51 protein-coding genes are annotated in these 53,071 nt (G+C 70.4%); 25 read left to right on the top strand and 26 right to left on the bottom strand.

Annotated features, from left to right (window positions below; translation table 11 throughout):
- Together VFZ09_RS08110 and VFZ09_RS08105 are read left to right on the top strand one after the other, a co-directional pair.
- On the top strand, positions 1-1,990 hold a 1,990-nt coding region (locus VFZ09_RS08110; RefSeq protein ID WP_329726920.1), incomplete at its 5' end, for a hypothetical protein.
- Positions 1,987-2,772 (top strand): hypothetical protein, encoded by a 786-nt coding sequence (locus VFZ09_RS08105; RefSeq protein WP_329726919.1) that lies wholly within the window; start codon positions 1,987-1,989, stop codon positions 2,770-2,772. The genes VFZ09_RS08110 and VFZ09_RS08105, both read left to right, overlap by 4 nt.
- Before the next feature lie 169 nt (positions 2,773-2,941).
- Here the strand turns inward: VFZ09_RS08105 and VFZ09_RS08100 are convergent, their stop codons facing one another.
- On the bottom strand, positions 2,942-4,141 hold the full coding sequence (locus VFZ09_RS08100) for a lipase family alpha/beta hydrolase (RefSeq protein ID WP_329726918.1): 1,200 nt from the start codon (positions 4,139-4,141) through the stop codon (positions 2,942-2,944).
- Positions 4,142-4,285: 144 nt separating this feature from the next.
- Between VFZ09_RS08100 and VFZ09_RS08095 the strand changes: the two genes are divergently transcribed.
- Together VFZ09_RS08095 and VFZ09_RS08090 are read left to right on the top strand one after the other, a co-directional pair.
- Positions 4,286-4,579: a hypothetical protein gene (locus VFZ09_RS08095; RefSeq protein WP_329726917.1), complete on the top strand. Its 294-nt coding sequence runs from the start codon at positions 4,286-4,288 to the stop codon at positions 4,577-4,579.
- A gap of 232 nt (positions 4,580-4,811) precedes the next feature.
- A complete protein-coding gene (locus VFZ09_RS08090; RefSeq protein ID WP_329726916.1) occupies positions 4,812-6,749 on the top strand; it encodes a lamin tail domain-containing protein in 1,938 nt (645 codons plus the stop codon).
- Here VFZ09_RS08090 and VFZ09_RS08085 read toward each other — a convergent pair.
- Together VFZ09_RS08085 and VFZ09_RS08080 are read right to left on the bottom strand one after the other, a co-directional pair.
- A complete protein-coding gene (locus VFZ09_RS08085) occupies positions 6,714-7,733 on the bottom strand; it encodes a zinc-dependent alcohol dehydrogenase family protein (RefSeq protein WP_329726915.1) in 1,020 nt (339 codons plus the stop codon). The two genes, VFZ09_RS08090 and VFZ09_RS08085, sit on opposite strands and share 36 nt — an antisense overlap.
- Before the next feature lie 318 nt (positions 7,734-8,051).
- Positions 8,052-8,267 (bottom strand): hypothetical protein, encoded by a 216-nt coding sequence (locus VFZ09_RS08080; protein ID WP_329726914.1) that lies wholly within the window; start codon positions 8,265-8,267, stop codon positions 8,052-8,054.
- Positions 8,268-8,352: 85 nt separating this feature from the next.
- Between VFZ09_RS08080 and VFZ09_RS08075 the strand changes: the two genes are divergently transcribed.
- Positions 8,353-8,493 carry a hypothetical protein gene (locus VFZ09_RS08075; protein ID WP_329726913.1) on the top strand — a complete coding sequence of 47 codons (141 nt, stop codon included), beginning with the start codon at positions 8,353-8,355 and terminating at the stop codon, positions 8,491-8,493.
- 6 nt (positions 8,494-8,499) lie between these two features.
- On the opposite strand, the gene VFZ09_RS08070 is transcribed toward VFZ09_RS08075, so the two are convergent.
- Positions 8,500-9,000, bottom strand: a complete 501-nt coding sequence (locus tag VFZ09_RS08070; RefSeq protein WP_329726912.1) for a hypothetical protein — start codon at positions 8,998-9,000, stop codon at positions 8,500-8,502.
- Positions 9,001-9,257: 257 nt separating this feature from the next.
- Here VFZ09_RS08070 and VFZ09_RS08065 point away from each other — a divergent pair, with 257 nt between their 5' ends.
- The 5 genes from VFZ09_RS08065 to VFZ09_RS08045 all read left to right on the top strand — a co-directional run bounded on the left by VFZ09_RS08065 (position 9,258) and on the right by VFZ09_RS08045 (position 14,633).
- Positions 9,258-10,190 carry a lysylphosphatidylglycerol synthase domain-containing protein gene (locus VFZ09_RS08065; RefSeq protein ID WP_329726911.1) on the top strand — a complete coding sequence of 311 codons (933 nt, stop codon included), beginning with the start codon at positions 9,258-9,260 and terminating at the stop codon, positions 10,188-10,190.
- A 161-nt stretch (positions 10,191-10,351) separates the two neighbouring features.
- The gene (locus VFZ09_RS08060) at positions 10,352-10,726 is read left to right on the top strand and encodes an STAS domain-containing protein (protein ID WP_329726910.1); all 375 of its coding nucleotides are present in this window, start codon (positions 10,352-10,354) and stop codon (positions 10,724-10,726) included.
- Positions 10,727-10,753: 27 nt separating this feature from the next.
- A complete protein-coding gene (locus tag VFZ09_RS08055) occupies positions 10,754-11,839 on the top strand; it encodes an ABC transporter permease subunit (RefSeq protein ID WP_329726909.1) in 1,086 nt (361 codons plus the stop codon).
- A gap of 345 nt (positions 11,840-12,184) precedes the next feature.
- Entirely contained in the window at positions 12,185-12,565 is a 381-nt protein-coding gene (locus VFZ09_RS08050) for a hypothetical protein (protein WP_329726908.1), read from the top strand.
- 166 nt (positions 12,566-12,731) lie between these two features.
- Positions 12,732-14,633 carry a glycoside hydrolase family 15 protein gene (locus VFZ09_RS08045; protein WP_329726907.1) on the top strand — a complete coding sequence of 634 codons (1,902 nt, stop codon included), beginning with the start codon at positions 12,732-12,734 and terminating at the stop codon, positions 14,631-14,633.
- Between the two features lie 10 nt (positions 14,634-14,643).
- Here VFZ09_RS08045 and VFZ09_RS08040 read toward each other — a convergent pair whose 3' ends face one another.
- Positions 14,644-14,985 carry a hypothetical protein gene (locus VFZ09_RS08040; RefSeq protein WP_329726906.1) on the bottom strand — a complete coding sequence of 114 codons (342 nt, stop codon included), beginning with the start codon at positions 14,983-14,985 and terminating at the stop codon, positions 14,644-14,646.
- Positions 14,986-15,404: 419 nt separating this feature from the next.
- On the opposite strand from VFZ09_RS08040, the gene VFZ09_RS08035 reads away from it, so the two are divergent.
- The 3 genes from VFZ09_RS08035 to VFZ09_RS08025 are packed head-to-tail and all read left to right on the top strand — an operon-like array spanning position 15,405 to position 17,649.
- Positions 15,405-15,932, top strand: coding sequence for a pyridoxamine 5'-phosphate oxidase family protein (locus VFZ09_RS08035; RefSeq protein WP_329726905.1), 528 nt, complete (start codon positions 15,405-15,407; stop codon positions 15,930-15,932).
- Between the two features lie 30 nt (positions 15,933-15,962).
- Positions 15,963-17,153 carry a cysteine desulfurase-like protein gene (locus tag VFZ09_RS08030; RefSeq protein WP_329726904.1) on the top strand — a complete coding sequence of 397 codons (1,191 nt, stop codon included), beginning with the start codon at positions 15,963-15,965 and terminating at the stop codon, positions 17,151-17,153.
- A gap of 28 nt (positions 17,154-17,181) precedes the next feature.
- Complete coding sequence (locus VFZ09_RS08025) at positions 17,182-17,649, top strand: nucleoside deaminase (protein WP_329726903.1); 468 nt, start codon at positions 17,182-17,184, stop codon at positions 17,647-17,649.
- On the opposite strand, the gene VFZ09_RS08020 is transcribed toward VFZ09_RS08025, so the two are convergent.
- The 7 genes from VFZ09_RS08020 to VFZ09_RS07990 all read right to left on the bottom strand — a co-directional run bounded on the left by VFZ09_RS08020 (position 17,582) and on the right by VFZ09_RS07990 (position 25,062).
- Positions 17,582-18,340, bottom strand: a complete 759-nt coding sequence (locus VFZ09_RS08020) for a lycopene cyclase domain-containing protein (protein WP_329726902.1) — start codon at positions 18,338-18,340, stop codon at positions 17,582-17,584. The genes VFZ09_RS08025 and VFZ09_RS08020 overlap by 68 nt on opposite strands.
- A gap of 7 nt (positions 18,341-18,347) precedes the next feature.
- A complete protein-coding gene (locus VFZ09_RS08015) occupies positions 18,348-19,256 on the bottom strand; it encodes a prenyltransferase (RefSeq protein ID WP_329726901.1) in 909 nt (302 codons plus the stop codon).
- On the bottom strand, positions 19,253-19,978 hold the full coding sequence (locus VFZ09_RS08010) for a ferrochelatase (protein ID WP_329726900.1): 726 nt from the start codon (positions 19,976-19,978) through the stop codon (positions 19,253-19,255). The genes VFZ09_RS08015 and VFZ09_RS08010 overlap by 4 nt, the downstream gene beginning before the upstream one ends.
- Positions 19,975-20,934: a prenyltransferase gene (locus VFZ09_RS08005; protein WP_329726899.1), complete on the bottom strand. Its 960-nt coding sequence runs from the start codon at positions 20,932-20,934 to the stop codon at positions 19,975-19,977. Before VFZ09_RS08005 ends, VFZ09_RS08010 begins: the two co-directional genes overlap by 4 nt.
- A 69-nt stretch (positions 20,935-21,003) precedes the next feature.
- On the bottom strand, positions 21,004-21,405 hold the full coding sequence (locus tag VFZ09_RS08000) for a helix-turn-helix transcriptional regulator (RefSeq protein ID WP_329726898.1): 402 nt from the start codon (positions 21,403-21,405) through the stop codon (positions 21,004-21,006).
- Positions 21,406-21,748: 343 nt separating this feature from the next.
- Positions 21,749-23,041, bottom strand: coding sequence for a CapA family protein (locus tag VFZ09_RS07995; RefSeq protein ID WP_329726897.1), 1,293 nt, complete (start codon positions 23,039-23,041; stop codon positions 21,749-21,751).
- Positions 23,042-23,103: 62 nt separating this feature from the next.
- The gene (locus tag VFZ09_RS07990; protein WP_329726896.1) at positions 23,104-25,062 is read right to left on the bottom strand and encodes an APC family permease; all 1,959 of its coding nucleotides are present in this window, start codon (positions 25,060-25,062) and stop codon (positions 23,104-23,106) included.
- Between the two features lie 200 nt (positions 25,063-25,262).
- Here VFZ09_RS07990 and VFZ09_RS07985 point away from each other — a divergent pair, with 200 nt between their 5' ends.
- The 5 genes from VFZ09_RS07985 (at position 25,263) to VFZ09_RS07965 (ending at position 31,882) form a co-directional block, all read left to right on the top strand.
- A complete protein-coding gene (locus VFZ09_RS07985) occupies positions 25,263-26,618 on the top strand; it encodes a DUF2254 domain-containing protein (RefSeq protein ID WP_329726895.1) in 1,356 nt (451 codons plus the stop codon).
- Between the two features lie 164 nt (positions 26,619-26,782).
- Entirely contained in the window at positions 26,783-27,538 is a 756-nt protein-coding gene (locus tag VFZ09_RS07980) for a hypothetical protein (protein WP_329726894.1), read from the top strand.
- On the top strand, positions 27,535-28,476 hold the full coding sequence (locus VFZ09_RS07975) for a DUF3396 domain-containing protein (protein WP_329726893.1): 942 nt from the start codon (positions 27,535-27,537) through the stop codon (positions 28,474-28,476). Before VFZ09_RS07980 ends, VFZ09_RS07975 begins: the two co-directional genes overlap by 4 nt.
- 42 nt (positions 28,477-28,518) lie before the next feature.
- Positions 28,519-29,064: a glutathione peroxidase gene (locus VFZ09_RS07970; protein WP_329726892.1), complete on the top strand. Its 546-nt coding sequence runs from the start codon at positions 28,519-28,521 to the stop codon at positions 29,062-29,064.
- Positions 29,065-29,335: 271 nt separating this feature from the next.
- The gene (locus VFZ09_RS07965; protein ID WP_329726891.1) at positions 29,336-31,882 is read left to right on the top strand and encodes a VIT domain-containing protein; all 2,547 of its coding nucleotides are present in this window, start codon (positions 29,336-29,338) and stop codon (positions 31,880-31,882) included.
- A 9-nt stretch (positions 31,883-31,891) separates the two neighbouring features.
- On the opposite strand, the gene VFZ09_RS07960 is transcribed toward VFZ09_RS07965, so the two are convergent.
- Complete coding sequence (locus tag VFZ09_RS07960) at positions 31,892-32,569, bottom strand: heme-binding protein (protein WP_329726890.1); 678 nt, start codon at positions 32,567-32,569, stop codon at positions 31,892-31,894.
- A 186-nt stretch (positions 32,570-32,755) separates the two neighbouring features.
- On the opposite strand from VFZ09_RS07960, the gene VFZ09_RS07955 reads away from it, so the two are divergent.
- Positions 32,756-34,426 carry a hypothetical protein gene (locus VFZ09_RS07955; RefSeq protein ID WP_329726889.1) on the top strand — a complete coding sequence of 557 codons (1,671 nt, stop codon included), beginning with the start codon at positions 32,756-32,758 and terminating at the stop codon, positions 34,424-34,426.
- Positions 34,427-34,462: 36 nt separating this feature from the next.
- Here the strand turns inward: VFZ09_RS07955 and VFZ09_RS07950 are convergent, their stop codons facing one another.
- Entirely contained in the window at positions 34,463-34,960 is a 498-nt protein-coding gene (locus VFZ09_RS07950; protein ID WP_329726888.1) for a RebB family R body protein, read from the bottom strand.
- A 109-nt stretch (positions 34,961-35,069) separates the two neighbouring features.
- Between VFZ09_RS07950 and VFZ09_RS07945 the strand changes: the two genes are divergently transcribed.
- A complete protein-coding gene (locus tag VFZ09_RS07945; RefSeq protein WP_329726887.1) occupies positions 35,070-35,801 on the top strand; it encodes a hypothetical protein in 732 nt (243 codons plus the stop codon).
- A 5-nt stretch (positions 35,802-35,806) separates the two neighbouring features.
- Positions 35,807-36,193, top strand: coding sequence for a lactoylglutathione lyase (gene gloA / locus VFZ09_RS07940; protein WP_329726886.1), 387 nt, complete (start codon positions 35,807-35,809; stop codon positions 36,191-36,193).
- A gap of 3 nt (positions 36,194-36,196) precedes the next feature.
- On the opposite strand, the gene VFZ09_RS07935 is transcribed toward gloA, so the two are convergent.
- The 6 genes from VFZ09_RS07935 to VFZ09_RS07910 form a co-directional block, all read right to left on the bottom strand.
- Positions 36,197-37,909, bottom strand: a complete 1,713-nt coding sequence (locus VFZ09_RS07935; RefSeq protein ID WP_329726885.1) for a CotH kinase family protein — start codon at positions 37,907-37,909, stop codon at positions 36,197-36,199.
- Positions 37,910-38,026: 117 nt separating this feature from the next.
- The gene (locus VFZ09_RS07930) at positions 38,027-38,557 is read right to left on the bottom strand and encodes a hypothetical protein (protein WP_329726884.1); all 531 of its coding nucleotides are present in this window, start codon (positions 38,555-38,557) and stop codon (positions 38,027-38,029) included.
- Between the two features lie 206 nt (positions 38,558-38,763).
- Positions 38,764-40,155, bottom strand: coding sequence for a hypothetical protein (locus tag VFZ09_RS07925; RefSeq protein ID WP_329726883.1), 1,392 nt, complete (start codon positions 40,153-40,155; stop codon positions 38,764-38,766).
- A 169-nt stretch (positions 40,156-40,324) separates the two neighbouring features.
- Positions 40,325-41,239 (bottom strand): hypothetical protein, encoded by a 915-nt coding sequence (locus VFZ09_RS07920; RefSeq protein ID WP_329726882.1) that lies wholly within the window; start codon positions 41,237-41,239, stop codon positions 40,325-40,327.
- A 64-nt stretch (positions 41,240-41,303) separates the two neighbouring features.
- Positions 41,304-41,522, bottom strand: coding sequence for a hypothetical protein (locus tag VFZ09_RS07915; protein ID WP_329726881.1), 219 nt, complete (start codon positions 41,520-41,522; stop codon positions 41,304-41,306).
- 41 nt (positions 41,523-41,563) lie between these two features.
- On the bottom strand, positions 41,564-43,678 hold the full coding sequence (locus tag VFZ09_RS07910; RefSeq protein ID WP_329726880.1) for a dipeptidyl-peptidase 3 family protein: 2,115 nt from the start codon (positions 43,676-43,678) through the stop codon (positions 41,564-41,566).
- 130 nt (positions 43,679-43,808) lie between these two features.
- On the opposite strand from VFZ09_RS07910, the gene VFZ09_RS07905 reads away from it, so the two are divergent.
- On the top strand, positions 43,809-44,450 hold the full coding sequence (locus VFZ09_RS07905) for an alpha/beta fold hydrolase (protein WP_329726879.1): 642 nt from the start codon (positions 43,809-43,811) through the stop codon (positions 44,448-44,450).
- A gap of 26 nt (positions 44,451-44,476) precedes the next feature.
- On the opposite strand, the gene VFZ09_RS07900 is transcribed toward VFZ09_RS07905, so the two are convergent.
- Positions 44,477-45,850, bottom strand: coding sequence for a metallophosphoesterase (locus VFZ09_RS07900; protein WP_329726878.1), 1,374 nt, complete (start codon positions 45,848-45,850; stop codon positions 44,477-44,479).
- A 198-nt stretch (positions 45,851-46,048) separates the two neighbouring features.
- Between VFZ09_RS07900 and VFZ09_RS07895 the strand changes: the two genes are divergently transcribed.
- Positions 46,049-47,404 (top strand): haloacid dehalogenase-like hydrolase, encoded by a 1,356-nt coding sequence (locus VFZ09_RS07895; protein WP_329726877.1) that lies wholly within the window; start codon positions 46,049-46,051, stop codon positions 47,402-47,404.
- A gap of 15 nt (positions 47,405-47,419) precedes the next feature.
- Here VFZ09_RS07895 and VFZ09_RS07890 read toward each other — a convergent pair whose 3' ends face one another.
- Positions 47,420-47,821 (bottom strand): response regulator, encoded by a 402-nt coding sequence (locus VFZ09_RS07890; RefSeq protein WP_329726876.1) that lies wholly within the window; start codon positions 47,819-47,821, stop codon positions 47,420-47,422.
- Between the two features lie 112 nt (positions 47,822-47,933).
- Positions 47,934-48,677 (bottom strand): NADPH-dependent F420 reductase, encoded by a 744-nt coding sequence (locus VFZ09_RS07885; RefSeq protein WP_329726875.1) that lies wholly within the window; start codon positions 48,675-48,677, stop codon positions 47,934-47,936.
- 129 nt (positions 48,678-48,806) lie between these two features.
- Here VFZ09_RS07885 and VFZ09_RS07880 point away from each other — a divergent pair, with 129 nt between their 5' ends.
- Together VFZ09_RS07880 and VFZ09_RS07875 are read left to right on the top strand one after the other, a co-directional pair.
- The gene (locus VFZ09_RS07880; RefSeq protein ID WP_329726874.1) at positions 48,807-49,133 is read left to right on the top strand and encodes a hypothetical protein; all 327 of its coding nucleotides are present in this window, start codon (positions 48,807-48,809) and stop codon (positions 49,131-49,133) included.
- Positions 49,134-49,232: 99 nt separating this feature from the next.
- A complete protein-coding gene (locus tag VFZ09_RS07875) occupies positions 49,233-50,714 on the top strand; it encodes a DUF2252 domain-containing protein (RefSeq protein WP_329726873.1) in 1,482 nt (493 codons plus the stop codon).
- 133 nt (positions 50,715-50,847) lie between these two features.
- Here VFZ09_RS07875 and VFZ09_RS07870 read toward each other — a convergent pair whose 3' ends face one another.
- The 3 genes from VFZ09_RS07870 to VFZ09_RS07860 are packed head-to-tail and all read right to left on the bottom strand — an operon-like array spanning position 50,848 to position 52,700.
- Positions 50,848-51,603, bottom strand: coding sequence for a DUF5953 family protein (locus tag VFZ09_RS07870; protein ID WP_329726921.1), 756 nt, complete (start codon positions 51,601-51,603; stop codon positions 50,848-50,850).
- Positions 51,603-52,370, bottom strand: coding sequence for a DUF6310 domain-containing protein (locus VFZ09_RS07865; RefSeq protein WP_329726872.1), 768 nt, complete (start codon positions 52,368-52,370; stop codon positions 51,603-51,605). The genes VFZ09_RS07870 and VFZ09_RS07865 overlap by 1 nt, the downstream gene beginning before the upstream one ends.
- Before the next feature lie 9 nt (positions 52,371-52,379).
- Positions 52,380-52,700, bottom strand: a complete 321-nt coding sequence (locus tag VFZ09_RS07860) for a hypothetical protein (RefSeq protein ID WP_329726871.1) — start codon at positions 52,698-52,700, stop codon at positions 52,380-52,382.
- Between the last annotated feature and the right edge of the window lie 371 nt (positions 52,701-53,071).

The raw sequence follows: 53,071 nt of genomic DNA, 5'->3' as shown, positions 1-53,071 counted from the left end.
GCTGGGGCAGGCCTTCACCCAGAAAGCGCTGGCCTCGTTTCCACTCGTGCTCGGCTCGCTCGACGACCTGCCCACCTTCGAGCTGGGGAGCGAAGGCGGGACGGCATACCTGGTGAACGTGTCCTCCGGGCTGGTGCCCACCAAGCGGGTGGCGTCAGAGGCGTGGGACGCCAAGGAGGGAGTGAGCCTGGAAGCAGAGCCCGCGCTGCCCCAGGAGGCAGCAGGGGCCTCCCAACGCATGGCCCTGTACTTCGAGCCGGTGAAGCACAGCTTCCAGGCCCGCTACGGCTCCTCGACGGAACCGGGCACACGCAGCCGCGCCTTCCACCCGCTGGAGTGGGTGCGCGTGGAAGTCCACGGGCCACAGCCGCGCACCCAACTCATGACGGCCATGGAGTTGGCCCTGCACGCCTCCCTGCCAGACAAAGCGCTTGTCTGGGCGGCGGTCATCCGCATCATCGAGATGCGCACGTTCTACCGCGCCCTGTATGCCTTGACGAAGGCACCGCTACCGCCCGTCTTGCCGGCGACCGCCGCGGAAGGCAGCGCCCTCGCCGCGGCGCAGAGGACGGCGGTACGTCAGTTCGTGGGCCGCACGGCCCTGCTGACGACGCTGGCGGTGGTGGACACCTGGCGCGCGGAGCTGTCGCGGACGGCGGAGGGACGGTCCTTCCTCGCGGTGCATGACCTGGCACTGCTCGCACTGGCCGGGCGAGACATGTCCAAGCTCCTCGACTCGGGCATATGGCGCGAGCTGGCGTACCGGGGCGGGCTGCTGCTCAGTCCGTCTGGCGCACGGGCCTCGGCGGGACTGCGCGAGTCCGTGGAGTCCATACAGGCCCTGGCCAAAACGTTGGAGCGGATGCTCGCCGAGGGCAAGGCCGTTGCGACACCGGACGGACTGCGGTTTTCCCTTCCTGGCGGCGCCGAGGCCTTCAAGCAGGCCTTCTTCGCCATACGCGGAGAAATGGCCGCCGCACGGGCCCTCGGCGGCATTCGCGGCGCGGGGCTCGCGGCAGAGGGAGCCGAGAAGACGCTGGAGGCGTTGAAGCTACTGGCGGCGGAGAGCCAGGAGATGGCGCTCGCCCACGGTGCGGTGGCGCGGCGCGCGGCCGCGCTGCCGGCCGACAAGGCCCAGGCGTACCTCGCCGCCGTGGAATCGCTGCGCGCCGCCACGCGCGCTACGGCGAAGCCTGCGCTGGCGCAGGTGCTGAGGCGCTCCGGGGCCTCGAGCGTGGCGGACCCGCTCGCCTTCCTGAAGGAAGCCGAGTGGCTGGTCAGCCACCCGGAACTTGAAGCCGAGGCCGTGGCTACGCTGGCAAGCAAAGCTTGCAGGGGCAGGGTGGACCTGGGCTGGCTACGCACGACAGGACTGACCCTGGAGGATCTCAACGCCATGGCCAGGGACAGAAATACGCCCTGGAGGCTGTTTCAGCGGGCAGCGGCGGAACCGGGGAACCTGGCGAAGCAACTGCAGGCGCGTGAACAACTCCGAGGCATCGCAGCTGAACTACTGACAGAGCGCAATGCGCAGAAACTCTTCCCGGGCTTCCGGATGACCGGGCGGCAGGTGCCTTTGAAAGGAGGGCACATCATTGATCGCGAGTTGACTTCGATAGACGGCTTGAGACTTCAACACGGGGTAGAAGTCAAAGGATGGAGCGACAACAAGTGGCGTACGGCGCTCGACGCATGGACGGCCAAGCAGCGCGCCAAGACCCTCAACAAAGGGCAGCAAGTGCTGATCGATCAACTCCAGCGCCTTCTCGACCAACTCACCGACGCGGCGAACGCCCCACGAGGGACGCCGTTCCTGGTCAGCACAGACACACTGAGCGGGCCGACGAAGGTCAAGTTGAACAATTTCCTAAAGGAGAAGGCACCAGGAGTTCCGCACATCGAGATAAATGAGGCTCAAATTCTAGAGAAGACAAAACAATGGCGCGCGGCACTCCGGCTGCCAGAGGACTTGTCCGGAGGCAAACCATGAGCCGCATTCCTCTCTGGGCGGTCCTGACTCCCGGCGAGCCGACGCGGCTTGCGAGCCGTGTCCGTATCGCGTTGATGCTGGACGAGGACGAAGCTGACGGGACAGAACCGTCCTTCGAGCTCATCCAGGGCAGCGGCCCCTACCACGCCATCGTGGGATTCAATCTCATGGACGTAGGCGTCGAAACGCAACTCGCCGAGGAAATTTCGCTCGAATGCGATGAGCCCGTTTACTCGATCGATCAGGCTTCCGATGCTTGGACAATCTTCTCATTTCGGAAGGGAGTGGAAGAGGTCGAAGAGGTGAGCCCAGAAGCCCTTGCGAAGTCTCTCGGATGCCCTCTTCCTGGAGGCGCTACGACTTCCGAGGACCCTGCGAGAACTCCGCTGCGAACGGTCGCACTGATAGAGGGAGTCACAACAGAGGAGGCACGACGCGCGTTGGAAGAAGACCATGGCGAACCACTTCCCGCGGGGCACTATCACTTCAAGGACACACCGCAAGGCCTCGTGCTCTCGGGAGGAGCAGGGGGCATGAATTTCGCACACATCACATTGTCGGAACGCTTCCCGCATGCAACTGTATATGGGGTGACCGCATCTCCCGCGCTGGATGAGTTCTCTACAACTGTAATCAAGGGGGGCGAGGGCATTGAAGAATTCTCGCGTCCGCCCCAGGCATTCCCATCATTCCCTGTTGCTAGCACTATCAAGGGAGAGAGTTCACCCGAGCGGATTCTCGCGGCGCTGGGCATCCCAGCCGAGTGGTTCCAGGACGAGTGAGTGGATTGCGCGCCAGAAGCTCGAGGAAACCCAGGTCCGCGTGGGCCACCGCGTCTGGCTGCCCTTCGTCCGCGCCTGGCGCTCCATGCGCTCGCGCCAGTCCCTCCTCGACTCTTCTCTCACCCAGCTCTACCGCTCCGCAGAGCGCCACCGCTCCTGAGCCACCACCTCACGGCTGGTGGACCGTTCCCACCGTCTCGCCCCGCAGGAAGCGCTCCACGGCGTGGAGCACCTCGCGATCGGACGTGAGCGCCACGTGCTCGGCGGCGCTGTCCACGCGCTGATACGTCATGGGCAGCACCGGCACCGCTCGCGCGGACAGCACCGAGCCATCTCCATCCGCTCGCGCCGGGTGCTCCACGTCCAGCTTCCCATCCACCCACCGCATCCCGCTCACCGTCGGCCTCCCCGTCCCCACCACCACCAGCGTCTCGAATGGAGCCGCCGGCAGCCCCGGCTTCGGCCCGAGTGCCTCGTGCAGTTCCCGGTGCGCCTCCAGCATCCGCACCAGCTGCGCCCGGTATGCCTCGTCCTCCCGCAGCGCCGCGTCCGCGAAGGGCCCCCAGCCCTCCTTCCACCAGACCGCTGCATCAAAGGCATCCAACTCGACGGGCCTCCCCTCCGCGTCCACGAAGAAGTCGCTGCGCGTGGACAGCAATTGGAACGCGGACGCGAAGGTGAACAGCGCCTCGGGCGCCAGCAGGGCCCGGTTGCGCAGCGTCTCCGTGCCCACCTGCAGGTCATCGAAGAGCCCCGGGCCTCCCGTGAACGGCGTGCCGAGGATGACCACCCGCTTCACGTGCTCGGCCCCCACCCACGGGCGCTCACCCGTCCGCGCTCCCCCGTGCAGCAGGCAGTGCATCGTCACCAGCCCGCCCATGCTGTGCGCCACGATGTTCACCTTCCGCTTCCCTCCCCCTTCCGCCACCAGTTGCTCGATGCGCTCGCACAGCGCCCCCGCGCTCTCCCGGATGTCCTTCCTCCAGTCGTACGAGAACGGCACGAACCCCGGCAGATGGTCCCTGCCGAACTCCATGAACGAGCGGTACGCATCCACCGACACGAAGAACGCCGACAGCTGCGTCATCGGCCCATCCGGCCGCAGCGGCCCATGGCTCGGCACCGGGCGCTGGCCCGGAAACGGCAACGCCAGCGTGCGCTCCCCTCGCGACAGCGCCTGTCCCACCGTGAGCCAGGCCCGCTCGGGCTCGGGGCCCTCGGTGACGAGGAAGCTGCCCCGGTAGCCGGGGACGAGAATCGTCACCTCCTCCCCCGTGGGCGGAGGCACGATGACCCGCGCGGCACCGCATCCAGCGAGGAGCACGCCCCACAGCAGCAACACGACACACGAGCGGTGGACTGTCTTCATGGCGCGCAGCTTCCGGGGGAAGCCCCCCCCTCGCAAGGCTCCTGTCTCCCCGCCCGGCGGCCGGACACACGAGGCTCCCTCCTCCCGCCCTGGCCCGCTGACGCCGCCCGGCACCGTTCGCACCTTCGGGCAAAGGAGAGTCCAATGGCGAACGATCCCCTGGAGAAGATGCACCAGCGCGAGCGTGAGCAGGAGCGGGAGCGGTTGCGCGAGCTGGAGGCGAAGGACCTGGAGGTGGAGTCGAAGCGGGGCCCGCGCCCGCTCGAGGGTTACGCCGGAGGCCACACCACCTGGGCGAGCAAGCAGGACGATGAGGCCGCCGCCGAGGTGCATGCCCACGACGCGGAGGACTCCTGGTCCGAGAGCCAGCAGCAGGTGGCGCGGCTCTCTCCCCGCACCGAGGCCCCCGCCCGCAAGGACGAGGAGCCCCAGCAGTAACCGCCCCCGTCAGGGCACCATCACCTGCTCGGGTGTGAGCATGAAGGTCTCCCGGGGACAAGCCTGCGCATCCCACCTTCACGCCCCCAGCGAGGGAACGGCCCTCCCGGCAGCGCCCGCTCCCTCGCCCGGTACGGTGGGAATTCTGGAAATATCGAATCCTACCGTCTTGCTGAATTCTCAGGGAATGAGTTAGCCACGGGGGAAGCCCTTCACCCCTGGAGGCGAGCCCATGCTCACCCGCCCGTGGTCCCTGTTGCGTCCCCTGCTGTTGCTCACGCTGTTGCCCACGCTCGCCTGGTCCCAGGGCCTGCGCTTCACCACCCTGGACATCGGCCAGGGCGACTCGGCGGTGCTCATCGCGCCCGGCGGGTGCGTGGCGCTCTTCGACGGTGGCCCCACCGGCTCGGGCCCCACCATCAAGGCCTACCTCAAGTCGCTGGGGGTGACGAACATCGACATGGCCTTCGTCTCGCACATGCACGCGGACCACATGGGCGGCATCGACGAGGTGGACGTGGGCACCGACGCCGTCTCCATCGACGCGGTGTACGACCACGGCGGCACCTACAACTCGAGCGCCTATGACGCCTACGCCAGCCACTTCAGCGGCCGGCGCAACACCGTGTACCGCGGGCAGAGCTTCTCGCTGTGCGGCGAGGTGACGCTCACCGTGGTCGCCGCCAACGGCAACGGCGTCTCCAGCACGGACGAGAACACCAAATCCGTCACGGTGAAGATCTCCTACGGCGCCTTCGACGGGCTGGTGGGCGGAGACCTCACCAGCACCCCGGACGTCGAGTCCACCCTCCTCTCCGACGTGGGCGAGCTCGAGCTGTACAAGGTGCACCACCACGGCTCGCGCAACTCGTCCGGCAACCCGCTCCTGGACGTGACCAACCCCACCGTGTCCTTCATCTCCGTGGGCCGCGACAACACCTACGGCCACCCCACCGCCGAGTGCTTGGATCGGCTGACGGCGCACGGCTCGGCCATCTGGCAGACGGAGGACCCGGCCACCAACAGGGTGCTGGGCCACATCCAGCTGAGCTCCTCCACGGGTGACACCTTCACGGTGACGCAGGGCACGCGCAGCGTCTCCTATGCCTCCAAGGGCGTGGGTCCGGACACCCGGCCTCCCTCCGTGCCGGGCGCGCTGGTGGCCAGCGCCACGTCCTCCACGGAGATCTCCCTGTCGTGGAATCGCTCCACCGACGACGTGGGCGTGACGGGCTACCGGGTGTACCGGAGCACCAACGGCGGCGCCTACGCGCTGGCCGGGACGTCCACCACCACCGGCTTCGCGGACCTGGGCCTGACGGCCGGCGTCACCTACGGGTACCAGGTGACGGCCGTGGACGCGGCGGGCAACGAGTCCTCGCCGGCCAGCGCCTCCACGCGCACGCCCGCGCCCGGCATCACCGTCACCGGCCCCAACGGCGGCGAGAGCCTGGCCGGCGGCGGCGCCAGGGCCATCACCTGGACGTCCCAGGACATCTCCAACGTGAAGCTCGAGTACACGCTCGACAACGGCGGCTCCTGGCAGGTCATCGCCAGCAGCGTGGCCGCGTCCACCGGCAGCTACTCGTGGACGGTGCCCAACTCGTCCAGCACGGCGGCCCGGGTGCGCGTCACGGATGCCTTCGGCTCCGCCTCGGACATGAGCGATGGCACCTTCACCATCACCGCCGTCGCCACGCCCGCCAGGGTCATCCTCAACGAGATGCTCGCCAACGAGCCCGGCAGCGACACCGACGGGGAGTTCGTGGAGCTGGTGAACGTGGGCAGCGCGTCCATCGACATCAGCGGGTGGACCATCTCGGATGCCACCTCCGTGCGGCACACCTTCGCCGCGGGCACGGTGCTCGGCGCGGGCAAGGCCATCGTGGTGTTCGGCGGGGCCACCGCGATTCCCTCGGGGACTCCCAACGCCGTGGCCGCCTCCAGCGGCGCGCTCAGCCTCAACAACAGCAGCGACACCGTGACGGTGAGGAACGCCGCGAAGACGAGCATCGACTCGTTCAGCTACACGAGCAGCCTGGCCAGCCAGGACGGCGTGTCCATGAACCGCAACCCCGATGCGAGCCCCACCGGCGGCTTCGTGCTCCACACGAGCCTCTCCACCCGGAGCGCGTCACCGGGCCTGCGCGTCAACGGCAGCGCCTTCTGACCCCAGCTCCAGCACCGCCGCGCCTCGCACGCGCCCTTCCCGCAGTGCCGCCAGCGCCTCGTTGGCGGCCTCCAGCGGGAAGGGCTGTACCTCCGTGTGCACCGGCACCCGCGGGGCCAGCGCGAGGAAGTCCAACCCGTCCTGCCGCGTGAGGTTCGCCACCGAGCGCACGGTGCGCTCGCCCCACAGCAGGGAGTAGGGAAACGCGGGGATGTCGCTCATGTGGATGCCCCCGCACACCACCGTGCCTCCCTTCACCACCGCCGCCAGCGCCACCGGCACCAGGCTCCCCACCGGCGCGAAGAGGATGGCCGCGTCCAGTGGCTCGGGCGGCAGCACGTCCGAGTCCCCCGCCCACTCGGCCCCCAGCCGCAGCGCGAAGTCCTGCGCGGCCACGTCTCCCGGCCTCGTGAAGCCGAACACCCGCCTCCCCTGGTACCTCGCCACCTGGATGAGCACGTGCGCCGCCGCGCCGAAGCCGTACAGGCCCAGCCGCCCGGCGTCCCCCGCCATCCGCAGGCAGCGGTAGCCGATGAGTCCCGCGCACATCAGCGGCGCCGCCTGCAACGGTGGGTAACCCGGTGGAATCGGGAAACAGAAACGGTGGTCCGCCACGGTGTACTCCGCGTAACCGCCGTCGATCTGATAGCCCGTGAAGCGCGCGTTGTCGCAGAGGTTCTCCCGGCCCGTGAGGCAGTAGCGGCACGTGCCGTCACTCCACCCCAGCCACGGCACCCCCACCCGCGTCCCCGGCGCGAAGATGCCCGCACGCTCGCCCGCCTTCACCACCGTGCCGATGATCTCATGCCCCAACACCAGCGGCAGCTTCGGCCTCGTCAGCTCCCCGTCCGTCACGTGCAGGTCCGTCCGGCACACCGCGCACGCGTGCACCTTCAGCAGCAGCTGCTCGGGACCCGGCTCCGGGATGGGCCGATCCTCCAGCCGCAACGGCTCTCCCGGCGCATGCAGCACCATCGCTCGCATGGGACCTTCCCACCCGGGGCTCTCGTTCTCTGGGTTCTCGTTCTGGGCTCTCGAAGAGGAGCGCGTCCGGCACGGGCTCGCCTGCCCCACACCCACCATCCGGTACCCACCCCGTCCCGCACCGGACATCAACTGATCGTCCCGTGCCGGGCACGCATCTGGAACCTGGGGACGGTTTCTCCGGTGGGAACCCCCTCCACAGAGGCACGGCCGAGGGGCGGAGATCCAACCCGGGGCTCGCTTCCTTCCTCACGGTGGGGAGCACGGGGACGGATACCCTCACCCCGTCCCTCTCCCGGAGGGAGAGGGGAGATTGGCTCAGATCTGCAGGCCCGCGATCAGGCCCGGCCACGTCTGGACTCGCACCCGCTCCGAGTCGTAGACCGCGCCCAGCTTGAAGCGGTCCACGCCCCGCACCTCTTCATCCACGAAGGACACGAGCGTGTTCGCCGTCAGTCCTCCGAAGATCGCGAAGTGGCGGTACGGCTGCCAGCCCGCCATGACTCCCGCGCACACCGAGACCTGGAGCTTCATCGCCTGACCCTTCCTGGAAATCACAGCCATCGGCGACTGAAACACCGGCACCCCGCACACCTGTCACCTGCTCCCTTCATCCCCCATGCTGACGCGCACCATTCGATGGGCCACGGGCCCCGCCACCCGCAACCCCCGCCACCTCGAGGACAACCTGCGCGCGGGCTCCGGGCGCCTGCCCGACGAGAAGACCCGGGCCCGCAGGGTGCAATACCTCGGCCCGTAGCCGCGCTCAGGCTTCTTCGATCTGCGGCTCGTACACGAGCTCGCCCTGGAGCGTGAAGACGAGGCCGGTGCCCAGCTCGCCCTCCTCGTCGTCACGGCCCACCTCGAGCTGCTGCGTGTCCTCGTCCCACTGGCCCGCGTAGTACTCGCCGCCCGCCGCCATCCACGCCCTGTCTTCCGCCACGAGCGTCTCCACCGTCTCGCCCTTGTCGCTGGTGGCCAGGTAGACGCTCCACTCCACGCCATCCTCCTTCAGGTGCGACACCACGTCGGCGAGCTCCTCGTCCTTGGGCGTGCCCCCCTCCTGCGCCGGCGTCACCTTCCACTTGCGCTCGTCCGCCTTGGGCTTCTGCGCCAGCCAGCCGCGCACCAGCGCCCGCATGGCCTCCTCGGCCTTCTCCTGCAGCCCCTTCATGTTCCCCGGCAGCCCCACCTCGTCCAGCGCCATCAGCGCCGTCTCCAGCTGGATCGCCTTCAGGGCCCACTCGTTCATCGCCGTATGCAGCATCGCCGTCCATCTCCTCGGGCCAGGTGCGGCCCGCACTTCCATCCCGGGGCACGTCCCGCGGGCAGGGCGCTGCCCCCTATCACGTTCCCTCCCCACGTGGGGCCCCTCCTCCGCCTCCGACTCCCGTCCAGATGCCCTGTCCACCCGCCAACGCCAACACCGGCCAACGGAGCGCGTCCGCCGAGGCTCTCGCCAAGAAGCCGGGCACTGCGCACCTTTACGGACATCCGCTGCGCGTGGGGCGGAGGGAGGGGCGCATGCTGGGGGGCGAGCGACAGGAATGGAGCCTCGGTGCGCTGGCCATGCCCCAGGCAGCGCGGGTGTTGGCGGTGCTGCACCCGGTGTGCGCCGTGTTGGGCGTGGCCCTGCTCGCGGTGCTCGTGCAGCGCGCGGGCGCCGAGGAGCTGGGACGATTGATGGCGCATGCGGCGCCGTGGCTGCCCCTGGTGCTGCTGCTGGAGGTGGCGCGCCTGTCCCTGGACGCGGTGGCCACGCGGGCGGCGTACGGCGGCCGGGCGCGGGAGGTGCCCTGGCGCTGCCTGCTCCGCGCGCAGCTCATCGGCACGGCGGTGGCCAGTGTGGCGCCCGCGGGACGCGCCTCGGGCGAGGCGGCGAAGGCGGCGCTGCTCAGCCCATACACGGGCGGGGCCACGGCCCTGGCGGCGGCGGCCACCTCGCAGGCGGCCTCGCTGGTGGCCGGAGGCCTCCTCTGCCTCGCCTGTACCTTCGCGGCGTACCTGCGCACGGGGGCCTCGTGGCTGACGCTCGTGCTCGGCGTGCACGCGCTGGGGCTGCTGCTCGTGGGCCTGGGCATGCACGCGGGGATGCACGGCCGCGCGCTGCCGCCCCTCGGGCCCCTCGTGGCCTCGCTCCTCGGCCGGACGCTGCAGGCCGTGCAGTACGGCACCCTGGCCCTGGCCGTGGGCATCGACACCACCACGGTGGAGGCGCTCCTCGCCGAGGGGCTCCACCTGGTGTCCCTGGTGGTGGGCGCCCTGGTGCCCGGAGAGTTCGGCGTGCGCGAGGGTGCCTTCGCGCTCTCGGCCGGGGCCTTCGGCACCACCCCGGCCCGGGCCATGTCCGTCGCGCTGCTCGCCCACGGCACGCAGGGCGTGTTCGTCCTGCTCGGCTCGCTCACCCCCCTGGTGTGGAAGGTGCATCCCCCTTCCTGGGCCCCCCATGCTCGTTAGGGCTCCAAGGGAAGACAGCGGCGTCCCCCGGCTGGAGGGCGCAGGGACTGCACGGCCCGGGGTGCGTCCGCGCATGAATTGCGCCCAACACTCGCCGCGCCCGGGTGCAGCGGTTGGCACGCATCTTCCAGTAAGTCATGAGCATGAAAGGAGGCCTTCCCATGATGGTGGAAACAGTGCCTGGCCCGGCGGACGTGACGACACAACCGCTGGCTCCCCGCCTCGAGCTCCAGGGAGCCTTCGATGTCCGGGCGGCCCGGAGCGCCCTGGAGACGCTCCGGCGGTATACCGGCACGGAGGCGGTGCTCGTGGACTTCAGCAAGGTGAATTCCTTCCAGGACTGCGCCCTGGACCTCTTCACCCGGGAGCTGAGCCAGTTGCCGGAGCTCCGCCTCCAGACGCGGGGACTGCCCGGCCACCCGGCGCGCATCCTCCAGTACCTGCGCATCGACCCGCGCACCCTCGCGCCGCTGAGGATGAGCCGCCGCCTCCCCGTGGTCCGCTCGCCCTGGGACGACCACGACTTCGACGACTGAGCACGAGGGGGTAGACTGCCCCCCCTCGTGACCAGAGCCCTGCTCCTCGGCCTCGTCCTCGTCTGTCTCCCCACCTTCGCGCAGGAGGCGCCCCCCGCCGAGCCCCAGGGACTCGCGGCGGTGCGGGCCCGCGGCGAGCTGCTGTGGGGCGCGGATGCCCAGGGCGGTGCCCCCTACGTCTTCCAGGACCCCATGGACCCCAACCGCCTCGTCGGTTTCGAGGTGGACCTGGCGGAGGCGCTCGCCGCGAAGCTGGGCGTGCGCGCGCGGCCGGTGCTCGGCCCGCTGGCGCGCGACGGCACGCTGCGGCGCATCTACGAGCGGTGGGGCCTGTGGAACGCCGAGACGGCGCAGTTGCTGGGTGACGCGGACCCGAGCCCCCGGGGCGTGCCGGAGCAGTACGAGGCCTGGCGCGCGGCGGTGGGCCGGGTGCCACCCGTCCTCGAGCGCGTGAGGGAGCGCTACCCGGCCACGCTGTCGCTGTTCGCCCGCGGGGCGGTGATGACGCTGGGCGTGTCGCTGCTGTCCATGGCCCTGGCGGTGGCCGCGGGCGTGGTGCTCGCGCTCACCCGCGTCTACGGCCCCCTGCCGCTGCGCTGGCTGGCCACCGCCTATATCGAGGTGGTGCGCGGCACGCCGCTGCTGGTGCAGCTCACCCTGGTGTACTTCGGGCTGCCGCAGCTGGGCCTGCGCCTGGAGCCCTTCACCGCGGGCGTGCTGACGCTGGGGCTCAACTACGCGGCGGCCGAGGCGGAGAACTACCGGGCGGGGCTCGCCAGCGTGCCCGCGGGCCAGCACGAGGCGGCGCGGGTGCTCGGCCTGTCGCGCTGGCAGACGCTGCGGCACGTCGTCATGCCCCAGGCCGTGCGCATCTCCCTGCCCCCCATGACGAATGACTTCATCGCGCTGCTCAAGGACAGCTCCCTCGTGTCCCTGGTGACGCTCACCGAGCTCACCCGCACCTATCTCAACCTCGCCAACGCCATGAGGGACCACCTGGGCCTGGGCCTGCTGGTGGCCGCGCTGTACCTGCTGCTCGGCCTGCCCTTCGCGCGGCTGGCGCGCACGGTGGAGGCGCGGCTCGGCCGGCACCTGAAGGAGGTGCCGAGATGATACGGGTCGAGGACCCGAGACCGTGCTCGTGCTGGACCACGGCCACCTCGTCGAGCAGGGCCCGCCCGCACAGGTGTTGGACGCGCCGCTCCACGAGGCCACGCGCCGGCTGCTCGCCCAGGCGCATGACTGAGGGCGCCCCACCCGTCACCATCCAAGCCGAAAAATTACCCTAGAATCGAACTACGAGTAAAACTAGAATTCTCTTGGAATTCGGTGCAGCCTCCCGCCGCCTTCTCGAAGGCACTGACTCCGGAGGTGCTCACCACGGCCTCCCCCCTCCAGGTCTCACACGATGAGCCCGCCTGGAGGCTCCACCCCCTTCCCTGAATGGGAGCAACACGCATGAGCTCGCAATCGCTGTTCCGCGCTCTGGCCGCTGCTGGTCTGTCGCTCGCCGTCGTCGCCTGCGGTCCCCAGGAGGAGCTGTCCTCCCACGAGATGAACCCGGCCGCCATCGGGGCGCCGCTCGCCAGGCAGCGGCTGAGCCCGGTCGAGGCGCGCGCCGCGGCGGCCGCCGCCATCTCCGGCGTCATCACCACGGATGAGGTGCTCGGCATCTCCTACGTCCGTCCGCACGGGGTCCGCCCCGCGATCGTCGCCGACGAGGTGCCCGCCTACGAGGTGTCCGTGACGTGGGCCGACAGCACCGGCGTGCCCGTGCGGGAGCTCGTCTACGTGGACCTGTTCGACGGCTCCGTGCTGCTCCGGGTGCCGCTCGACTGAGGGAGTCCCGCCCCCAGGGGGAGGGGGAGGGCATGGCGCCCGCTCCCCCGCCTGGGGCCGGGGCACACCGGGGGGCGATCGCGCTCCGGTCCCGGTTGCAACGGCTGCGCACCGTACTCAATGACGAGGGAGGCCGCTCATCCTGGAGCGGCCCCCGGGAGACGGAATGCGGCAGCGGATCGACGACTACGCGTTGCTGGGGGACTGCCACTCCGCCGCCCTGGTGGGCCGGGATGGCTCCATCGACTGGGCCTGCTTCCCCCGGTTCGACTCGCCCGCCGTCTTCTGCCGCCTCCTGGACGTGGGCCGGGGCGGCTCCTTCCGGGTGAGCCCCGAGGGCCCCTGCCAGTCCACCCGCCGCTACATCGACGACACCAACGTGCTCGTCACCACCTTCACCACGCCGGGCGGGGTGCTGGAGGTGACGGACTGCATGCCCGTGCGCACCGGCATGTCCCACAGCCCCCGCGCGGGGACGCGGCATGCGCTGCTGCGGCGGCTGCGCTGCATCGGCGGCGAGGTGCGGGCCCGCGTGGTGGTGGCGCCGCGCTTCGAGTACGGCGCCTTCGTGCCACGCATCCGCCTCACCTCGCCCCAGACGGCGGAGCTGGTGGGCGGCGCGGACGCGCTCTGGGTGACGGCCACGCGTCCGCTGGTGGCCCACGAGAATGCCGTGCGCGCGCACTGGCCCATGCGGGCCGGGGACGAGGCCTGGGTGGAGACGGCCTGGACGCCCTCGCTCGTCGAGCGCGGCCCGGCGGAGATGCCGGACCTGGCGGCCATGCGCCGCCGGCTGGAGCAGACGGTGGCCTTCTGGCGCGAGTGGATTTCCCACTGCGCCTACGAGGGCGAGTACTCGCACGCGGTGCGGCGCTCGGCGCTGGTGCTCAAGGCGCTCACGTACGCGCCCTCGGGCGCCATCGTCGCGGCCCCCACCACCTCCCTGCCCGAGGAGCCGGGCGGCGTGCGCAACTGGGACTACCGCTACACCTGGCTGCGGGACACCACGCTCACGCTCATCTCGCTGATGCTGCTGGGCTACCAGGAGGAGACGCTCGCCTTCGAGCACTGGCTGGCGCGCACCAGCGCGGGCCGGGCCGAGGACGTTCAAATCATGTACAGCATCCGCGGCCACCGGCTGCTGCCCGAGGTGGAGCTGGCGCACCTGGCGGGCCACCGGGGCTCGAGGCCCGTGCGCGCCGGCAACGGGGCGGTGAAGCAGCTGCAGCTCGACGTCTTCGGGGAGATGCTGGAGGGCGCGTGGCTCTTCTCGAAGATGGGCCGGAGCATGCCGCAGCGCAACTGGGAGTTCCTGCGCGGGCTGGTGGACAACGTGTGCGAGCGCTGGCGCCAGCCGGACCAGGGCCTCTGGGAGGTGCGCGACGAGCCCCGGCACTTCATCCACTCGAAGCTCTTGTGCTGGGTGGCGTTGGACCGGGCCATCCGCATCGCCCGCTCGCGGCGGCTACCGGCTCCGGTGGGGCGCTGGGTGCGCGAGCGCGCGGCCGTGCGCGAGTACCTGCTGAAGGAGGGCGCGCGCCAGGGGTGGTTCCCCCAGTCGGTGGGCTCACAGGTGCCGGATGCGTCGGTGCTGCAGCTGCCGGCGCTGGGCTTCCTCCCGTCGGCCCACCCGCTGGTGAGCCGCACGGTGGAGGTGGTGCGCCAGCGGCTGGAGCGGGGCGGGCTGCTCTACCGCTACCACTCACCGGACGGGCTGAGCGGCGGCGAGGGCACCTTCCTGCTGTGCTCCTTCTGGCTGCATGACGTGCTGGTGCACTCGGGCCGGACGCAGGAGGCGGAGGAGCTGCTGCGCTACCTGCTGAGCCTGGCCAACGACGTGGGCCTCTACGCCGAGGAGGCGGTGCCGGGCACGGGCGAGGCCATGGGCAACTTCCCGCAGGCCTTCACGCACATGGCCCTGGTGGCCTCGTGCGCGCAGCTGTCCGCGGGCCGGAGCTTCCAGCTGCCGAGGGCGGGCGCGTACGACTACGCGGACTTCGCGCTCACGTACCACCTCGGCCGGCGCTCCGTGTTCATGTCCCACTTCTCGTGGGAGGCCGTGCAGTGAGCGCCAGCCGCTAGTACTGCAGGCGCGGGTCGTAGCGGGGCGCCAGCAGCGAGGCCACCACCAGCTCCGTCACGTCCTTGCCCCCGTGCAGGTTGGTGGAGAGGCACAGCGGCGTGTAGATGAAGCCCCACGGAATGCCCCACCAGCCGAGGAACAGCGACAGCAGCGTGTAGCCGAGGCTCAAGCCGAACGTGCCCTGTCCGGCCCGGACGAAGTACACGTCCGAGGAGCGCCTCATGGTGGTGACGAAGAAGGAGACGCAGTACTCGAACACGACGAATCGTCCACCGCGTCGCAGCTCTTCCTGCACCTGCGCCGTGGACAGGCCCTCCATTCCCAGAATGCCAGTCATACAGGCCCCCTGTCCGGAAACAGCGGCCAAGGCCGCGAAGAACAGAAAGACAGCCTACATGGCACATGCCCCGCTGCACAGCGACGCGGAGAGGGGAGAAGCGGGACCACACGAGAAAAACCAAGCATTCAATACGCTACGTATCCCAAACAGCGGGAAACGCTCGCACGCGTGAAGATCCCTACTCTCGCAGTCCAAATCCCCCCCCTGCACGGGCCATGGATGTCTTGTGGATGTTGTCTGGGAGGCAACAGGCGGGGATGTTGCCTGGGAGGCAACACGCGATGCGGGGCATACGCATGGTGCGCTTGAGGAGCAACCCGCCCCGCGGGCTCCCCTGCCGTGAGGCCAGGAGGGCGGACCAGGCGCTCCTGTCAGGCCCTCCGTCCCTGCTTACCGTGAGCACACGGGAGGCAGGAATGGCCACGAAGAAGACGGACAAGAAGGACCCGGTGGTGCACCTGGGCGAGCTCATCCACGGCATCAAGGTCGCGATGATGACGACGGTGGAGGAGGACGGGACGCTGCGCAGCCGGCCCATGTGGACACATGACCGGGACTTCGACGGGCAGCTGTGGTTCTTCACCCGGGAGCACTCGCCCAAGGTGGACGAGGTGGAGCGGGACAGCCACGTGAGCCTGTCCTACTCGGACACGGCGAAGGACCGGTACGTGTCCGTGAGCGGCGTGGCCCGGCTGGTGCGCGACAAGGAGAAGGCGCGCGAGCTGTGGAATCCCACGCTGAAGGCCTGGTTCCCGGAGGGGCTGGATGATCCCGAGCTCGCGCTGCTGTGCGTGACGGTGAACAAGGCCGAGTTCTGGGACACGCCGAACAAGCGCATGGTGCAGCTCGTGGGCTTCGTGAAGGGCGTGCTCACCGGCGAGACGTACCGCCCCGGCGAGAACGAGAAGGTGAACCTCGACGAGTCCGGCGCGGCGATGCACTGAGGGCCCGCGTGCGGCTATGCTGCGCGCCCCATGACTTCCCCCTTCGCCGAGCACTTCCCCGCCTTGCGGTCGGGTTTCGCCTACCTCGACAACGCCGCCGGGGCCCAGGTGCCCTCGCACACCATCGACGCCATGACGCGGTTCCTCACCCAGGGGAGCTGCAACGTGGGCCAGCCCTACCCGGCCTCCGTGCGCGCCACCGAGGTGAAGGCCCAGGCTCGCGCCGCCACCGCCGAGTTCCTCAACTGTCTGCCCGAGGAGGTGATGCTCGGCACCAGCGCCACCGCCCTCACCTTCCAGCTCTCGCGCGCCTTCTCCCGCATCTTCCAGCCCGGGGACGAGGTCATCATTTCGGAGCTCGAGCACGAGTCCAACGCCAGCCCCTGGCGCTGGCTGGAGGCCCAGGGCGCGGTGGTGAAGCCGTGGAAGGCCCGCTGGCCCGAGGGCCGCCTGGAGCTGGCGGATCTCCGCCCGCTGCTCACCGCGCGCACCCGGCTCGTCGCGGTGACGGCCGCCGCCAACTCGGTGGGCACCGCGCCGGACGTGACGGCCGCGGCCACCCTCGCCCATTCCGTGGGCGCCTGGCTGATCGTCGACGCGGTGCACGCCAGCCCGCACCTGCTGCCCGACGTGAAGGCCTGGGGCGCGGACTTCGCCACCTTCTCGCCCTACAAGGTCTTCGGCCCCCACATGGGCTGCCTGTACGTGCGCCACGAGCTGCTGCCCCGCCTGCCCGCGGACAAGCTGTGGTTCGTCCCCGAGGACAGCCCCCAGAAGTTCGAGCCCGGTACCGCCAACCACGAGGGCCTCGCCGGCTGGCTGGGCTCGCTGCGCTACGTGCGCGAGGTGCTCGGCGGCGGACAGCCCGGGCGCGCGGGGCTGGAGCAGGCCTTCCGCCGCATCGAGTCCCTGGAGCGTCCGCTGCTGGAGTCCGCGCTGGAGCGGCTGCGCGCCCACGAGCGCGTGCGCCTCTACGGCATCCCCGAGCCCAAGGGCCGCGTGGCCACCTTCTGTTTCAACGTGCAGGGCGTCCCGCCGCGCGCCGTGGCCGAGCACCTCGCCCGCAACGGGGTGGGCGTCGCCGCGGGCCACTACTACGCCACGCTCGCCATGCAGGCACTGGGCCTCATGCCCGAGGGCGCGGTGCGCGTCTCGCTGCTGCACTACAACACGCTGGCCGAGGTGGACCGGCTCATGACCAGCCTGGACGCGCTCCCCTGAGCGCCACTTCCCACGCAGGAGGACACGAATGCAACCCGAGGAGCTGCGACACCTGAGACACTCCATCGACCTGGCCCGCAAGGCCCGCGAGCGGGGGAACCATCCCTTCGGCGCGGTGCTGGTGGACAGGAACGGGCGTGTCCTCCTGGAGGGGGAGAACACCGTGGTGACGGAGCGGGACTGCACCGGCCACGCGGAGTCCAACCTCATGCGCGAGGCCACCCAGCACTACTCCCCCGAGCAGCTCGCCGGCAGCACGCTCTACGCCAGCACCGAGCCGTGTGCCATGTGCGCGGGCGCCATCTTCTGGGGTGGCGTGCGGCGGGTCGTCTTCGCGTTCTCCTCCGAGCAGCTGGGCCAGCTCAACAGGCCGACCGAGCCCACCCTGCGCCTGTCCTGCCGCGAGGTCTTCGCCCGCGGCTCCGCGCCTACCGAGGTGGTGGGCCCGGTGGAGTTGCCGGAGGCCCGTGCGGTGCACGAGGGCTTCTGGTCGTAGGCTCACGCCCGGGCAGCGGCGCGAATCCCAGCCGGAAGGCCCAGGCTGGGAGGGCCGTCGCCGCGAGGCCCGCGCCGGTGCCGTACAGCAGCTCATCCAGTGGCACGCCGAGGAAGTGGCCGCGCAGCAGCAGGCTCGGCCGCCACGTGCGCTCGAAGACACCGGGCACCAGCCCCTCGAAGAGCAGGCACAGCCCCAGGTAGATGAGGCACGAGAGCGCCGCTCCCAGGAGACTCGGAAGCACCAGGTCCGGACGCGCCACCAGCACGCCCAGGGTGCCCACCCCCATCGCCGCCACCGCCGCGTAGAGGATGGGCACGCCCACCGCGAGCAGCAGCCCCGTCAGCGCCAGCATGCCCGCGATGGCCCCCAACACCCGGAACCAGGGCCGCGTGCCGCTCCCCCGGGGCACCACGGTTTGGCGGAACGCCACCGCGTAGGCACACGAGGAGAAGGCCCCGAGCCCCACGACGAAGAGCACGTCCTCCACGCCGAAGCCGATGCGGTCCGCCAGGTCGAACAGGAAGCGCGGCGTCCAGTACGCCGGATAGAACAGCCACTCGGTGGCCGCGAATGGGAGCGAGGCCAGCATCGTCCTGCGCATCAGCCAGCGCAGGTCCGCGCGCACGAGCCAGAAGACGGCGCCCGGCACCAGGAACAACAGCGCCATCACCAGGAACTCATACGTCATGGCGGACTCAGGTTCTCACGAGGGCGAGGAGGGGAAGCGCGACCGTGGCCAGCGTGGCGGTGATGGCGGCGGCGACGCGGACCTGCACACGGCGGGAGCCGGGCGGCGAGGGACGCACCAGGAGCACCACGAGCGAGGCCCCCGCCGGCACCAGCCACTCCAGGCCCACGCTCAGACCCAGGACCCCGAGACCCCACGGCGCGAGCGCCACGGTGAGGCCGTTGAGCAACACGATGACCCGGGCGGCCCGCTCGACGCCCACGCGCGCTGGCAGCGTGAGCTTGCCGCTCTCCCGATCCGAGGGCTCGTCGGGGAGCGCGGTGGCGATGGAACAGGCGAGATGCGTGGGCAGCAGCAACGCGACGAGCGCCCACGGAAAACGCCCCGGATCCCCGCCCTGCGCGACATAGCCATAGAGCGGCAGCACCCCGGCGACCCCCACCATCTGCAGCAGCTCGCCCCCGCCCCGGTACGAGAGCCGGAAGGGCGGATAGCTGTAGGCCCACAAGAGCCCCAACGCCGCCACCGCCAGCGGCACCAGCAGCGGTGCGCCCCGGAGCACCGCCAGCCCCACGGACAGGGCCAGCAGCAGGAACGCGCACACGACGGCGCCGAGCCCGAGCGCACGCGGCGGGAGCCGGCCCTCGACGAGCACGCGGGAGCCCCCGGAGAAGAGGGTGGCCGTCTGGTTGCGGCGATCCGTCTCCTGGTCCGCCCAGTCGTTGGCGTAGACGATGAAGAGCTGGTCGAGCACCCCGAAGAGCTGCACGGCCACCAGCGTCCCCACGTCCAACGCCCCGCCACGCAGGTGCACCGCGACGAATTGCCCGAGCAGCAAGGGGAGCGCGAGGTACGACTGCGAGGGCAGCCGCGACGCCTGGAGCCAGGCCCGGAGCGTGCCCCACCCGTCCTTCACGAGGAGGCCTCGCGCACCAGCCCGAGCCGCCGGGCGGCCTCGGTGCGCAGGTCGGTGAAGGGCAGGTCCCAGCGGCAGTCCCCATCGAAGCGCCAGGCCTTCACGGGGATGAAGTCCGCCTGGGCGAGCACCTGATGCAGGTGCGCCTCCTCGCGAGGCTCCCGGCAGAAGCCGAAGGGGTTGCGGAACTCCTGGCCCTGGAGCTTGCCGTACTTGTCATCGTTCTCGGCGATGAGCTCCACGAGCGTCTGGAGCCGGCCCTCGAGGTAGTCGAAGAACGCCAGGTCGAAGGGGCCGATGGTGGCGCGCTTCTCCGGCTGGCGCACCACCCAGCGGGCCCAGTCGTAGCCGTACAGGAAGTCATGGGCGTAGCGGAAGCGCAGCTCCGACTTGTTGCCGAAGCCCCGGCACACCGTCACCACCCGGCGCGAGAAGCCGAGCACCGCCTCGGGCCCTCCGGCGTTCCACATGCGGCAGGCCAGGAAGTCCAGGTCCCAGAAGATGTTCTCCGGGAAGTCCTCCGCGAGCGCCCGCACCACGTGGCCCAACCCCTGGGCGAAGGCCCGGGCCTTGTCCTCCCCGGCGTTGCCCTCCACCAGGCGTGCCGCCAACTCCACGGGCAGCAGCGCGCGCGGCCGGCGCGTGTCCAGCGAGGCCGCCTCTCCCAGCAGGGGGGACAGGGGCTCCAGCCCGGCGAGGATGTCTTCTGGAAGTCTTCTCACTTCCACCCTCCCAACCCCACGGCGAGCACCCCTGCCGACAGCGTGAACGTTCCCCACCAGATGGCACGGTGGAGCTCCGCCTTGTATGCCGATTGCGCAACGAAGGCATTCGTCACCGCGGACGGGCTCCTCCTCACCAGACGCACGGTGAAAGGTAATGCGAACCCCACGGCCGGCACCACTGCCACGAGCGGGGGGGCGTCCTCGGCCAGACAGGACACCGCGAGCCAGAGGAGCAGCCCCGTCCCCAGGGACACCTCCGCGCCCCGGCGGACGGCCGCGTTGCCCCACAGGGTGGTGAAGGTGCGCTTGCCTCCCGCGCGATCACTCTCCTCGTCGGACAGTCCGCTGGCCAGGGCGCTCGACAGGGACAGCGCCAGCAGGCCCGGCGCCAGCCACACCCACCCCGCGGGAGCCCACTGGCCGCACTGCGCATACACATGCAACGTGGGAAGCACGCCGCCCACCCCCACCATCTCCAGCAGCTCGCCCCCGCCCCGGTAGTTGAGCCGCAGCGGTGGCAGCGTATAGGCGGCGAACATGAGCAGGCCCAGCGCGGCGAGCGGCAACAACAACGGCCGCCCCAGCACGAGGCCCGCGCCCCACGCCAACACCAGCGCCACCGCCCCGGCCCCGAGGCCCGCGGCGAGCAACGCCCCGGCGGGGAGGATTCCGTCGGGAATCGTCTTCGGCGAGCAGCCCTGGGGGAACATGCGGCGCTTGAGGGTGTCCACCTCGCGGTCTCCCCAGTCGTTGAGCAGCACGATGAAGGAGACGTCCGCCACCATCCACAGCACGCCGAACCCGAGCGCCCCCCACGACAGGTGGCCGGCGGCGGCGGCACCCACGGCCTGGCCGAACAACGCGGGCACGAGCACCTTCGGCCAGCTCGCTGGCTTGAGGGCGTACCACCACCGCGCCGAGGGGCTCATCGACTCCACATGCACCCGCTTCACCTCCCGTTGGCAACCTCTAACACGGCCAACCTCCCCAATCAGGTCGGTCGAGCTGTCCCGACCCTGAAGTCAGCGGGTGAGCGCGGTGGCGATGACGTTGAGAACCTTGAGCTGGGCCGGGGACAGGTTGCGCAACGAGCGCGACAGCCGCCGCAGATCCGGGGAGCGCTCCTCCTTGGCGGGCAGCGAGTCCACCCAGGCCGTCACCTCCGTGTGACTCAGGCTCAACAGCGTGTCGGAGGGAATCTTCAGGACGATGCTCAGCCGTCGGAGGGTGGGGACGCTGGGCATCATCCCCCCGCGCTCGATGCGGCCATAGACACCCGGGGCCAGCCCCACCTTCTCGGCCGCCTCCGCCTGGGTGAGCCCCGCGCGCACCCGGGCGGCACGCGCCGCGGCCCCCAGGGCGAGGGCCAGCTTGTCATCCATGCGCTGCTGCGAGGGGGGCGGGGGGGTACGTTTCGAGACCATGGTGCGTGACGTCCAAAGAGACGTTGGAGGACATTACCCGAGAGGCCAACCCAAGCCTAGGGACTTGCTTCATGGGTCGTGCAAGCCCCCCCAACCAGGGGCGTCCCCTCTCTTCCGCGCGGATGGAGAGCGTCCAGGAGGGCAGGCGCCTCCTGCGGGGCACGGGCTCGCGTGCCCACGTTCCAGCTTCAAGCAGCCCACACCCCTGAAAGACGACGTGCGCGACGAGGACGAGGGCGTCCTCCAGCCGGGCGTGAACGACGAGGGGCTCGACCACAACGAGGGCCAGGTGGACGAGGACACGATTTCCCCGCCGGGCGCGCGCCCACAGCCCGAGGAGTCGCTAACCCGCGGGACGCCTCCCGGGCTCCGTCGTCCCCACGTCGGAGCCCGGAGGCCGGGTGATGCGCAGGATGAGCTCGCGCCGGTACCGGGCCATGTCCAACCGGCGCTCGAGCGCGGTGCGCTCCTGACGGACCTCGCGCGGCTGGGTGAGGGCGCGGGCCGAGAGCGCCAGGAGCCGCTCGTTGATGGCGCGCAGCTCCTCGTCGATCAGCACGGGCTGGATGTGACGCGGCACCCGGTCGCGGCCGAGCGCGACGTAGTGGTTGTTCTCGATCCACACCGGCAGCACGGACACGCCCTCGAGCGACACGGGCGCGCCCGGCTGGGGACGGGTGAGCGAGAAGCGCAGCAGCACGGAGTCGCGCTTGCTGCCATCCGCCTCCCCCGCCCGGCGGTGGACGTAGTGCCGGTCCTGGTTGGCGATGAGGTTGCCCAGCGAGAAGGCCACGAGCGTGTCCCGTCCGGAGGAGGTGCGGTACGACTCGACGGGCTGGAGCACGTGGGGATGGTGGCCGACGATGGCGAGCGCGCCGGCCTCCAGCAGGGCGCGGGCCAGCTTGCGGTCCTCGGGGTGGGGCGAGTGCGAGTACTCGGTGCCCCAGTGGATGGCGACGATGAGCGCGTCACAGCGCCGGGCCGCGGCGCGCACCAGCGCCACGGCCGACTCGGGGGACTGCCAGTTCCCGCTCACCTGGCCGCGGTAGGGCACGTAGGCGACGTGGGGCGAGGTCTCCGGCGCCTCGGGATTGCGGGCGCCGTTGAGCCACCGGGTGAAGGACAGGAAACCGATGCGCATCCCCCGCTTCTCCACGATGAGGGGCTCCCACGCGGCGGCCTCCGAGGGGCCCGTGCCCACGCTCTTCAGGCCCGCCTCGGCCAGGTGCTTCCACGTGGCCTCGGCCCCGGCGCGGCGCTGGTCGAAGACATGGTTGTTGGCGGTGGACACCACATCCACCCCGGCGGAGGCCAGCGCGTGCAGCATGGCGGGCGGCGCGTCGAAGAGCAGGGGCGCGGTGCGGGCGAGCGGATTGCCGGTACTGGGCGTCTCCAGGTTCACCATGGCGACGTCCGCCGAGCGCATCACGTCGGCGAGGGGCCCGAAGACATGATCCCACCCCTCGTGGTTGATGGAGCGGGCGGGGCCGGCATCGCCGGAGTCGGCGCGGGCGTGGTCCGCCGCGGCCTCCTTCACCTCACCATGGGGAATGACATCTCCCCCGAAGACGAGCTCCACGCGCTCGGGGGGAGCGGCGTGGAGCAGGGAAACGAGCAGGAGCGCCTGGGCAAGCACGCTCGCATGCTACCCAGGCCATTGGCCCGGAGGACAGACCCCCCTCCCGGGAGGGCCTCCCTTCACGAGGAGCCGGGGGCCGGCTTCCGGGCGGAGGAGGCCTTGAACGAGGGGCGCGGGGAGCGGAGGGCGCGGGTGAAGGGGTGCTTGGGCTCTCGCAGGAACCAGGGCGCGCTGATGACCACGATCTGCGGCCCGCCCCGGAACAGCAGCATCATCTTCAGCAGGGTGGCCGTGTGGCTGTGCAGCAGGTAGTGGTACCAGCGGTGCTCGATCAACTCCGGCACCAGCACGGCGATGAACCGGTCCGGATGGGCGGCGGCGAGCTTGCGGACGTAGCCGAGGAGCGGATCCACCACCTGGCGGTACGTCGACCGGAGCACGACCAGCTCGGGCACCGGGAGCCCCGCCTCCTTGAGAGGAGCCTCCACCCGGCGCTTCCAACTGGCACGCAGCTCCCCGCCCTCCTCGGGCTGCGCGCGCACCTGGACGGCGTGGACGTCGGGGGAGATGGTGAGCGCGAACTGGAGGCCCTTCTCGGCCACGAGATCCAACCGCTTGAGGGGAACCACCACCAGCGGCGCGGCGGCACGGACCACCCGCATGGGCCGCTCGGTCTCGATGGCCTTCTCCACCGTGTCGTAGTGGCGGCGCGTGGTGCGGAACAGGAGGAAGGCCAGGGGGATGAACAGGAAGGACATCCAGGCCCCCTCGGCGAACTTCGACACTGCCACGACGCAAAGCGTGAGCCCCGTGGCCGTTCCGCCAATCGCATTCACCACCAGGAAGTGCCTCGCGCGCGGCTCCTGGCTCTTGCGCCAGCGGGCCACCATGCCGAACTGCGAGAAGGTGAAGGCCGCGAAGGCGCCCACGGCGAACAGCGGGATGAGGTGGTCCGTCACCCCTCCGAAGGCCACCAGCAGGGCCGCGGCCATGAGCGAGAGGACGATGACGCCCGTCGAGAACACCAGCCGGGGACCGGCATGGGCGAAGGCCGTGGGGAGGTGGCCATCGAGCGCCAGCATGCGGCACAACCGGGGGAAGTCCGCGAAGCTCGTGTTGGCGGACAGGCACAGCACGGTGAGGATGGAGGCGATGGTGACGGAGTAGAACACCCCGCGTCCCGCCACGGCGCCCACGAGCTGGGACAACACGCTCTGGAAGCCCGCCTGGCCCGGAGGGGTCGCGCCGATGCCGTAGGCATGGCACAGCACCGCCACCCCGCCGAGCAGCACCACCAGGATGCCGACGATCCCCGCGAGGGTCCGCTGGGCCCCCCGGACACGGGGCTGCCGGAAGACGGGCACGCCATCGCTGACCGCCTCCACGCCCGTCATCGCGGTACACCCGCTCGCGAAGGCGCGCATCAGCAGCCAGAGGCTCACCGCGGCTGTACCGGCCGGCAGGTGGGGCGGGGGCACCACGGGGACCGGATGTCCCCCGGAGCTCACGAACTTCACCACGCCCACCAGCAAGGTCACGCCCAGACAGGCGACGAACAGGTACGTGGGGAGCGTGAAGAGCATGCCCGCGGTGCGGATGCCGCGCAGGTTCACCAGGGTGAGCAACGCGAGCAGCCCCAGGCACAGCGGGAGCATGTGGGGGAGGAGCCTGGGGAGGGCGGACACCAGCGCCCCCACACCCGCGGAGATGGCCACCGCCACGTTGAGCACGTAGTCGAGCGCCAGCGCGGCGGCGGCGAGCAGCGCCGGCTTCGTTCCGAGGTTGTCGCGGGTCACCAGGTAGGAGCCGCCCCCTCCCGGGTAGGCGGCGATCGTCTGCCGGTAGGAGAACTGAACGATGAGCAGCAGCACCGCGATGATGGCGATGATGGGGCCGAGGTAATGGCTCCCGCCCGCCCCCAGGACGAGCAGCACGGTGAGCGCGGCTTCCGGTCCGTATGCCGCCGAGGCGAGTGCATCCAGCCCCAGCACGGGTATTCCCGTCAGGGGACCAATCTTCTCCTCCTCGGCCTCGTCATTCGGGATGGGCTTTCCGAAGAGCACCTCTCTCAGGGACATACCGGAACCTAGTAACGGGGCAGGCGGGGGGAGATGGGACCCCGGAACCCAGGACCCGTGCCGTCGGCCCGGGAGCATGGGTAGCCGTCTCCAGGGCGGGCGGACGAGGGACGGCTCCCGAGCGTGGAGGCCCGGGAGGGGAATGGCTTGCGACGCTCCGGAGGCATTCACACGCTCCTGAGAGGGGAAGGGGAAGGGCCGTGCTGTCACCGCGTCTGTCGAAGCTGTGGAACTCGATCAAGGCGAGTCTCTGGTTCCAGCCCGTGCTGTTCGTGACGCTGGGCCTGGTGCTGGGCGTGGTGCTGCCGATGCTGGACCGGAGCTGGCCGTCGCTGGGCCCTGGACTGCGCGCCCAGTGGTGGGGCGACTATGTCCCCTCCACACCGTCCACCAGCCGGGAGGTGCTGCTGAGCATGGCGGCGACGCTCGTCACCGTCATGACGGTGACGGCCTCCATGACCATGGTGGCGGTGCAACTGGCCTCCACGCAGTACACGCCGCGGCTGCTGGGGCGATTCATGGCGGACCACGGCACGCAGCGGGTGCTCGGCACCTACCTGCTCACCGTGGTGTACCTGTTGCTGCTGCTCGGGCTGGTGGGCACCCAGGCGGAGGAGCAGCAGAGCACACCGCTGCCCGTCCTATCGCTCGGAGTGGCACTGGCCCTCACCCTGCTCTGCCTGTTGCTGCTGCCCCACTTCCTCCACCATGCCGCCCGCTCCGTCGAGGCGAGCACCCTCATCGTCAACATTGGCCGGGAGATCATCCAGGAGCTGGAGCGGTTGGACTTCAAGAAGACGCGGGAGCTGGGCGAGGCGCTGCCCGGCCCCGAGCAGGAGGCCACCGTCATCACCGCGCGCGAGACGGGCTACGTGCAGTTGGTGGACCATGAGCGGCTGCTCTCGGCCCTGCCGCGAGGCGTGCACACCGTGCGGCTCGAGGTGCGCACCGGGGACTTCCTCATACCGGGGCTGCCGCTGATGGCGCTCTGGCCGCGGGTGGCCTTGAGTGAGCAGCAACAGCGGCGGCTGCACGGTGCGCTCGCCGTGGGGCGCACCCGGACCACGCAGCAGGACGTGCTCTATGGGGTGCGGCAGTTGGTGGACATGGCGCTCAAGGCCCTCTCGCCCGCCATCAACGACGTCACCACCGCGGTGATGGTGATCAACGAGCTGGGAGCGGTGGGCCGCGTGGTGGCGAGCAAGGGACGGCTCGGCCAGGGCTGGTGGATGGAGTGGCACCAGGCGGTGACGCTGCTGCGGCCCGGCTTCGGGCTCGTGCCCTTCCTGCAGGACGCGTTCGGGGAGATTCCGCTCGCCGCGGAGGCACAGCCGCGGGTGCTGGTCCGCATCCTGGAGGTGCTCGCGGAGCTCGCCAGCGTGGAGCCGGACACGGCGATGCGCGGGGCGCTCGTGCAGACGGGGCGGGCGGTGTACGAGGCCTCCCGGCTCGCCGAGCAGCGCGAGCGGGACGTGCGGTTCATCGAGGAGCGCTGGGACCAGCTGCGCAAGAAGGCCACCCAGCCGGCCACCCTCCCCTGCGAGACCGTGCACTGAGCGGAGCCGGGCCCGAGTGCCTTGACCCGGCTCGCGCTTCCGCCAGACTCGCCCGCGCGGTTTTCCTCGCACGGCATCTCACCACCAACATCATCACAGGGCACATGAATCACCGCTCCTCCACCCCCCGGCACGGGCCCGCTTTCCGGCGGAAGTACGGAGCCGTGCTCGCCAGCGTGCTGCTCCTGGCCAGCCAGGCCTCCGCGCAGTCCCTCGACTCGGCCTCGAGCGCCTGCCGGACCCAACCGGCCCTGTGCGCCCGCGTGGCTGGAGAGGAGACCGTGATACCGCAGGCCGCGCAGCGCCTCGCCGAGTTCGGCGCCTCCGTCACCGCGACCGCGGTGGTGTGGAATGAAGCGCACAAGGAGGCCATCGAGCAGAAACTGACCTGGTGCGCCAACATGGCCCGCGAGAAGGTGCTCCGCCAGCACATGGGCGGCAGGAGCCCCACCCCGGCGGAGTGCCGCGAGACGAAGGAGTTCGGAGGCAAGGTGAGGACGCGGGCCATGTTCCTCGGCGAGGAGATGCACAAGGTCGCGCTCGCGTGTGCGGAGATGGAGTTGGGCGCGCTGCGTCCAGGCGGATTCAGCCGGGAGCCGCGTTACCGCTACAACACGGACACCCGGCAGCGCGAGTTGATCAGCCCGGAGAAGGAGGAGGCGCTACTGGAGGAGGGCTGCTACAGCGAGCTGCGCGGCACCATCAAGCCAGACATCGTCATCCACGCGGGCAATCCGCTCTTGCCCCTGTTCGTCTATGACTTCAAGTTTCCTTGCGTGAGTAGCGAGAGCAGAAAGAGAAATGGTTGGTGCCAATACACCCAGGGGCCTTATGCGGGCCGTTACCAAGACGAAGTGTACAAGGAAATCCTGGGCCCATTCGTACGCGCGATCAAACCCTGGCTGGGAGTCACACCTTGAGCTCTCATTACCCGCGCATCCGCATCTGCGCGCCGAACGGGCACCTCCTGGTCCGTGAAGGCTTGAGCCTCTGCTTCTACATCCGCCGTGCCCATCAGGAGATAGCACGAGCCGTCCTCACCTCCTTGGACACCTATCTGCACGCGATAGAGCCAGAGACGCTTGGCTGGTATGTGGATGTCGATGGAGAGGAGCAAGCTCTTGATGACGCCGGGTGGAAGCACATCCGGCGAGAGCTCACCGAGGGGACGTGGCCGAACATCCAGCTGGCACAAGCATCCGGAGAGCCGCAACGTTACGATTTCGACTACTTCGGCAAACCATTGGGAGATCCACGCCTGGAGGACGATCCGGACGCATCTTCCGCACTGAGCATCTCGCTCCCCACCGAGTACCTGGAAGAACACGGCCCGGGCCACGTGCGTGAACTGGCACTGAAGTTGGCCGCTCCTCTGCCTTTCCACTTCGGACAGGTGGGTCTCGCCTTCAACGGCCAGCTAGACCTGATCGGTATCTCGCGGCAAATCCGCGCGCGGTGCTTCCGCTACCCAGGCATGGACATCCCGGATACGAGCTGGCATTCGTGGAAACTCGGCTTCCGGGTTCGTGGCCCTTCCTGGCTCACCTTCCTGGGCCAGCCCATCCTGGGCGAGCTGGGCGGCGCGTCGGGTCTGCGCTCACGCCTGTCCTCACCAGGCACCACCGTCCAGGAGCTGGAAGGGGAGCGCGCCGTCGTCACCCTGGGCCCCTGGCCCGAAGCGGGAGACACCGAGCAGGGCCAGACGCTCCCCGCCTACCGGGAGTTGGCGCGCGTCCTGGAGCCGTGGCTCTACCATGAGCGGTTCCCAGAGCCCTGGCCCTATCCCGAGCAGAGCAATTGGGAGCCCGACTTCTCGCCAGAGGACAATCGCCGCTGGGAGCGCCGCTTCCTGGATTGAAGGACCCCGCAACGCGCCGCCGCCTCGGGCATCCTGGAGGGCATGTCCAACCGACTCCTTTCCCTCACCGCGGCCGTGCTCGTGCTGGGCACCGCCGCCGTCTCCGCGGAGCGTGCGATGTCCTTCCATGACCTGCAGTCCAAGCGGCTCAACGGCCAGCCCGTCAACCTCTCCGAGTACAAGGGCAAGGTGGTGCTCGTGGTGAACACCGCCTCCGAGTGCGGCTACACCCCCCAGTACGCGGGCCTCGAGAAGCTCTGGGGCCAGTACAAGGACAAGGGCGTGGTGGTGCTCGGCATCCCCTCCAATGACTTCGGCGGCCAGGAGCCCGGCACCTCCGAGCAGATCGCGAAGTTCTGCGAGCTCCGCTACAAGGTCACCTTCCCCATGCTCGAGAAGGTGAAGACCAAGGGCGAGGGCCAGTCCCCCATCTACGAGTTCCTCGCGCGCAAGCACGGCGAGCCCAAGTGGAACTTCCACAAGTACGTGGTGGGCAAGGACGGCCAGGTGCGCGCCGCCTTCTCCAGCTCCGTGACGCCGGAGAGCACCGAGCTCAAGGGCGCCCTCGACAAGGCCCTCGCCGAGTAGTCCGGGCACCGGCCCATTCCACTTGTCACCGGTGACAAGTGAAACGGGGCGGGTCCATTCCACTTGTCACCGGTGACAAGTGAAACGAGGCGGGTCCATTCCACTCGTCACCGGTGACCAGTGAAACGGGGCGGGGTCTCAGGTGGATGTGGCCAGGCAGCCACAGCCCCTGGAGCCCCGCCCTCAGTGTTTCCGGGCACTTGGCTCATCCCGGGCGCTGGCCCGCGGGCTGCAATACCTCGGCGCGTACCCACCCCGTCCGAGGAATTCCATGCGAGCCGCACTCGTCGCGCTCTTCGTCTGTCTTCTGTCCGTCCCCGCCTCCGCTCAGGAGCGGGACGCCGCGGAGACCCCCTGCCCCGCCCCCGTCTCGCCCCTGAGCTCCGGGGCCATCACCCAGGGCACGCTGGTGGCGAAGCTCCGCCGCCACGCCTCCGCCCAGGGCTGCCCCGAGTCCCAGCCACAGCACTTCAGCCTCAAGCACACGGACGTCGACGCCGAGGTGAGTGGATTCCTCGCCAGCGTCACCGTCACCCAGGTCTTCGAGAACCCCTACGCCGAGCCGCTCGAGGCCCTCTACGTCTTCCCGTTGCCGGAGAAGGCCGCCGTGGACGCCATGGAGCTGGTCATCGGCCAGCGCGTCATCCGCGGCGTCATCCAGACGCGCGAGCAGGCGCGTGACACCTACGAGCGCGCCCGCGCCGAGGGCAAGACGGCCGCGCTGCTCGACCAGGAGCGTCCCAACCTCTTCACCCAGTCGGTGGCCAACATCCTCCCCGGCGAGGAGCTCCGCGTGCGCATCCACTATGTGGAGCGGCTCGTCTACGAGGACGGCAAGTACAGCTTCAACTTTCCCATGACGGTGGGCCCGCGTTACATCGGCGGCGAGCCCCTGGCCTTCCGCCAGGGCGAGGGCACCGCGCCGGACACCACCACCGTCCCCGACGCGAGCCGCATCACCCCGCCGGTGCTGCCTCCCGAGGTGCGCAGCGGCCGGGACATCCGCCTCCACGTGCGCCTGGACGCGGGCGTGCCCGTGCACGAGCTGCGCTCCACCTCGCACCGTGTGACGGCGACGCGCGAGGGCCCGAGCCGCGCCCGCGTGGAGCTGGCCCCGGACGACCGCATCCCCAACAAGACCTTCACGCTGGAGTACCGCGTGGCCGATGCGCTCATCCGCCCGGCCGTGCTGGTGCACCGCGAGCCCGGTGCCGATGAGGGCTACTTCCTCGTGCTGCTCAACCCGCAGCTGGCGCCGAAGCAGGAGGAGGTGGTGCCGCGCGAGCTTTACCTGGTGCTCGACACCTCGTGCTCGCAGTCCGGCCCGCCCATCGAGAAGTCCAAGGCCCTCACCGCCGAGGTGCTGCGCCACCTGCACCCCGAGGACACCTTCCAGGTGCTCAACTTCGACACGCAGGTGACGAAGTTCGCCCCCGCCGCGGTGCCGGCCTCGCCGGAGAACGTGGCGCGCGCCCTGCCCTACGTGGCCAACTTCTGGGGCGGTGGTGGCACGGACGTCCGCGTGGCGGCCCAGGAGGCCATGGTGCCCGCCAACGACCCGGCCCGCCTGCGCATGGTGCTGCTCATGACGGACGGCTTCATCGGCAACGATGACGAGGTGCTCGGCACGCTCCAGCGGCACCTGCGCGAGGAGACGCGCGTCTTCAGCGTGGGCGTGGGCAACGACGTCAACCGCTACCTCGTCACGAAGATGGGCGAGGTGGGGCGCGGCGCCTCCACCTTCGTCAACCTGAAGCGTCCCGAGGACGAGGTGGCCCGCGAGTTCGAGTCGCGCATCCGCGGCCCGGTGCTGACGTCGGTGCGCGTGGGGACGGATGGCCTGCCGGTGTCGGACGTCTACCCGCGCACCCTGCCGGACCTCTTCAGCGGCCAGCCGCTGTTCCTCATTGGCAAATTCCACGGCACGGGCCAGGGCCTGCTGCGCATCACCGGCCGCGTGCGTGGACAGGAGCGCCACTTCGAGGTGCCCCTCACCTTCCCCGAGTCCGCGCCGGAGCACGCGTCCCTGCGCAGCCTCTGGGCGCGCCAGCGGATTGAAGAGCTGACGGTGGAGAACTACCGCGGCGAGAAGCCCGAGGTCGTCCAGGCCATCACCGCCACGGCGCTCCAGTACGGGCTGATGAGCAAGTACACCTCCTTCGTGGCGGTGGAGGAGGTGGCGCGCACGAAGCCCGGCGGCGACTCGGTGCGCGAGCTGGTGCCGGTGGAGCTGCCCGAGGGCACCTCGTACGCGGCCGTCTCGGGTGAGCTGAGCCGCGAGGAGATTCCGCCGGGAGACCCCATCATCTCCGTGGTGGCGCCGAGGAACGCGCGCCGGGTGACGGCCTACTTCCCCTTCGGCCTGGTGAAGCCGCTCACCTTCGACACGGTGTCGGGTTACTGGCGGGGCCGCTTCCTGGTGCCGCTCTGGGTGGAGGACGGGTACTACGACGTGCTGGTGGCGGTGGAGATGCCGGACGGCACGGTGCGCCGGCGCGAGGTGCGCTACCGGCTGGACTCGAAGGGCAACGACTTCGAGGTGACGCTGTCCTCGCGGCTGCTGGCGCCCGGCCAGACGCTGCGGCTGGAGGTGGACGCGGTGGAGGCCACCCAGGAGGTCAGCGTGTACGGCGAGCCCTTCGGTGACGCGCAGCACCTGCTGGAGACGCGCGATGGCCTGCGCTTCACCCGCGAGCTGAGGGTGCCCGCCGGCACGGAGCCCGGGGAGTACGAGCTGGTGCTCGTGGCCCGGGACGCGGCGGGCAACCGGTTCGAGCGCCGCGAGAAGGTCCGCGTCGCCCTCACCGTCGAGGAGTAGCACCGCCGCTCAGTGCACCGGCTCCACCGCCTGCACGTCGACGAGGATTTCGTTGCGGCGCAGGAAGGGGGGCATGAAGGGCGAGTTGTACTGGGCGAGCACCGGCTCGCCCACGGGGCTCAGGCCCTGTGCGCGCAGGTCCTCCAGCAGCCGCGCCTGCTCGGCCTTCGCCACGGACTCGGGGGCCGAGCCGGAGAAGCTCCGGACGGCCACGCGTCTGCCCGGTACCGTCTCCAGGCGCACCCGCGCGTCCACCGGCTCCGGCAGCGTCTCCAGCGTGTACTCCGAGGGCATCACGAAGGTGATGCGCCACACCTGGCCGCTGCGCTGCATGCCCACCGGGGCCGTCATGGCGATGCGCTCGCTCTCCCCGGAGCCGCTGGCGCGCTGCACGCCCACCGGCGCCGTCATGGAGATGGACTGCTTGCTCCGGTTGCCTCCGAAGATGTAGCCCGCGATCCGCCGGAAGCCCTCGTTGAGGCTCGCGTCGAACTCGCCCTCCACCTCCGTCACCGCCACGAGGGAGGGCACGTACTCGCGCAGCTCCACGCCCTGCTTCACGCTCAGCACCCGGTACCCGGGCTCCTCGAGGTTCCTCTCCTGGAGCAACCGCCAGCCCGCCCACCCCAGCGCGCCCGCCAGCACCGTCCCGGAAGCCCACAACACCGTCCGCGTCTGCTTGTTCATGCGGAGGAGGTAGTCACTCCCTCTGATTCCAGAGCCCTGCCCTCGCGGACATGGCGGCGTCGGCCATTCGCCACTCCCCCGGCCACCCGGTGCTGGCGCCCGGCCACACTCCGAGGCCCGAGGGAGACGCAGCCCAGGAATTCCGAGCGGTTACGCGCTGGCCCGGGCTTCGCAATGCAGCCAGGCATGCTGCTCTCCACCCTGACCGCCGCCCTGCTCTCCGCCACCGTCACCAACACCGAGCTGGTGCATGACCTCGCCACGTACAACGGCCACGTGGTGGCCTGCACCGAGGGCGGCCTGGAGCTCTTCCACCGCTCGGGCCGAGCGGTGCGCACGCTGACGGTGGAGGACGGCCTGCCGAGCCACTTCTGCCGCGCGCTGGAGGTGGCGGGGGACGAGCTCTTCGCGGCCACGGACGAGGGCGTGGTGGCGGTGGACAAGCGCTGGCGCGTGCAGCCGGTGGTGGGGGCGAAGTGGCACGCGCTGCCGGCCGAGGGCGGGATGAACGCGGAGCTCTACCGCGCGGCGCTGGGCTGGCTCTCGGAGCGGCTGCCCGCGGGCCCCACGTACACGGCCTTCACCGAGGGCTACCTGGGCACGGCGGACGGGCGGGTGATGGCGCCGGGCTCGGGGCGCATGTGGACGGTGCCGGGGCCGGTGCGGATGCTGGAGGAGACGGACGGCGCGCTGCGCGTGGGCACCACCGAGGGCGCCTTCACCCTGGGAGCCGAGGGGCTCGTGTCGCTGCCCGTGCCCGCGGGCCCGCTCGCGTATGCGAAGGATGCGAAGGGCGGGACGCGGGTGCTCGGCGCCGAGGGCGAGGCGCGGCGGTGGGGCGAGCGCTCCGGCGAGGCCCGGGCACTACCCCCGGGCACCACGAGCACCGTGGAGCTGAATGGCGTGGCGTGGGCGGGCACGCGGGGCCAGGGCGTCTTCCGGCGTCAGGGCGCGGAGTGGAAGCGGGTGACGCCCACGGGCCAGCTGTGCGGCAACCACATCACCGCGCTGACGAGGCACCAGGGCCTGCGGGTGGTGGGCACCTTCGACAAGGGCGTGTGCTGGGAGCAGCCCGACGGGAAGTGGCGGACGTTCCGCGCGCCCCACCTCCCGAGCAACCACGTGCTGGGCCTGGCCAGCGACGGGCGCAACCTCTACGTGGCCACCATGTACGGACTGGGCCTGTATGACGGGAAGACGTGGACGCCCATGGCGTACGGAGGCCGCAATCCGGTGGCGCTCGGCAAGCTGTCGGTGCTGGCGGCGGTGCCGGACACCGAGGACGGCGTCGCGCTGGTGGATGGGCGGGGCACCTCCTTCGTGAAGCGGGCGAGCCAGCCGCTCGAGCTGGCGAAGCGGCTGCCGCTGCCCGAGGGTTGGAGCACGCATGTCTCGGGGGCGCACGGCGCCGGGCGCTACCTCTGGGTGGCGAGCGAGGACCGGGGCCTCTTGCGCTGGGACGGCACGCAGTGGACGCGCTTCCACGACGGCAAGCACCTCACGGACAACTGGGTGACGGCGCTCTCGGCGGACGCGGAGGGGCGCGCGGTGGTGGGCACATGCCAGGACGGCTTCAGCTACTTCGACGGCGAGCGCTGGGCGCGGGTGCGCGACGCGGAGGGCCTGCCGAGCCGCTACGTGGTGTCGGCGGCGCTGGTGCCGGGTGGCGCGCTGCTCGGCACGCTGCTGGGCGCGGCGCACTACGACGCGCGGAGCGGCACGGTGCGCCCGCTGCCGAGGCTCGCGGATCCACGCGTGTACGCCCTGCTGGTGGAGGAGGGCACGGTCCTCTTCGGCACGGAGGGTGGCCTCTCCCAGCTGGACTGGAGCGCCCCGGCCGCCCTCACCCGGCGCTGAGCGGCCCCCCTCCGCCCCGGGCCCTCGGGTGCGGGCTCAGCCGGCCTTGAGGACACTGGCCGGCTGGGACGCGCCCTGCGACTCGCCGGAGGAGCCGGACGAGAGCACGAGCACGGCCGACTGGCTCAGCGCCGCCTGCCCCAGGGTGTTGAGCTGCTGCTGGTTGGCCACCGCGTTCTGGAACGCCAGGCCGAGCGCCTGCGCCGCCGCCTCGTAGACGGTGGCCAGGGCCCGCGCGCGCGCCTCGTCGGGGTGGGCCGAGGGCGCGCCGGACTCCGGAGCCCGCTCCGCCGGAGCCACGGACTGCGCGGGCTCGATGGGGGGAAGGGAGGCGGACTTCGACTCGGGCGCGGGGCCGCGCACGGACTCACTGGCCACGCGCGCATCCACCACGAGCTGCAGGATGCTCCGCTGCTGCTGCGCGGAGACCTCGTTGAGCTTCGCCAGCACATCGGCCACCGCCGTCCCGAGCCGCACCAACTCCGCCTCGGCGCCGAGCGTCGCCAGAATCACCTTGTCGCCATCCGCCATCATGTTCCTCCTGGGAATGCGGGGCACCGCGGTGCCACCACCTCCCCGGGAGTAAAGCCCTCCAGCCCGGCGCCGTCGAGCGGCCTTTCATGGCACACTGCGCCTTGCCCCCATGCGACTGAGCCACGTGCAGGCGTTGCTGGACACCTCCTTCCAGGGCATGGAGGAGGGCGCCGCCCGGATGTACGAGCCCGAGGACCCGCGCTTCGACGAGCGCCTGAGCGCCGTGTGGCTGGAGTACCGCTGGTACGTGCACGAGCGGGGGCTCGCCGAGGTCTTCGTGAAGTGGAAGCGGGTGCAGAAGGAGGCCTGCGCGCGGGAAGAAGTGTCCGTGCTGCGTCTGCACCTGCTCGGGCACTCGGCGGCGCTGACCACGAGGGCCCGGCGGGTGCTGGAAGCGGGCACGCCCTCCGCGGGGCGGCTGCTGGAGCTGCTCGGCGAGGACGGGGTGAAGCGCGAGTGCAGCGCGGCGGGGCCCACCGGCATCACGCTCGAGCACTGGCCCCACCCGGCACCTCGACCGCTGCTGCCCGAGGAGACCTTCCAGGCGCTCTCCGCGGTGCTGCTGCACCCCGAGTCCTCCTTCGAGGAGCGGCACGAGGCGGTGGACCGGCTGTGCCGCGAGCGCAGCCCGCGCGTGGTGCACACACTGCTGGCCGCGCTGGAGGTGGGCCCCTCGCTGTCCGCCCTGCGCCGGCTCTCCGAGTGGTGCGAGCCCGGCGCCCTGCCCCACCTGGAGCGGGCGCTCGCGGCCGTGGCCCCGGACAACCCCGCCGACCTCTGGACACTCACCGCGCTGCAGCGACGGTTGCAGGCCTGGACGCGCATGTTCCAGGGTATGTAGCGCGCATGCGAATCCTCCACACCATGCTGCGCGTGGGCGACCTGGACAAGTCGCTCGACTTCTACACCCGCGTCCTCGGAATGCAGTTGCTGCGCCGCAAGGACTACCCGGACGGCAAGTTCACCCTGGCCTTCGTGGGCTACGGCCCCGAGGACACCCACCCGGCCCTCGAGCTCACGCACAACTGGGACACCTCGAAGTACGAGCTGGGCAATGCCTACGGCCACATCGCCCTGGGCGTGAAGGACATCCACGCCACCTGCGACACCATCCGCGAGGCCGGCGGCAAGGTGGTGCGCGAGCCGGGCCCCATGAAGCACGGCACCACCGTCATCGCCTTCGTCGAGGATCCGGATGGCTACCGGGTGGAGCTCATCCAGCAGGGCTCCTGAGCCCTACGGCAGCCGCCGCTCCAGCAGGTTCCACCGCTCCTCCACCCACCGGCGCAGGTACTCCACCTCCTGCTCATGGGTGGTGAAGTCGGTGCGATCGCTCCAGCGCTCGAAGGTGCGGTACTGCTGGAGCCAGCGCGCCTCGTCCCGCAGGGCCACGGGGTGGATTTCCCGCACGTAGCCGTCGAGGAGCTTCAGCACCTCCTCCTTCGACAGTGGGCCGCGCAGCAGCGAGCGGTAGCGCTCGCGCATGGGCCCGGAGATGGAGGGCTCCTCCAGCATGCGGGCGAAGAGCCGGTTGCCCCCGGAGAAGTCCAGCAGGACCGTGGGCCCGATGCGGCGCGTGTCCCAATTCTGGCCGAAGCTCGCGTCGAGGTCCCACGGAATGAAGCGCCAGGGCGCCCGCTTCGCGGGATCATAGGAGTGGTAGGCGTTCTTCGCGCCCGAGTCCGTGCCGAGGATGGCCGTATTGAAGATCCACCAGTCCTCGTAGTCCCGCGTGTTCAGCCGCGAGCCCCACTGCGTGCGGAACGTCTCCCGGTCCGAGTCCGCGATGAAGGCGGTGAGCGCGTTGAGCGTGTCATAGGCACCCACCCATCCATCCTTGGGCGTGCCCTCCTTCTTCTCGAAGCCCAGCTCCAGCGGCTGCTTGGGCGCGCCACTCTTGTCGAGCCGCGAGAAGTTCGCGTCCGCCTCCACCGCCTTGAAGAGATCTCCATCGTCGGAGAGGCCGTGACGCTCCAGGAGGTGCTCGTCCACGTGGTCCGCCACGGTGAAGAGGCCCCAGAAGCGCCCGTTCACGTAGAGCACCGCGCTGTACGTCTTCACCTGCACGTGGTCCGGCGACATCCGGTTCCACAAGTCGAAGGCGAGCCTCGGCCGCAGGTACGAGTTGTCATTGAAGCTGGTGATGAGCACCAGGTTGCGCCGGCCGGTGAAACCGCCCGCGAGCTCCGGCTCGTTGAACGGGTCTTCCTTGTCGAATTTGAAGGTGTAGTTGCGCTTGGGGAAGATGCTGGAGGTGGCGCCGCGGTACTTGGCCTCGGCGGTGTAGCGGTGCCCGCGGTAGACGAGTTGCACCGGACGGTAGCCGCCCGCCGTGAGCGTGCCCTCGAAGGAGAGGTGGAACACCGGCAGCCCATACTCCTCGGTGTACGTGACGGGGTTGAGCTCCCGCACGTTGCCCGGGGCCAGCCAGTTGTCGGCCACGCCCACCTTCACCACACCCGTTTCGCCCGTGCTGTGCTCGGTGACGGTGAGCAGCCACACGTCCGCCTGGGCCTTGCCCGGTGTCCACCGGAAGGTGCCACTCGCCTCGTCCAGGCTCGCCCCGGCCGGCAGGGGCGACACGCTGAAGCGCAGCCCTGGTGCCGAGTAGCCGGTGCCGCAGCGGAACGTCACCGTCAGGGGCTCGCCCTCCTGGAGCCCGTGGGGACCGTCTCCCGTGGGCGCGCAGAGGGTGGGCTTTGGAGCCGGTGGGACCGGAGCCGGCTCGGGTGTGCCCGCGTCCGGTGAAGCCGGAGGCGCCGGGTCATCCGGAGGTGGAGCGGGCGGCGTTCCGTCCGAGGGCACGGGCGAAGCCGACTCCCCGGGAGAGACCGTGTCCCCGCCCGTTCCGAGCGAGCCGTCCCCGTCCCGCGACGACTCGCACCCCACACCTCCGAGACACGCCACCAGCACCAGCGCGCACCGGCCCCACCACCCGCTGCCCCTCATGTCCCCCTCCCCGCCGTGGAGGGAGGAGTAATCATTCCGGCACGGAAGAGGTACCCGGGCGGGAGCTGGACCAGCGGCCCCTCGGCTGCCTCCCTGCCCTCCGCCAGACCGTGACGCTCAGCCCTTCACCCGCAGGACATCCACCGAGACCTCCAGCGAGTCCATGCGGAAGTACGGGCGGCCGTCGTAGTCGAGCGTCTCCACGCGATCCACGGTGACGATGTACTCGAGCGGCCCCACTCGCGTGCGCCGGGAGACTCCAGCCTTCAGCTCCGCGGCCGTGAAGGAGATCTGCCCCTTCTCCTCCTCGACATGTCCGGAGTCCAGCGTCGACCGGCCGCTCACCCGGAGGATGAGGTCCGGGGCACCCGAGCCCCCCTCGAAGTTGTACGCCTGGCCCTCCCAGCCGAAGAAGTAGGCGTGGCCGAGCACCCCCTCCCCATCGGGCGCCTGGACGATGAGCGTCTTCCCCGTGCAGCAGAATGGCCCCACGGGGGCGTTGTTGTTGGGAACGCCGTCCTGCGGCAGCCGGTAGGAGCCCACCAGGCGCGTCTGCTCCTCGAGGGTGAGCCCTCCGCCACCACAGCCAGCGCCCAGGACCGCCACCACAGCCAATGCCATCCAGCACAGCTTCTTGAATCCACGCATGGGTTCCCCCTCCGCGCTCTCGCGCAATGGACGAGGCCCCGTGCAATGCACGCGCCACGCTTGCCTGCTCGGGTGCACGAGAGGGGCGTGGCGCGCGACAACGACAGACTGACTGCGATACGTCCCGGGACGCGGGACAGACTGTCAGGACAGGCCGACCCGCCCGGTCACCGTGTCCACCCCGGGCACGCCGGGCTCCCGTTGAGCTACAGGCCCATCTGGAAGGAGCCCTCGGCCACGAGCAGCACCTCCACCGCGGGGTTCGCCTTCGCGCCGAACACGGCCAGCGCGCTGGCCTGCGCCCGCACCGCCGTCTCATAGGCCTGGTAGGCCTCGGCCGTCTTCGTGGCCAGCATCGAGACATTCACCGCGTCCGCCGACACCGCCGAGGAGACCGCCGCGTCCAGCGTCGTGTCCAGCGCCGCCGCCGCCGTCACCGTGGCCTGCACCGCCAGGCCCAGCGTGAGCTGGGTGGTCGCGTTCACCCCGAGGTAGCGGCCCAGCACCGAGGCCTGGAGATCGGCGCTGCCCGACACGCTCGACTCGAAGCTGGCGAAGGCATTGGCCGCCATGGCCGCGCTCGTGGAGGCGCGCACCTGGGTGCGCAGCGTGGTGCTGGCCGTCAGCGCCTGCTGCTTCACGTCATCCACCGCGCCACCCGCCGAGAGGAGGGCCGACAGCGCCGCGCCCGAGGCCCGCGCCTCCACGCCCGCCGAGGCCCGCAGCGCCGCGTCCACCAGCGGCCGCGCGTCCTCCGCCGGCAGCCGCGCCTTCACCGTGGCGCGGAAGGAAGCGCTCGCCGCGCGCTCGGCCCGAGCCTGCTGCTCCACCTTGGCGCCCAGCCGCTCGGCCGCCGCGCGCAGCTCCGCGTGGAACGCATCGTAGAGCTCGTTCACCGGGCCGCCGCCCTCCAGCCCCGCGCTCAGCGCCGCCGCCGCCGCGAGCTCCTGCTCGAAGAGGGCCGTCTGGCTCGTCTGCACCCCGGCCTTGGCGTACATCTCCAGCTCCGCCTGCTGCGCCGCGCGCACCGCGTCCGCCAGTGCCTTCACGCGGGAGCGGAAGGCCTCGGTGGTGGAGGCGCCCTGCCGCGCCGCCGCCGCCATGTGGGCGGTGATGCGGGCGCGCACGTCCACCATGTCCACCGACTCCGACTGCGACTTGTCCGCCATCATCCGCAGGAAGACCTCGGCCTCGAGCGAGGTCTCCGAGTCCATGGGCGCGGCGACCACGTCCTTGCCCTCGGCGGTCGCCTCGAGCAGCGCCGAGGCCACCACCTGGCCCGAGGCATCCACCGCCTCCAGCACCAGCTGCTCCTCACCCGCGGGGACGTCCAGCGTGTAGTAGCCCCGGGCCTCCAGCGTGCCCTCGGCCAGCACCGTCGTCCTGCCATCCGGCCCCACGGAGCTGGCGCGCACCTTCGTCGTCGCCGACACCGTGCCCGAGCCTCCGATTGAAGCGGCTCCAGCCACGATTGCCTGCGGCTGCGTCCCCTCACCGTCCGTCACCCGGCCCTTCACCTGCACCGTGTTGCCACACCCCGTGCCCAGTCCCAGCACCACCAGCGCGGCAAAGAGGTTGCGAAGCGTCGTCGTCTTCAAGGTCGTCTCCTCACGCACAAGGCGCCACCTCCGGCCATCCGGCCAGGTTCCGGAAGCGCGCTCTGGCTCTGTTTGACGGGAGGGCCGCGGATTGGATCAACCGCCTCCGCTTTCGCGGGTGGGCGTAGGTCCGACAGACGCGGACAGCCTCCGTGAGGAGCGGTGAAGCCTACACCCGGACGGTGACGGGCTCCCAGCCGAGCAGGACGTACTGGAGGAGCTCGACGCCGAGCAGTTCCGGGTAGCGCTGCAACCAGGAGGTCCGCTCCGGGGTGACGGGCTCTCCGTTCCAGATCAGCCGCCCGCCGGCACGCGCCCTCAGCCGCACGGCCACCTCGAAGATGGAGTGCGCCGTCTGTGCGAAGGGGGCCTCCCCCCATTGCGGCCAGATGAGCACCTCCTGCGGGTTGTTGAGGAGGAACCACGTCACCGGGGCCTGGGTGGCGCGATCGAACCAGACCGCCTGCGGCCCGCGGATCTCCACGTCCTGGCCTTCCGGTGGCTCCGCCAGCAACTCCGCCAGCGGGGGCGGCTTCGGGTGCTCGAGCCGCAACATCAGCAGGTTGGGGGCCTCGTCCTGCTGGCCCGCGGGGAACTCGAGCGGCATCTGGAGGTTCGTGTGGAGCTGCTCGCGGTTCTGCTGCCAGGCGCGCGCCAGGTCCCGCGAGTACGAGCCCTGCACATCCAGCAGCTCGCGATGGGACTCGACCGTCACCTCACGGCCCCGCACACCCTCGAAGGCATTCAGTCCCAGCTCCTCGTTCACCAGGGCCGCGAACGACAGCAGCTCGAACACGTTGGCCATGAAGAAGGGACTGGTGACACTCACCGAGAGATGGAGGGTGCCCGCCTGGGGGCCATTGTTGGGCCGCAGCCCCGCCCACAGCAGCGGGGCCAGCGCGAGCGACTCCCCCGCGCGGAACACCCAGGTGGAACCATCGGGCCGGAGCGCGGCTCGCATGGGGCGCGAGCGCGCGAGCAGGTCCAGGCAGGCACGCAGGTTCTCGAGGGTCAGCTGGTCCGGAGCACCGGCCCGGACGTCCTCGATGCGGCGGTGCGACGTCAACCAGACGGAGAAGGGCATGGGTAGAGTCCTCGAGGGAGGAAACTACCGCCCCCGGGCCAGGAGTCCAGGAGCTCTGCCCGGCTCAGCCACCAATGTTGCGCAGGACACTCGTGGCCTGCTCGTGGTCCCCCTTCATCATCCTGGTGATCCACTCCCCCAACTGCTGCTCCTGCGACATCTTGAACTGCGCCTCGAGGAAGGGCTTCATCTCGGCCGGAGCCTTGTCCAGCACCTCCTGCTGGGCAGTGGAGAGCTTGGACAACGCGGTGGTGACGCTCTCGGGGAGTGCGCTGACCTTCATGCTTCGTTATCGCGCCCCCGCGCCGGAAGTTGCTTCAGGGGTCATCGCGCCAGTTTCCGGTACTCCTCCGCCAGCGCCTCCGGGGTCTCCGCGAGCCGCGCCGCCACCCGGGTGGCCTCGGCCGGCGGCAGCCTGCCCAGCACGCTCCGCTCCAGGTGCTGGTCGATGAAGCCCTGGTCGTGCCGCACCTTCACGTCCGCCACCTGCCCCTTCCCGTCCACCACCGGCACCAGCCTCGGTGAAATCAGCAGCACGTCCGCCGGCACCTCCACCGCTCGCACCCGCGCCACCACCTCGTCGCGCAGCTTCGGGTCGAACCGGATTCCCTTCTCCTGCACCAGCTTCCGGATGCCCTCGTAGTCCCCCGTGGCCTTGATGACCATCAGCTTCGAGAGCAGCTCACCCACCGCCGCGCGCATCTTCCCGTAGTCCTCCACCACCCAGTACGTGCGTCCCGGCTTCCCCTCCCCGCCACCCTCCACCACCTGCTTCACCGCGCCCTTCTCCATCAGGAAGTTCACCGTCATGTGGTGGCCTCGCTGGTGGTCCTCCTCGAAGGTGTCTCCCTCCGGCACCTGATTCAGGTTGGTGAGCCCCTCCACCAGGTAGTCCCGGTACATCTGCTCGGCGATGCGCTCGTGCTCCGGCGACAGCGAGGCCAGCGACGGGTCGAAGACGTGCCACAGCGCCACCAGGTCCGCGCGCGCCTCCTCCAGCGTGTTGTCGTACTCCTTCAGGTAGCGCGAGGGCCCTCCCTCCAGCTTCGGATCCACCTGCCCCGAGGCGTGTCCCATCACCTCGTGGAACGCCACCAGCCACTTGCGCGCCGTGACCGTGTACTGGCGAGACCTCGCCGCCTCCTCGGGCGTCCGGGAGAACTCGATGGCCAGCGGCAGCCGCTTCATCGCCGCCGCGGCCTCCATCACGTTGGCCACCAGCACGCTCTTGCTGCCGTACTTCTCGCGGATGTGCTGCTCGTTGGGCAGGTTGATGCCGGCCGGCGGCCCCGGAGGGCTCGTCACCAGGCTGATGGCCTTGGCCACCGGCGTCGCCACCTTCTTGCGCTTGTACTTGTCCGGCCAGGGCATTCCGTTCTCGAAGGCCTGTGCCCGCCGGGCGATGAGCTCCATCACCTGGTTCTCCCGCGCATCGCGGTAGTTGATGAGCGCCTCCCACTGGCCCTTCTGGCCCCGCGCGTCCACGTACGTCTCGATGAAGCCGAGGTTGGCGTCCACCGTGGGGTTCGCCTTCAGCCAGGCGATGTTGTACGCGTCCCAGTCCTTCAGGTCCCCCGTCTCGAAGTAGCGCACCAGCTTCTCGAGCGCCGCCTTCTGCTCCTTGGGCGCGGACTTCGCCGCCTCGCGCAGGTGGGCGCTGACGCGCGAGAGCTCCGCCGCGTACAGGCCCCGCGGCACCTTCCCGTCGGGCGTCCCCGTGCGGAACACCTGCTCCACCAACTTCCCGTCCACCTTCACCACGCGCGAGTTGAGCGGATTCTTCTCCTGGAAGCCCTCCAGGTCCTTCAACGTCACGCCCCGGCCATACGCCGTGTTCGCCGAGGCCGTGAGGATGTCCTGCCCCGGCGGCGGCGCCTTCGAGGTGAGCTGCGGCTCGAAGCCCGCGTCGAAGAGCGAGGGCCTCAGGCCTCCCAGCCACGTCTTCAGCGCCGCCTCGTCCTTCACGCCCAGCGGGGCTCCGGCCTTCAGCGCCCGCAGCGCCGCGGCCTCCAGCTCGGCCGGGGTGAAGGCGGGGACGAACTTCTGGCCCGTCGTCTGATCATGGTTGCCCGTCTGGCCGTAGAAGCGCGCCAGGTAGTCCGCGAGCTTCGCGTCGAACGAGCCCGGCTCCGCATGGCCCTCGCGGCCGAAGAGGTACACGCCCTCCAGCAGCCGCTTGAGCGCCACCGTGTCCCAGCCGAGCTGGTCATAGGCGATCTCCTCGCCCGCGTGCGCCGCGAGCGACAGGTACCAGGCCACGCGCTTCTCGTCCCGGGAGAGCGCGGACACACCCGGCGCGTATATCCGGGCGATGGCGTCATGGCCGAGCCGCTCCACGAAGAACGACGGGGCGGCCTCGGCGGGAGGCGTGCTCGGGGCGGGAGTCCGTGCGGGCTGCGGATTGGCGGCCAGTGCCGCCGCCAGGAAGAGGGCTTTCATGGAGGCTCCGGGAAACGTTCAACGGGCGGCATGGGTTGGCACCCGGGGACATCCGCCACCCGCGGTGGCCCGTGCATACCATCTACCGGGCATGACCACTCCTCCTCCACCCGTCCGGGATTTCGCTCCGGTGAACGGGGCACGCCTGCACTACGAGCTCCAGGGCGATGGCTTCCCGGTCGTGTTGCTCCACGGCGGCCTGCTCGACCTGCGCCTGTGGGACGGACAGGTGGGGCCGCTGGCCCGGCACTTCACCACCCTGCGTTATGACCAGCGGGGCTTCGGCTGGACGGTCGCTCCCGAGGGACAGCCCTACGCGCCCCACGAGGATCTCCGCGCCCTGCTCGACCACTTCTCGATGGACCGGACCCACGTCGTCGGCCAGTCGTTCGGCGGACGCGTCGCGCTCGACTTCGCCCTGGCCTTTCCCGAGCGTGTCTCCTGTCTCGTCCTCGTCGCGCCCGAGTGGACGCTCGACCACATGCGAGGCCTGGCGGAAGTCCACCTCCCCCACTTCCTGGAGCCCCCGGCCTTCACCCGGCTGGAGCAGCTCCTCGTGCCCACGCTCGTCGTGGTGGGGGACAAGGCGAGCCCCGCCCTGCGGAGCAACGCGGAGCTGCTCGCGCGGCGCGTGCCCGCCCTCACCCGCGTCACCCTCCCCGGCGTGGGACACCTGCCCAACCTCGAGCGCCCCGAGGACTTCAACCGCGTCCTCCTCGGCTTCCTCCTCGCGCAGGCCTCCACGCACGTCGGCGAAGCGCCCCTCGGGTAGCGCTGTCCGCCCGGTGACGCAGTGGGTCAAAGCACCCGGGTGGGCGCCACGCGGGCCGAGGCCAGCACCTGGATTCCCGCGTCCGGCTTCCACTCCACCAGCGACACCTCGGCGCCGCCCGCCGCATGCGGGCCACACAGCACCGCGTTGAAGCGCGACTCCAGCCGGGCCAGCACCTGCCGCCCGGCATCCAGCCCGGGGTTGTTCCGCAGCTCCTGGAGGAACTCCGTCCACACGGACTCGGGGGCGTCCGCCGCCGGCAGCCGCATCAGCCAGATCCACGTGCCCGAGTTCGCGTACAGCACGTCCTCGGCCCGCTGCCAGCGCGCCGCGTGGGTGTGGCCGAAGATGACGGCGTCCGCCGTGTACTTCCTCGCCAGCCGGCGCGCCTCCTCCAGCTCGGGCTCCGTGGGCGCCAGGTCGAAGTACCGCTCGCCCTGCGCCCCCGCGAGCGCCCGGTGCAGCCGCGCGTAGGCGCGCAGCGCGTGGAGGCCCAGCTTCGTCCGGGCGCTCTCCTGCTCGGATGCGTCCCCGCCGAAGCTGAGCGGCCCGTCCGACAGCAACTCCTCCAGCGCCAGCTCCTCCTGCTCCGTGAGGCCCGCGGCCTTCACCCGCTCGGCCAGGCCCAGCTCCGGCTCGGACGGCTCGTCCTCCGGGTTGAACGTCACGGGCGCCAGGCCCCGGCGTAGGAGCTGCCACAGGAGGTTGAGCGAGGAGCGCTGGAACACGAGCTTCACCGCGCCCGGGTTGACGGCGAGCGCGGCCATCACCGCGCCGCGCATGTCCGGCACGAGCAGATCCGCGAAGCGCATGCCGTACTCGCGCTTGAGCGGATTGAGCAGCTTCTTCACCAGCAGCGAGCCGACGGCATAGGTGAAGCCGGACGCGTCCGTGACACCCGGGCCGGGCAGCCGCGCGTAGTCCACCTTGTTCCAGGCGTCGTTCTGCTCGCCGTGCGCCAGCAGCACGCGCGCGCCGCCCACCTCGAGCACCCGGGGCGCGTCTCCGGACTCGAACACCAGACGCCGCGCCACCTCGGGAGGCTGGCCGAGCGCCTGGCGGAACACCTCCCGCACCTCGGGCAGCGCCAGCTCCACGTCGTGGTTGCCCAGGCGCACCACCCCTTCGCCTCCGGCGGCCAGCACCCGTCCCAGTGCGCGGAACACCTGGGACGTGGGCGCCGAGTCCACCATCGCCCGGGCCTGCGCCACGGCCCGCTCCACCGTCAGCTCCAGCGGATCCTCGTTCATGAGGAAGTCCACCGAGTCGCCGTTGAACACCACGCGGGTGGGCTCTCGGGTGAACTGCTCCAGGAAGGCGGGCAGCGCCTCGGCGCCCGCGAAGATGTCGTAACCCTGGCCGTTGCCCAGGTGCAGATCACTCACGATGACGGTACGCATGTCACGCCCCCCTCACTGCGGAATGCTCGAAGGATAACGCACCTCGGGGTGAATCCCCCTCACCCGGAGCGCTTGGAGCACGGAGCAATCCCGGCCCATTTCACGGGGCTCCGGGGCCTCCCCTATCATCCACCCACCGCGGGTCCGACGCCTCGGAGCCCGACCTCCGCCGCGGCCCTCCACCACAGGAGCCACCCCATGCCTTCCTTCCCCAGACGCCTCGCAGGTTTCCGCCTCTCCACGCTCGCCCTGGCCGGAGGTCTCGCCAGCGGCGTGCTCGCCTGCTCGGGCCCCCAGGGTCCCGAGGGCGCCGAGGGGCCCGCCGGTCCTCAGGGCACTCCGGGCAGGGACGGCGTTCCCATTCCGGTGCGCCTGCTCGACGACAAGGTCGGCCGCTGGCTCCCGGAGAACCGCACCCGCATCAACACGATGATCTCCACGCTGGGCATCGCCAGCCCCACGTTCGATCCGAAGAACCGCCCCGTGGCCGTGTTCGACTGGGACAACACCATCGTGAAGAACGACCTGGGCGACGCCACGTTCTTCTGGATGCTCAAGCACGACAAGGTGCTCCAGCCCGCGGACAAGGACTGGAGCACCACCAGCCGCCACCTGACGCTCGAGGCCCGCGCGGCCCTCAACGACGCGTGTGACACCGCCGCCGATCCCGGCGAGCCCCTCGAGACGGCCATCTACTCCGGCTGCGCGGACGAGCTCGTCAGCATCTACAACCGGGGCCAGACGCGCGCGGGCCAGGCCGCGTGGAGCCACCCCATCACCCTGACGCTCAACACCGCGTATGCCTGGGTGGCGCAGCTGCAGGCCGGCTACACCCCCGAGGAGATTCGCGGCTTCGCCCGCTCGGCCTACGCGGAGAACGCCTTCAACCCGCCGGGCACCACGCAGGTGGTGGGCACCACGACGGGGCTCGCCTACCACGTGCAGGTGTACGAGGAGATGGTGGACCTCATCGAGACGCTGCAGGTCAACGGCTTCGACGTCTGGGTGGCCACCGCCTCGCCCCAGTTCGTCATCGACGCCATCTCCGAGGAGCTCACCGGCATCAAGCCCCACCGGGTGATTGGCATCCGGAGCCTGACGGACGCGCGGGGCCGCGTGACGGCGCACTTCCAGGGCTGCGGCGGCGTGGCCGATGGCGCGGACACGCTCATCACCTATGACCAGGGCAAGCGCTGTTGGATCAACAAGCTCATCTTCCGCCAGCCCCCGGAGCGGCAGCTGACGCGCCAGGCGGAGGCGAGCGCGCGCCAGGTGTTCGCGGCGGGAGACTCGGACACGGACCTCGCCTTCGTGCAGGACGCGACGCACCTCAAGCTGGCCATCAACCGCAACAAGGTGCAGCTCATGTGCAACGCGTACGCGAACCACCAGGGCTCGTGGCTGGTGCAGCCCATGTTCGTCCAGCCTCGCGCCCAGCAGACGGCCAGCTACCCGTGCACCACCGCCCTGGACGCGGCCGGACAGCCCATCACCGACGAGGCCGGCAACCGCTTCCCCCAGGACTACGCGGACAGCGTCTACGCGCTGCCTTGACGCACTCCCTGGAGCTCAGGCGACGAGGCCGTCCAGGTCCTCGGGCAGCGCCAGGTGGCGGCGCACCACGGCCGAGAGCGCCGAGCTGGAGATGGGCTTGCGCACGAACTCGGAGGCGCCCGCCTCCAGCGCCCGCCGCTCGAGGTCCGGCGCCTTGCCACCGGTGAGCAGCAGGAGGGGAACGCGGCTCACCTCGGGCCGCATGTCGGCGCGCACCTGGCGCACGAAGTCCAGGCCACTCATCCCCGGCATGTTGAAGTCCGCGATGACCAGGTCCACGGGGCTCGCGCCCAGCAGCCGCAGCCCCCGGTCTCCCCGGTCCGCGTCGAGGAAGTCCAGCTTCAGCTTCATCAAGTAGACCTTGAGGATGTGCCGGATGGTGTCGCTGTCATCGACGATGAGCACGGTGCGCGGCATGGAGCCCCCCACGAGCAGAATCCTGGAAGACTCCACGTCTGTCGAACCGGGGGCACGCGGCGGTGTTCAGCAAGCGACGGCCCCGGAGTACCTCAGGCGACGAGGTGCTCCCTCAGTCGCGCTGCTTGAGCTCGGCGTAGCGCCGGGCCTTGCCGAGCGCCGCCTTCAGCTCCTCGGCGTTGTGGCGGTGGTAGTAGGCGGGCAGGTCGGGCTGGAAGCGCCAACCCTCGGAGAGCGGGCCCACGTCGACCACGTCGAAGCCGAAGGTGTCGATCAACGCGGCCACGGTCTTCTTCGCCTGGGCGTCGTCCCCGGCGATGGGCAGGGCGCGGCGCTCCTTCGAGCCGGCGGGCTGCCGCTGCTCCTCGAGGTGCTTGAAGTAGATGACGTTGAAGGCCTTGACCACCTGGGACTTCGGCAGGTGGGCCTGGAGCAGCTCGCTGCTGGTGGTGGTCTCCGCGTCGAGCTCGGGGATGCGGCCATCGCGGCCGGGGTAGTAGTTGTTGGTGTCGATGACGAGCTTGCCCGCGAGGGGCGCGACGGGGACGGACTTGTAGGCCTTGAGAGGAATGGTCACCACGACGAGGTCCCCGGCGGCGGCGGCCTGCTCGGGCGTGGCCGCGCGGGCCTTGGGGCCGAGCTCGGCGATGAGGCTGGAGAGGGACTCCGGGCCTCGTGAGTTGCTGAGCACCACGTCATACCCGGCGGCGATCGCGAGCTTCGCCAGGGTGCTCCCGATGTGTCCCGCGCCAATGAATCCAAGGGTTGCCATGTGAGGGTCCTCTCCTGCGCCAGTTCGCCGCGTTTGTAGTGAAGAAGCGGAGCGCCACGCCAGGAGTGTTCCGGCGTGTGCCACGGGCAGGACGTCCCCCCTGCTCGCGAACAAACAGCCCTACCTTGATTTTCCTGGAAAACTCTATTTCATGAAGCGCGGTGCCGGGATGGACGGCGGCACACGAACGACGCAACAGGGAGGAACAAGACGATGATGAAGCGCGCGATGCGGTGGACCGTGGTGGCGGTGGCGATGGCGCTGGGTGGCTGTGGCGGGTCGGAGACGGAGGAGACGGGCGCGCCGGAGCAGGTGGCGAGCCAGGAGTCCACGGGAGGCACGGTGCAGGCCATGTCGTGTCCGGCCACCAGCGACGTGAAGACCCCGACGAGCTGCATGAACTACGACGAGTGGAAGAAGTACTCCATCGCGTACTGCCAGAGCTTCGGAAGCCGGTGCGTGGCCAGCTCGACGAGCCCGTACAACTCCTGCGGCGGGGACCTGTACGGCTCGGCCACCATCACCTGCATCTCCTACTGAACGCGGGCCGGGCAGGCAGGCAGACAGGCAGCACCTCGCAAGGGGGCTTCCGAGTCCTCCCCGGAAGCCGCACCGTTGCGCTTCAGGAGCGCGAGGCTCATGGAGCGGGAGGACACGGAACTGGAGGACCTGGGAGCCACGAAAGTGCCCCTCGTCTCGGCCGAGCCCCAGCAGCGGGTGCGGCGGACACCCCGGACGCGTCCGCCCTCGCGGCTGCCGAAGCCGGACTCCCGGAGCATCGACGAGCGAATGGAGGCCGGGAGGGCCCTGCGCAAGCGCTGTCCCCGGAGTGCCCACGGCCGATGGAAGCCCTTCCGGGGGAGGGAGCCGCTCGCGCAGCTGAAGCGCTCGGATGCCACGCGGTTGCCCTGGCTGGTGCCGGTGCGCCATGAGCGCATGGCGGAGTCGAGCTTCGCCTTCCTGCGCGGCACGCCCTTCGTGATGGCGGGGGACCTGGCGCACACGCCGGTGAGTGGCTTGCGGTGCCAGCTGAGCGGGGACGCGCACCTGGCCAACTTCGGGCTGTTCGCCACGCCGGAGCGCCACCTCATCTTCGACCTCAACGACTTCGACGAGACATTGCCGGGGCCCTTCGAGTGGGACGTGAAGCGCCTGGCGGCGAGCTGCGTGGTGGCGGCGAGGTGCAACGGCTTCGGCCCGGGCTGCGCGAGGAAGGCGGCGCGGAGGGCGGTGAAGGCCTACCGGCGGATGATGCGGCGGCTGGCGGGGGCGGGGCTGCTGGAGGTGTGGTCCCTGCGCGTGGAGGCGGCGGAGCTGGCGCACGCCTCGCGGCGGACGGCGCCGGTGGCGGCCGAGGCCGCGGAGAAGGCGCGGCGCCACACCAGTGCCCACGCGGTGGAGAAGCTCACCGAGGAGCACGAGGGACGTCGTCACCTCGCGTACCAACCGCCCCTGCTCTTCCCGCTGTCGGCGGTGAAGCTGGGCATCTCGCGGGGGGAGCTGCACCGGCGGATGAAGCGGCTGACGGAGGGCTACCTGGCCTCACTGGACGGGGCGGTGAGAGACCTGTGCCTGCGCTACAAGCGATTGGAGTGGGGTTTCAAGGTGGTGGGAGTGGGAAGCGTGGGGATGCAGGCCTACGTGGTGCTGTGCCAGGGCAACGGCGCGGCGGACCCATTGGTGCTGCAGGTGAAGGAGGCGCAGGCGTCGGTGCTCGAGCCACACCTGGGGCCGAGCGGAGCGAAGAGCGCGGGCGAGCGCGTGGTGGTGGGCCAGCGGCGGATGCAGGCCTTCTCGGACCTGTTCCTCGGGTGGACGGAGGTGGAGGGGATGGGAGCCTTCTACGTCCGGCAACTGCGCGACATGAAGGGCTCGCTGGACGTGGAGAAGATGACGGCGGGCGCGTTCCTGGACTACGCGGACGCCTGTGGCGCCACACTGGCCCGGGCGCACGCGCGCACCGGGGATGCGGCCACCATCGCCGGCTATCTCGGGAGCCGCTCCTGCTTCGACGAAGCCATGGCCGACTTCGCCGTCCGTTACGCGGACCAGATGGACGAGGACTCCGCATGCTTCCTCGAGGCCCACGCCCGCGAGGCGGAACGGGGGCTCGTGCACTGACGTACCGAGCCCCCGGGCTCCTCGCCGCGCTCAGCCTCTGTATTGGGCTTGCTTCAACCAAGCCAATCCGGTGAACGGTTACTGCGACGACAGCCCTGGCTCCGAGGTCTCCTCGGGCCGGGGTTTTTCTTCCTCACGCCTCCGAGCGCCCACCGATCTCCGGGAATCGCTCGTAGGCCCGTTTGAGCGCCTCCAGGTGCGCGGGGTTGTCCAGGTCGAGCGGCGCATCGGTGAGGCTCACCACCCACCCGCCCGACGCCGTCCGCCGGGCCCGCGCCAGCAGCTCGGCATCGCGCGCAGGATCCGGAAAGCCGATGGCCTCCGCAGCGGTGGCGGACCAGTAGTTTATCCACCCAATGTACCTGGGAACATTGGGCGAGCGGATATTCCATGGGAGCTTGAGCATCGGCAGCCCGTGAGGAGGACGTTCCGGTCCCCCAGACTTCGGGCCCGTCTGCGCCGCGATGACCTGCCTCACGGGGCTTGGCGCCACGGATCCCCACCGGGCGCGCACGCCCTCCGCGACGTTCTCCAACATGTCCACTGCCGCAGCGACAACGGGCTCATCCTGCGGCAGCGCCGCGTAGACCAGCAGCAGTGGCTCACCGCCCGGACTGTCACTCTCGCGCTCTCTCCGCCCAGTCACCGTCACCGGGAATCTCTCGTCCCCATTACACAGCAACCCGAACTCGCCGGCCGCCGCTGTCTCAGCCAGCCACGCCTCGCGCTGCGGAAGCGCAATGGGCCGCCCCGCTTTCGAAACCCGCCACGCCAATCGCAACCCGGGGAGTGCCCGCTCCATCCCCTCAACGGCCGCGAGCGGGCGCCCGTCGTCGCCCGTGAGCGCTGGTGCGAAGACGTGCAGATGGAGACTGGCTCGAGTGGTCATCATTTGCACCCCGTGACGACGATGTCGAAAGTGTCGTCTCTATCTAGAAGCGCTGCCTTGTGGGCTTCGCTGATTACTCCAACCTTGAAGGCATATCCACAGGACCGCGCAATCGCCCGATACTCCTTGAACTCCTCAATCTCCCTCTCAACCGTGATCCTCCGAAGGAAGTCGTTGTACCCGTCGAAGTACTCGACCTTGATTTCCCACAGCACCCGCACTCCCACCTGAAGCGCGTCGAAGTTCTTGCCATCTACCTCTGCATCCATCCCGGGCCAGCGGTTGGGCGGATACCCGTCGGCGCACGTGTTGTGCGCCTTGTTACCGCCCTTATGAGGCACCGGGATGGCCTCGCACTTGCGCTCGCGCTCCCTGTCTGTGGGCTCGGGGGCCGGCCCTGGCGGCCGGTCCTCTCCCTCGGGCTTCCTCTTGGGCCGCCGCTTCTTCTTGAGCTCCGGCGGAGCGGGCTTCGTCTCCGTCACCGGCCGCGCTTCCGGCACGGGCCGTGTCTCGGGCACGGGCAGCGTTGGCGGCGGCCGCACCTGGGGACGGCCCCGCTTCTCGTACGCCTCCAGCGCCTCTGAAATGGCGAAGCCCACCACCACCACGCCCACGACGACCACCGCGCCCACGGCCAGCTCGGGCGCCGCCAGGACACAGAGCCCGATGCCCAAGGCCCCGGCGCCGGCGGAGGCGACCGAGCACCGCCCCGTGGTGTCCCTGAACCGCACCCGCTCGTGGTCGAGCGCGTGGTAGCACCGCTCCACCAGGTCGGCCTATGGCTGGCCCGCCTCCTCAACGACGCACCGGCCCCCGTCCGTCCAGGGCAGCTTCGCCGCACGCTGGAGGTGGGTGACCACCAGATCCTCGCGCGGCGCCTCGGCCGCCACCTGGGGACCACCCGCGCGGCGCCAGCTGCGCCTGCCGGTGAGCGTCCCGCCCATGGGGTAGCTCGTCGCGCACGCCGCCTGCAGCCCGAGAACCACCAGCACCAACGCACGCGAGGCAAGCCACGGCCTACCCCGCGAGCGCCGCCGGGACTCGAGCTGCTTTCCGCCGCCCTCCCCCACTGTAGGACTCGGGTGCTTCTCAAACATGCCGTTGGCCTTTCCCCCAGGTACAGGAGTCCTGAAGGATAGGATGCGGGATGGCCAACCATGCAGAGGGGGTGGCCCGCAGAGGCCCGGACTTGCGGCCTCTTCTGTCGTGCCCCCCTCTACGTGAGCCGAAATCGGCCTACCTCGCGGGGCGGCCGGGCGACCCACCTCGAAACGTGACGCGAAGTGTTGCGCGCTGGTCTCGCGGTGCGTATCTGCTGAACAGCAGTTTGAGCCTGCCCCGGTTTTGTGGACACACCTCATAAGTCGGCTACACGGGAGGTAGTGTTCATGGAGCGAAGGAAGAGGCGGAGTTTCACCCCGGAGTACAGGGCCGATGCGGTCCGACTGGTGCGCGAGGGCAGCAAGAG

The sequence above is a fragment of the Archangium sp. genome (assembly GCF_036277355.1).
In the GTDB taxonomy this organism is placed as follows: Bacteria; Myxococcota; Myxococcia; order Myxococcales; family Myxococcaceae; genus Archangium.
The sequence above is the reverse complement of the archived record's forward strand: the minus strand, read 5'-3'. Positions and strand labels throughout refer to the sequence as shown.

Coding starts and splice junctions, on each gene's coding strand:
- VFZ09_RS07875 (WP_329726873.1), top strand. CDS start 49,233: ATGGAGCGGGAGGACACGGAACTGGAGGACCTGGGAGCCACGAAAGTG.
- VFZ09_RS07965 (WP_329726891.1), top strand. CDS start 29,336: ATGCGAGCCGCACTCGTCGCGCTCTTCGTCTGTCTTCTGTCCGTCCCC.
- VFZ09_RS08090 (WP_329726916.1), top strand. CDS start 4,812: ATGCTCACCCGCCCGTGGTCCCTGTTGCGTCCCCTGCTGTTGCTCACG.
- VFZ09_RS08020 (WP_329726902.1), bottom strand. CDS start 18,340: ATGACGTATGAGTTCCTGGTGATGGCGCTGTTGTTCCTGGTGCCGGGC.
- VFZ09_RS07945 (WP_329726887.1), top strand. CDS start 35,070: ATGCGACTGAGCCACGTGCAGGCGTTGCTGGACACCTCCTTCCAGGGC.
- VFZ09_RS07960 (WP_329726890.1), bottom strand. CDS start 32,569: ATGAACAAGCAGACGCGGACGGTGTTGTGGGCTTCCGGGACGGTGCTG.
- VFZ09_RS07935 (WP_329726885.1), bottom strand. CDS start 37,909: ATGAGGGGCAGCGGGTGGTGGGGCCGGTGCGCGCTGGTGCTGGTGGCG.
- VFZ09_RS08035 (WP_329726905.1), top strand. CDS start 15,405: ATGGCCACGAAGAAGACGGACAAGAAGGACCCGGTGGTGCACCTGGGC.
- VFZ09_RS07990 (WP_329726896.1), bottom strand. CDS start 25,062: ATGTCCCTGAGAGAGGTGCTCTTCGGAAAGCCCATCCCGAATGACGAG.
- VFZ09_RS07870 (WP_329726921.1), bottom strand. CDS start 51,603: ATGACCACTCGAGCCAGTCTCCATCTGCACGTCTTCGCACCAGCGCTC.
- VFZ09_RS07890 (WP_329726876.1), bottom strand. CDS start 47,821: ATGCCGCGCACCGTGCTCATCGTCGATGACAGCGACACCATCCGGCAC.
- VFZ09_RS07895 (WP_329726877.1), top strand. CDS start 46,049: ATGCCTTCCTTCCCCAGACGCCTCGCAGGTTTCCGCCTCTCCACGCTC.
- VFZ09_RS08075 (WP_329726913.1), top strand. CDS start 8,353: ATGCTGACGCGCACCATTCGATGGGCCACGGGCCCCGCCACCCGCAAC.
- VFZ09_RS07860 (WP_329726871.1), bottom strand. CDS start 52,700: ATGTTTGAGAAGCACCCGAGTCCTACAGTGGGGGAGGGCGGCGGAAAG.
- VFZ09_RS07950 (WP_329726888.1), bottom strand. CDS start 34,960: ATGATGGCGGATGGCGACAAGGTGATTCTGGCGACGCTCGGCGCCGAG.
- VFZ09_RS08040 (WP_329726906.1), bottom strand. CDS start 14,985: ATGACTGGCATTCTGGGAATGGAGGGCCTGTCCACGGCGCAGGTGCAG.
- VFZ09_RS08045 (WP_329726907.1), top strand. CDS start 12,732: ATGCGGCAGCGGATCGACGACTACGCGTTGCTGGGGGACTGCCACTCC.
- VFZ09_RS08025 (WP_329726903.1), top strand. CDS start 17,182: ATGCAACCCGAGGAGCTGCGACACCTGAGACACTCCATCGACCTGGCC.
- VFZ09_RS08050 (WP_329726908.1), top strand. CDS start 12,185: ATGAGCTCGCAATCGCTGTTCCGCGCTCTGGCCGCTGCTGGTCTGTCG.
- VFZ09_RS07920 (WP_329726882.1), bottom strand. CDS start 41,239: ATGCCCTTCTCCGTCTGGTTGACGTCGCACCGCCGCATCGAGGACGTC.
- VFZ09_RS08065 (WP_329726911.1), top strand. CDS start 9,258: ATGCTGGGGGGCGAGCGACAGGAATGGAGCCTCGGTGCGCTGGCCATG.
- VFZ09_RS08060 (WP_329726910.1), top strand. CDS start 10,352: ATGATGGTGGAAACAGTGCCTGGCCCGGCGGACGTGACGACACAACCG.
- VFZ09_RS07880 (WP_329726874.1), top strand. CDS start 48,807: ATGATGAAGCGCGCGATGCGGTGGACCGTGGTGGCGGTGGCGATGGCG.
- VFZ09_RS07910 (WP_329726880.1), bottom strand. CDS start 43,678: ATGAAAGCCCTCTTCCTGGCGGCGGCACTGGCCGCCAATCCGCAGCCC.
- VFZ09_RS08080 (WP_329726914.1), bottom strand. CDS start 8,267: ATGAAGCTCCAGGTCTCGGTGTGCGCGGGAGTCATGGCGGGCTGGCAG.
- VFZ09_RS08100 (WP_329726918.1), bottom strand. CDS start 4,141: ATGAAGACAGTCCACCGCTCGTGTGTCGTGTTGCTGCTGTGGGGCGTG.
- VFZ09_RS08105 (WP_329726919.1), top strand. CDS start 1,987: ATGAGCCGCATTCCTCTCTGGGCGGTCCTGACTCCCGGCGAGCCGACG.
- VFZ09_RS08085 (WP_329726915.1), bottom strand. CDS start 7,733: ATGCGAGCGATGGTGCTGCATGCGCCGGGAGAGCCGTTGCGGCTGGAG.
- VFZ09_RS08000 (WP_329726898.1), bottom strand. CDS start 21,405: ATGGTCTCGAAACGTACCCCCCCGCCCCCCTCGCAGCAGCGCATGGAT.
- VFZ09_RS07955 (WP_329726889.1), top strand. CDS start 32,756: ATGCTGCTCTCCACCCTGACCGCCGCCCTGCTCTCCGCCACCGTCACC.
- gloA (WP_329726886.1), top strand. CDS start 35,807: ATGCGAATCCTCCACACCATGCTGCGCGTGGGCGACCTGGACAAGTCG.
- VFZ09_RS08095 (WP_329726917.1), top strand. CDS start 4,286: ATGGCGAACGATCCCCTGGAGAAGATGCACCAGCGCGAGCGTGAGCAG.
- VFZ09_RS08030 (WP_329726904.1), top strand. CDS start 15,963: ATGACTTCCCCCTTCGCCGAGCACTTCCCCGCCTTGCGGTCGGGTTTC.
- VFZ09_RS07915 (WP_329726881.1), bottom strand. CDS start 41,522: ATGAAGGTCAGCGCACTCCCCGAGAGCGTCACCACCGCGTTGTCCAAG.
- VFZ09_RS08070 (WP_329726912.1), bottom strand. CDS start 9,000: ATGCTGCATACGGCGATGAACGAGTGGGCCCTGAAGGCGATCCAGCTG.
- VFZ09_RS07900 (WP_329726878.1), bottom strand. CDS start 45,850: ATGCGTACCGTCATCGTGAGTGATCTGCACCTGGGCAACGGCCAGGGT.
- VFZ09_RS07930 (WP_329726884.1), bottom strand. CDS start 38,557: ATGCGTGGATTCAAGAAGCTGTGCTGGATGGCATTGGCTGTGGTGGCG.
- VFZ09_RS07970 (WP_329726892.1), top strand. CDS start 28,519: ATGTCCAACCGACTCCTTTCCCTCACCGCGGCCGTGCTCGTGCTGGGC.